The following is a 57,038-nucleotide window of genomic DNA, read 5'->3' as shown; positions in this document are numbered from 1 at the left end:
GTCCAGTACCGACGGCGACAGGTACGGTCGCGCGATGTCTTCGATCTCGCGGACCATCTTCGCGGACTCCGCGGGGCCGAGCCGCGAAGCCTGGTACGCCGCAGACATGGCCCGCACCTTCCTCAGGACTTCGCTAACCGGCCTCTCCGGCAAGCTCGCGAGGTCGGCTCGGATGGCGTCGACACGCTCGCGCCGCCATCGGTCGAATCCGTCCCCGTCATCGCTTCGTCCGTGTTTCCTGCCGACCTTGATGGCCGGCAGACCGAAGACCAGCGTCTTGGCCGCCGCGTTCTCCACGGCATCGTGCTGGTAGCTCGTGAGCAGCGTCTGACCGGCGAGGTCGCCGTCTTCGCCCAGCTCGGCCAATCGCGCCTGAAGGGCCGCGATCGTCTTTGTCTTGCCGGTGCCGGGCGGCCCTTGAATCAGGGCGATGTCCGGCGTGTTCAAGGCGACTCGAATGGCTTCGATCTGTCTGGGCGTGGGATCGTCGCCGAAGATCTCCTTCACGGCCGCCGAAAGCGGCGCCTCCGCCTTCCGCCTTCTCTCCGGTACCACGCTTCCTTCGAGCAGCAGCCCCAGTTGAGGCATGGGACATTCGGCCAGAGCGATGCTGGCTTGTGCCCGCTCCCTGCGCTCGAGCCGCTTTCTGTCGCCGCTCATGCTCATGAAGAGAACGCCGGGAACAGGAGGCTCGCGGTCGTCCAGATCGCCTGTCGGCAGGACATCCAGGTACCGCCCGGTAGCCGTACCGCCAACGAACGACCCGACGAATGCCTTCGGACTCCTGGCGAGGTCCCCTTCGGTCGACGAGCCGTTTGCCGAAGTATCCGAGGACTCCTGCAACTCGCGTGGAGGGTGCGACGCGGCCTCCAGTTCGACATCCTCCGCACCTCGAAGCAGATTCAGGGCTGTGTCGATCTGTTTCGCATCCTGGAACCGAAAGCGCCATCGTCCGTCTGCCTGCCGTTTCGCGTCCGAGTAGCTCAGCCACCCCAGCGTCCGCGCTCGGCGAAAGACACTGTCCCGCTCCAGCTTGTTGTACTCGCGCCAGACGTTCAGGTAGCTCCCGGCCTGTTCCACCAGCTGATCCAACTGGGAGCGGGCCGTACCTCGAAATGCGCCTGCAATGGTCGAATCGCAGAAGCGCACGTTGCCTTGAACAGGAACGATCGGGCGCCTCTCTTCCGCAGACGATCCACGACGCGCTTCGACGAGGCGCATCACGAGAAGCCGGTCGTTGGGCGTCTTCTGGACATCGATCGCATACCCCTTGCCGTGCATGCGAAACGGACGACGGTGATCGCTCTCCGGCGCGGGGCTGCCAGAGATGAAGACCTTGGAATCCGACTCCTGGTCGACCAGGACGAAGCGCTCCGTGAGCCACTGAATGACTTCCGTTGCAGAGATGCTCTTCCCGAGCTTCTGACGGATGACGTCGACGATCTTCTCGTCGACCCCGATGTCGATGCTGCCCGGCCAGGAGTACTGCACTGGAAACTCGTGCATCTGGACCTGTAGCCATTCTGTGGCGCCGCTCTTTGGCGTCACCGCAACGACCCATCCCAGTCGAGGCAGATTGCGGTCGCGCAATCGCGCGAGAACGGTTTCCCCCTGCTTGTCGCGCCCGCGCACGCTAACCGCCACGGTGCCGACACGAAGCAGCGATTGGCCGGTGGCTTCCGAGAACTGCAAGGCGACTTCGCTTCGGAGGGTCACCGTCATGTCGAACGTCGTGGCATCGGCAGGCACGAGCTCAATCAGCGAGCACGTTCCGAATGGAGCTTCGTGCGCCTTCATTTCGTGCCCCCCTTGCGCGCAGTGAAGGACACGACCCTATAAAGTGCGTCGGGAGATCCGAGGTGTAAGCGCCACGAGGCCTCGTCGTGCTTCAGTAGGATCGACGAGGGTTTCGGTCCGACCGAGGCAGATCTAGCTCCGGTGGGCGATGTGAGCCGGTAGCTGGCCCCGTCGAGTGACTGGAGCGTGACGCGCGTGCCCTCGAACTTCAGGTCGATCACCGGACGCTGCCCGTCCCGACCAGCCTGCCCGGTAGCAAGACGACGCGTGATGACTCTCGACTCTCCATCGGTCAGTGCCAAGGCAGCGACGATGACAGGCCTTCGACGATCACCGGAGGGTCGCGACACGAGCTCCGAGCCCTCACCCAGCGCGGGATCCCAGAGCTGGAATTCAGCGACGACGAAACCCAAGCGCGGCGCGTCACACCAAGGGCATTGCTTGGCGTTCATGTAGTACGTTCCGTGGCACTCCTGGCACAGGACTGTCGCGTCGGCAGCGGCGTGCAGTCTCTCCGCCCACTCTGAGACGCCGGGCCGCTGCAGTGGCTCTGCGAGACCTGCACCGAAAGCTCGCTGCGAGATCTCCGCCAATCGCGCGGAGAGCGTGACGCTTCGTGGAATCCCGATGGAACAACGGTTCGAACTGTTGCTCGGGTCATCCACCCAGGGCATCGCTCCCGCAAACGCTTCTTCTTCGCGCTCGGGTGGTCCGTTCGCGACAGCGTCGCCGATGAGCGGATGGACCAGGGATAGTGTCTGGAAGGTCAGAACAGCAAACGCATGCGCATCGGTCAGCGAGTTCACTCCGGAAGCGCCGCGGATGAGTTCAGGCGCACCATAGCCAGGAGTGAACACTGTCGGCAGCCCCGCGCTGGACACGTAGTGGATGTTGTCGCTGTCAATGAACCGAACTTCCGTGGCGTCGCTGGCCTCGGAGACGAAGATGTTGTGCGGCGACGGATCGGAGTACACGAGCCCTCTGCCGTGAAGAGCGGATAGGACGTCGGCCGTACGTGCCAGCAGTGCCAGCCGTCGCCGAAGGCCTCCCGTCTGGAAGTACCAGGACGCAACCGAGGTCGTCGCCTTTGGCGGATTGCAGAGCGCGCTCAGTGGCTGCATTCCGGTCAGCAGCTCCATCAGGTAACCAAGCACGGGCTCGCGCAGCATTTCCAATGGGCGAGCGATCTCGAGGTCCGCCAGCGGCAGCCGCTTGACTGCCGTGAGCTGGTTCCGGAGCTGCTCGCGTCGGGACGGCGACGAATCGAAGATGATCTTGGCGGCCAGTCGTCCGCCTTTGACCTCGAAGACGGCCCCTTGCCCCCCACGGCCGAGTTGACGCGTCAGCACGTGACGAGCCCCATTCAGGTCGGTCACTTGGCGGGTGAAGGACGTCATGCCGATCCCCCGTTCGGCCACGCCAGAACTGCGATGGTCTTGTCGTCGAGATGCCGTGGGGTGGGCCATTCGTTCAGTTCACGCCGCAGCGAACGCCACCGAGCCACCGGCTGCAATGTCGCGATTTCGTCCTTCAGCCAGGCGACGAAGTCGGCGAGGCGATCGGGACGAAGGTCATCCGAAACGCCATCAGATGCGAGGACGGCGATGTCGATCTCGGAGCACTCGAAGCAGCGCTTCGCCCAGACTTCGCCGCTACCGAGCGACTGGGTCTCATTGGAAAACCCCGATGCCCGCGGATGCTCTACCCGCTCGATGGCGCCGCGCCTGCGCACGGCTGCCATCCCGTCGCCCAACGCAGCCACATAGGTTCGTCCATCGTGGTGCGCAAGCGCAAGCAGGCATGTGGCAGCGCAATCCGAGCGATCGAACGGAGCGATTTCCTCCAGCCAGAGCGGCTCGATTCGGCCAACGAGATCGTCGAGAGAACCTGTCCCGCCCTTGTGCCACGCCCTGACCGCACGCAACGTCGCAATGCAGGCTTTCCTTGCACCATGCCTGGCACGGTCCTTCGAGCCCAAACCGTCGCTCACCACGACCAGGCTACCGAAGGCGCCGGACGCGCCGAGCCATTGGTCCTCGTTGGGCTTTCGTAGCGCTCTGTGGGCAGGGCCGGCAACACTCGCACCGAAGTAGTCCACACGGCTTCTGCGTGCCATGTGACCTTCAGAAGTCATAGTCGTCCAGAGCGGTCGGGTCGACCACGACCACGCTGTTGGGATTCACGCTGCGAGTGCGCTGGGTGACGCTCATGGTGACCCACCGGAAGAAGTTCTTGATCTGCCGGGCCTCGTGCGCCGAGTACACGCGCGCGCTCGGATCAGCCAGGAACTCGGCCAGCATGGCGGGATCGGCGTCGTCTCCGATCCCGAGGACAAACCGTGAGGCCTTCGAAGCACGCTCCGAAGCGAGCAAGCGCTGCAGGGGTTCGCGCCACTCGTCGGTGGGCTGTCCGTCGGATACGAGCACAACGGTCGGCCGGTATGCCCGGCTCGGAATCTGCGCGTGCTCCTCGACCATCTTCACAACCAGATCGAAGGCCGCGCCCATGGGCGTATTGCCCGCTGCGCCGACCCGCTCCCACTTGATCTGCGCCGCCGGCAACAAAGGCTGGTGGAGCCTGGCGCCGCCCTTGCCGAATGCGATGACAGCGACGTGGATCTCGGCACGGCTGTGCTCCTCGGCCGCGAAGCTCTCGATCATCCACTGGATCGCGTCGTTGAGCGCATCGATCTTCCCGTTCGCGCTCATGCTGCCGCTGACGTCGGCGAGCACGATGACGGGAAGGGGGCGCGCCGTCGCGACGGTGAAGTCCTTGAGCTTCGACATGTTCTGTTCTCCTTGCTTATTCAACCGGGACTTCGCCGGCGCCTTGGGTCTGTTCGGCAAAGCGTCACGCCCGATCTCTTTCTGCAACTGCCTCTGAACGAGCGACGTCCCGTTGTGCCGGCTGGCGATGTCTTCAAGGTACTTTGCCCACCCCATGCTCTGCCCCCCGTCTTGTTCCGGCCGAACGAGCTGTAGGCCATCAGTGCCAACGCCTGCCGCCACGCGGCTTCAGTCCTCGGAAATCGCTGTTTCTGTACACCGTCAGGATTGCGGATCCGTCGGGGGTGCAGACGACCTGGACTCCCTCGCATCCGCCCACATCCACGCCGGAACGCGCCAGCTTCTCCACTTCCTTCCTGCCGATGACGTGAATCGCTGCCCCGCGCACGTGAAGCACGCGCCCATAGCTCAGCACGGCATCGATAGTCTCGCAGTTCAGCCCACGCCCGCTCATGCGGGCCCAGGCATGCTGGGTGATGGCCGGCGCGTTGCCGGTTGAATTGCTGTGCTTGATCATAAGGCTGGCTCTCCTGGGTTGAACGGACCCGGAACGATTCCGGGCCCCACGCCAGCCAATATCGCAACAAGTGTGCCAACGGGGTCGATACCCCACGCCAGTCTGGCAATAATTCATTACGTAACAGGCACTTGAATCGAACAAATGCGCATGTCGAACGCGATGATGGGAGACTGCGTACGCGGTATTTTCGGAAGATTTTTTCCGGAGTTCGGATCACTTGTTCTCTTCTCTGCTTGCCGACCATTCTCTCAATGCACGATCCGTTACGTCGCAAAGGGTCTCAGGTGACACGCCCCGCTTCTTCGCGATCCTGCGAAGCTCGTCCGCCAGGTACCCCTTGAGAGCTCGCTCGACAACCTTCGTCTTGATGGTTTCACCGGGCTGGATCAGCGCATCCAGGCTTGCCGACTCCGCGAATGCGCGGGCGACAGACTGCGGCAACGAGTCGGCGCCGGCTTCAGCGCCAGATACGTCGATGCCCGCAAGCCCGTACTCGGACGAAGCGGCTGGCGATAGCGGTGAATGCCGATCGGCGTTGGCGGCAATCGTGCGGTACGCCACGCGAAACAGGTCCCTCAGGTTCCCAGGAAGCGGATGACGCGACAGTTCGTTCACTATGGCCCGGTGGGCGCTGGCTGGAAATCGTACGCGGCCGCTACGTGCCCTATGCGAGGCCTGTGCAAAGACCATTTCCCAGAGCCACGGAATCTCTTCAGGAATCTCACGCAGCGGCGGCATCCGCAACGTGAGCATGCTGATGCGGTCAAGAAAGTCTGGATCCAATCGCTCGCGCAACTTGGCGTCCGGGAGGTTGGTCGCCGAAATCAGTCTGAAGTCGCTCGTCAGTTGTCGATCGTCGCCCAAGCGCATGTAGCTCTTTTCCTCGACGGCCTTGATCAGGAGGCGCTGGAGGTCTCGACCGACGTCGCCTACTTCGTCGAGAAACAGTGTGTCCTTGTGGGCCAATGCGAGCAGCCCCTCATGGTCCTTGAGAGCGCCGGTGAAAGAACCACGCTTGTAGCCGAACAACTCAGCACGCATCGTTTCGGGGTTGTACTGGCCGCAAGCAACCGCCGGCCAATGAACATCCCGTTCCGGCACGCGGTAGGGGCTGTGCGATCGAATCCAGCCAGCCAGTGTCGTCTTGCCCGTGCCTCGCTCCCCCAGCAAGAGGACGGGCACATTCAACTGCGCAAACCTGCGGGCCTCGTCGAAGATCTTCCGCATATGCTCCGACTGAAACCGAGCGGGATCCCAGACGACCGCCGCATCCTCGGAAGACGTCTCCGAGGGCCTCGCGGCACGGTATGCCTTGTAGTAGCTGTCGATGCCGAGCCGAACTGGAACGACAGCGGGACGGCCATTCCGCTCCTCCTTGCGATACGACTTGACGAGGGAGAACGGGGCATCGATGAAACCTGTTTCGCCCATCAGTACCAGGACCGTTTGCATGGAAGGCGTGCCCGGACTGACGTGGATGATCAGTTCCCGGTCGGCGAACCTTCTCCGCACGGCCGGGAGCCTCTCCTTCAGGAACTCGAAAATTTGCCCGTGATCGGTTGGATCGTCCCCGTCCCAGGGCTCTTGATGAATGCGCAAACTCGGATCCTTGGTCTTCAGCTCCTCCAACGTCTGGCTAACCGCCCGAGACTGGCGCGTTTCCTTCCCGTCGGGCGATCGCCCATAGAACAACACGAAGTCAGAAATGCACCCCGCATACAGCGAATCAGGGTCGAACAACAAGGTCAGGGTGGGCCCGGGAACCGGGGAGCCGTCGACAAGGCGAAAGGCGCTACCGGCCCGATCACGCTCGTAGGGATCGTTGTTTACGGCTATCCATGAGATCAGAACTCGACGACGCATGTCTTTCGGCTAGCCCACCGGTGGATGCATAGCCTTTGCATCGGCTTCCAGATGCAGGAATATCGGATCCTCCCCCCCGCTTTCCCACGCGTGGAACTCGAGGAAACTAATGCTACGCGCACCAATGCTCAACCAGGCACGCTCTCGAGCCCACCGCAGCAACTCAGGTCTGACTTTGACGCGATTCGTGTCGTGCATTGCAGTCGGCTAGGGCGAGAGTGTTGGTAGCTCATTCATCAACGGGCCTGAAGCCAGATTTCAGGTCGGACGACGCGCATTGTACACCAACCACCTGTTCGTCATGCTCGGTTTGGTTCGATGGATCAACCACAGTGACCTGCCCCTGCTAGCCGTATCAATCTCCAGTCGAGAAGGAGGCATTCATGAGCAACGGTGAAAATTGGATTCAACCGTCCGACGCGGTCGTCGGTTTTCGGCCCATTGCTGACCGCGCACAGCCGAGGCGCGAACGGCAGAAATGGCCGATCAACGGTCGTTCGCAGCGGCGGTCCCTCGCTCGCCTCTTAGTGTTTGACTGGCATCCTCTCGCCTTGCCACGGTGGTTGAGCGACCAAACCCACACGTCCGCAGGGTGCCTCTTGCCCCAATTCACGACGAGCAACTTGAAGGATCGAACTTGCTCGTTGAGCGTTACAGAGGGTTACAGTATCTTGCCAATGACCCGATTACCTGCGCCCTGAACCCTGGTCAACTGCCCGGCGCGTACACCAGCTCGGGAACCACCATCTCCCAGGATTCGCACTGCGCGTTGATCCGCGACTTGTATGCCTCCGCCACGTCTCTCGGCCGGCGCACGTGGATGGCGGCGACGCGGGCTTCGATGCACTGCATGTCGGTTTCCGGTTCGAAGTGTTGCGACAGGGCGCCGATGTCGACCCCTTGCGCATCGCACAATCGCCAGGCACCGGCCGATGTCTGGCGCAGCGCGATCCGGCTGCCTACCGCGAGCGCGGCCAGTGCCCGGTGAATGGCGTGGCCAGGGGGGTGGCGCGCGGCAAAGTCGAGGTCGATCTGCCGCCAGCCCAGTCGCCGATGGCGACGCGCCAGTTCGGGCGGCGGCGCTGGCAGCGGCGCCGCGAGGCGACGCAGGAAGGCCGGCGAGTGGGACGAGGAGGCCGATGACGATTCGGACGACGAGTCCGCCGGTCCTCCCGCCAGCGCGTCGAGCCAGGCCTGGCCGCGCGCGAAGCGCGCCAGCGCCAGCGTCTTGCGGGCGCGGGTCATGGCCACGTAGTACAGGCGGCGCGTGGCGTCCGCATCCTCGTTGGCGCCGCTCCGCAGCCAGTCGCCATCGAGGACCGCGACGTGATCGAATTCGTGACCCTTGGCCCGGTGTGCGGTCAGCAGCAGCAGGCCGGTCTGCCGGCGGCGCGCTTCCCGGCCCCACTCGGCCAGCCAGTCGAGAAAGTGGTCGAGCGGCAGTTCGACGTTTCCGACATCGAGCGCATACTCGGCCACCGCCTCGCGCAGATAGCTCCACCAGTGCGCGGCAGGCGGCTCCGCGGGCTGCATCGCCAGCCACTGGCGGATCGTCGGTACGTCGATCAGCGCACTGTCTCGAGTTCGCAACCAGCCGACCATCGCCTGCGTTTCGCGCAGACTCCAGAAGTCGCTGCTGTCTTCATCGGCCTGCTGCACCGGAATGCCCCGCAGTTCGCAATAGCTGCGCAGCGGGTCGAGTGAGCGCCAGTTGCGGGCAATGATGGCGCAGCGCGCCCAGTCCCACGCCGGCGCCAGATTTGCCATGCGCTCGAATTCCGTGATCACGGCAAGGGCCTGCGTCCGATCGTTGTCGCCGGCCGGCAGGATCTGCACGCGCCCCTGGCCGACCGGGTCGAGGCCGGCCCATTCGCCGCCGGTGGCCTGGCCCTTGCGCGCCGCATCGATGTGGATCGGGTGTGCCTGCTTCATGCGGTTTGCCGCCGGAGCGATCAGCCGGTTGGCGGCTTCGATGATGTGGGCCGTCGAGCGATAGTTGTCGGTCAGGAAGGACGGCCTGGCGGCATAGTCGGCCTCGAAGCGACGGATGAACGCGACCGAGGCGCCATTGAAGGCATAGATGTTCTGGTCGTCGTCGCCGACGGCGAAGAGGTTGATGCGGCCGTCCTCATCGGGCCGGGTGCGGCCGGCCAGCGCCGAAATCAGTTCGTATTGTTCGGGCGCGATGTCCTGATACTCGTCAACCAGAATCCAGCGGAAGCCGGCCAGCAGGCGCTCGCGCTGCAGGTCCGCTTCCTCGGGCGGCAGGTCCTGGCCCTTGAGCAGCCTGACCGCCTGTTCGATGATCTCCTTGAAGCGGTCGCCGTTCGCTCCTCCTCCGCTCTGCGTGGCCAGACTGGCACCGACCAGGCGCATGGCCAGCGCGTGCAGGGTGAGCACGGCCACGCCGCGGGCATCGTCGCCGATCAGCTCGCCGAGGCGCTGGCGAATCTGCACCGCGGCGTGGCGGTTGTAGGCGAGGGCCAGGATGCCGTGCGGGTTTTCGCGGCGGACGCGGATCAGGTAGGCGATGCGATGCACCAGCACCCGCGTCTTGCCGGAGCCGGGGCCGGCGAGGACGAGAACGGTGGTGCTTTCCCGCTCGTCGGCAACGATCTCGCGCTGTCGCCGGTTGTTCAGCACCTCGACGATGTCGTGCCACGACTGCGGCGTCGTCTGCCGCGTCAGTTCCTTGTCCCGATCGGGCAGCCAGCGGCGCATGAACTCGTCGCGTTGCAGGTTGAAGTAGTCCATCGTCAGGTGCAGCGCCTCGGCCATGGCCTTGAGTCCGCGCTGTACGTACTCGGCCATGACGTGAATCTGCACCACCTGTTCGTCATAGTGCAGCCTGAGGGGCGCGAAATCCCCCGGCATGAACTTGCGCTTCCAGTCGGGCTCCAGGCGAATCGTCATGGCCGGCCGGAAGACGGCCAGTCCCTTGTTGAGGCAGATGATTTCCTGCTCGTGCAGCCACAGCAGCGCACGGTCGAGCAGCTTGGGCGTGATCGTTCTTTCTGTCTTGAGCAGCAGATCGGCTTCCAGCGCCGCCAGCAGTTTGCCCAGCGTCGTTTCGGCCAGTTGATCGTTGCCGCGGGTACCGGCAGGCAGACAGCCGAGCAGGTGATCGAGCAGGCAGCCGGCGGCGGCTCGGCGGCGCCGGGCGGTGGCTTCCACGGCCGACCATTCGCGTTGCAGTTCGATGCCCAGCGATTCGACATCGACCCGCCGCAGCTTCAGGCTGCCCTGGCCCCCTTCCTCGTCGCGGCCGTCGGCGGCGAGGCTGCTCAGCAACTGGCGCAGGCGCTCCGGCAGGGCGTCGGCGTGGCCGGCATCCTTCAGGTGCTGGTTGGCGTGGCGCAGATGGAGGATCGACGATTCGCCACGGCCCAGGTCGGGGTGCTGCTCGCGCAGCAGGCCGATCAACGCCGATTCGAGTGCGGCGGCCTGCGCGAAGCGTTTCTTCGACGATCTCTCGACGCCGACGTGGAGGTAGGCGGTCAGCGCCGTATCGTTGCTGGCCAGTCCCAGCGCCTCGAGGTCGTAGAAAGCGGCGCGGACCTTTTCGGGGGAAAGCCCGGAGACGAGCATCAGCTCGTCGGTCGAGATGCCTTCATCGACCGGCGCGCCGATCAGCGCGCCGACAATCGCCAGCAGCCCTTTCCGATACTCCGGCGCGATGACTCTTTTCTCGATCTTCTTGCGCGCTTCATCGAGCGAGGCGACGCGCAGCGAGGAGGGGAAGACCTGTACCCGGTTTTCCTCGCGCGTCAGCAGCTCGGCTTCTTCCAGCCACGACACGGCGGTGCGCACGCGCGTGTCGTCGGTGGCCGAATCACGCTCGAAAGCGCCGTCTTCATCCTCGGCGAGGATTTCGCCGGCGGTGGCGATCAGGTCGCCCTCCTTGCCGCCACCCCGGCGTTTCTTCCGGTCGAGATTGCGCAGCGAGTGCAGGATGGCCTGGATTTCCTTGCGCGACAGCCGCGAGCGCGCCGACATGCCGAATTGCCGCTCGACATCCTCGACCGTGTAGAGGAGAACGCAGCGTGCCGACTGACGGTCGCGCCCGGCGCGGCCGGCTTCCTGCAGATAGTTCTCCAGCGAACCGGGAATGTCGGCATGGATGACCAGACGCACGTCCGGCTTGTCGATCCCCATGCCGAAGGCGTTGGTGGCGACGATGACGCGCAGGTCGCCTTCGATGAATGCCTTTTGCGTTCCCTTCTTCGTTTCCGGTGGCAGCCGGGCGTGAAAGTGGTCGACCGCCCAGCCTTTCTGCCGCAGAAAGCGCGAGACTTCCTCGGTCTGATGGCGTGTCGCGCAATAGACGATGGCGCCACCGGGCAGCTCGGGCGGCAGATCGGCTTCCAGGATCTGATGGATGTGCGAGAACTTTTCGGCCGGGCTGGTCGGGACGACGCAGAAATCGAGGTTGGCACGATTGGCGCCGCCGTTGAAGCAGCGCAGCTCGATGCCGAGCTTGTCCCTGAAATGATCCAGGATGTCGACCATCACAGCGGGTTTGGCGGTGGCCGTCAGGCAGAGGACGGGCGGAATCGCCTGATTGCCGGCCTTTTCGCGGATGAAGCGCCCGACATAGCGATAATCCGGGCGGAAATCCTGCCCCCATTTGGAAAGGCAGTGCGCCTCGTCGAGGACCCAGGCGCCGATTTCGCGTTGCGCCAGCACCTTGCGCAGCGTGCGGTTGCGCAGTTGCTCGGGGGAAACGATGAGAATGCCGATGTCGCCCAGGCGCAGGCGGTCGAGGACGTCGGCGCGCTCGGGCATCGAAAGCAGCCCGTTGAGCGCGGCGCAGCTTCGGATGTTGCGGGCCTCCAGTCCGGCCACCTGATCGGCCATCAGGGCCACCAGCGGCGAGATGACGACGGTCAGCGCACCGGTCTTGTCGAAGCGCGAGAGCGCGGGGATCTGGTAACACAGCGACTTTCCGGTTCCCGTCGGCAGAATCCCGAGGACGTGTTCGCCGCGCATCGCCGCTTCGACAATGCTCTGCTGCAGCGGCTGGCCCGCATCGTCGGCCGGCTCCGGACGAAATTCGGGGAAGCCGAACCAGCGCGCGAGTTCCTTTCGGGCATCGTGCCGTTCCCCGCACCACTGGCAGGCCGGGTCGGCGCAGGCGGTATCGCGCAAACGCCTGATCAGCATGCCGGCCTGCGGAAACTGATGGCGCACCCACGGTGGCATCACCGAGTTGCCGCCGGCCACCGACAGCCAGGCCAGTGCGTAGGCCAGGGCCCAACCCTGGCCGGCGGTATCGGCCACAACCTCACCGAGCTGCGTCGCGCAGACGTGTCCGGCGAGTTGCTGGCGAATGGCGGCGAGCGCTTCGCCATCGCTCGGACGGGCCTTGTGGCGCAAAGCCATGAAGAAGCGATCCAGCCCCGACTTTCGGCTGTGCACGGTCGTCAGCCAGTGCCAGGCGAGAACCCGGTTCGGCGAGGCTTCGGCCAGCGCCGTCTGCTGGTTGCGGAAGACTTCGAGCGTCAGTTGCGCGTCGAGCAGCGGATCGTTCAAACGCCCGCGCTGCAGTTGGCCGTCCTGATAGTGCTTGACCAGATGGTGGTAGGGATTGCGCGGGAAGGCCAGCGGGTTGAGCCACAGCGTGTCGACCACCGGCAACTGCAGTAGCCGCAGGTCGGGCTTGGCGGCGGCCAGATGCGGCAGGTCGAAAGCGATCAGGTTATGGCCGAGCAGGAAGCTGGCGCCCTCGGCGAGCGCCTCGAGTTCCTCCAGCGCGGCCAGCAGATGGCCCTGCCGGAAACGCAGCGACCTATCCGGCTGGTCGCCGCGAACGGCGGCAAAACGGTGAATCCGACCATCGCGCAGCCCGACTTCCAGGTCGATAGATAGACAGCGGGGCGCGAAACTACTCATGGGCAGCGTGAGTGGGCGTTTACGCTGCACCATCCCATGACCGTCCGATGCTCTTCTAGATCAGCGCGCCGTTGATCGAGATCACCTGTCCCGAGATGTAGGCGGCCTGATCCGAAACCAGGAAGCCGACGAGATCGGCGACTTCCTCAGGCTTGCCGGCGCGCTGCATCGGCACCAGTGTCCTGATCGTTGCGGCGTCGAAAGCGCCGTCGGCCATGCCGGTGGCGATGATCCCCGGCGCCACGGCATTGACCGTGATGCCGCGGCTGGCCACTTCCAGCGCCAGCGACTTGCTCGCGGCCTGCAGCGCAGCCTTCGCCGCCGAGTAGTTGACCTGGCCGCGGTTGCCGGTGATCGCCGCGACCGACGAGAGGCTGACGACCCGCCCCCAGCGCGTACGGATCATCGGCAGGATCAGCGGCCGGGTGACGTTGAAGAAGCCGTTCAGGCAGACATCGATGACGCGGTCCCATTGTTCGCCGGACATGCCGGGAAAGACCGCGTCGGCATGGATGCCGGCGTTGTTGACCAGGATCTGGATCGGGCCGGCGGCGAGGAGGTCCGCCAATGCCGTCGCCGTAGGCTCACGCTCGGTGATGTCGAAAACGACCGCTTCGGCGCTGCCGCCGCCGGCGACGATTTCGCCGACGACCGCCTCGGCCTGCGCGCGGCCGCGGTGGGCGTGCACGATCACGTGGCAGCCGTCGGCGGCCAGGCGGCGGCAGATCGCCGCGCCGATGCCGCCGCTGCCGCCGGTGACCAGCGCGCGCTTCATGGCCGTCGTACCGCGGCGACCTTGGCGGCGTCGAGGACGACGGCGGCGCGTCCGTCGACCAGGCAGCGGCCGGCGTGGCTGACCGAGAAGCGGTAGAGGAGATTGTGGCTGTCGCTCGACAGGCACTCGGCCTGGACGCTCAGTTCTCCAGGCAGGTCGTCGAGTCGGGCGACGTGCAGGGTCACGCCGCGCAGGCTGGTCAGGTAGCCATGGCGAGGCCGTCCACCGGTTTCGGCAAGCAGCGCGCCATGCACGGCCATCGCCTGCGCCGCGTACTCGATGGCGCTCGCCGCGCCCAGGCGACCCTCGGTGCGCAGCGGGTTGGCCGGGTCGGTATGGCTGGTTGCGCGGCAGGAAATCGTCGTTGCCGACCAGTCGACGACCGACTCGAGCAGGCACATGCTGCCCTGGTGGGGGATATGCTCGGCGATCCAGCGATGGTCTAGCACGGGACGCAGTCCACGCGCAGTTGCATCGGCGGCAGGTAGTCGAGGCAGACGCTGCCCCCTTCGCGCCTGGCCAGCCTCTGCAGCAGCGGCAGGCTGCGCAGCGCCGGGATCGTCGTGCGCAGGCTTTCCAGTTCGCCATCGGCCAGCCTGGCGGCGTCGTCGGTGCCTGGCGTGACGGCGATGCGCGCCAGCGAGCGGACGCTCTCGACCGGGGTCAGCAGCAGCGCCACGCCGGCGCAATCAGGGATCGGCCGCTTGCGGTGCAGGGGTTCCGGATACTCGCTGTCGTAGGCGATCAGCAAGGTCGCCCGTTGGTCGACGACGACTTGCGCCAGCGCATCCAGCAGGCCGGCGCCAAAGCTCGCATCGAAGGCACACAGCACCTGGCACGGGGCCATCGCGCCGGTGGCGATGCCCCAGTAGCCGGCGGCGGCGTTGTGTACCGAGTTGTGGAAGCGGGTCGGCGAAATCCGGCGGTCGTCGGTCGCCAATTGCTCGCACAGCGCGTGACAGTTGTGGCCGTCGGCGCCGGACGCGGTGAACACCGTGGCCAGGGTGCCGACGTCGGCTTCGGCATGGGCGGCGGCTTCCAGCCCAAGTGCGAGCGCCAGCTTGACGACACGGCTGGCGCGCCGGCGCTCGGCCGGAGGCAGAACGTTCGGCACCGGCAGCACGGAAGGCGCTGGCGTATAAGCCTGTTCGCCGCGCAGGATGGCGCAGGCGGTCGGCCAGTCCGGCATGCCGGGGGCGAGGAAGCCGACGCCGTCGACCCAGGCGGTGAGCGGAGTCGGTCTCATGCGCTGATGCCGAAAACCAGGCTGCAGTTGCTGCCGCCGAAGCCGAAGGAGTTGCTCAGTGCCCGCTGCACGCGCGCGGCGCTGGGAGTGAGCCGGTAGTCGATCGGGATCGCCGGGTCGGCTGTCCTGGTGTGCGGGCTGCCGGGCAACAGCTCGTGCGTGAGCGCCAGCGCGCAGATCAGCGCTTCGACGGCGCCGGCGGCTCCGAGCGTATGGCCGGTCGCCCCCTTGGTCGAACTGCACGGCGTGCGCTCTCCGAACAGCGCGGCCACCGCCTTGCCTTCGGCCGCGTCATTGCTCGGCGTCGCGGTGCCGTGCAGGTTGATGTAGTCGATGTCGAGGGGGCGCAGGCCGGCCGAGCGCAGGGCCGCCTCGATCGCCATGCGGGCGCCGAGGCCTTGCGGGTGCGGTGAGGACATGTGGTAGGCATCGCTCGACTCCCCGTAGCCGAGCAGCAGCAGCGAGCCGGGGCGGGCATTCTTCGGCAGGCGTTCGAGCAGCGCAAAAGCGGCCCCTTCGGCGACCGAGATGCCGTTGCGCGCCGTGTCGTAAGGCCGGCACGGCTGGCTCGAGGTCAGTTCGAGCGAGGCAAAGCCGTAGAGCGTCGTCAGGCACAGGGAATCGACGCCGCCGACCAGCGCCGCGTCGATGCTGCCGCAGGCGAGTTGGCGAGCCGCTGCCGCAAAGGCCTTGGCGCTCGACGAGCAGGCCGTGGACACGGTCATCGCCGGACCTTCGAGGTCGAAAAAATCGCTCACGAATTCGGCCAGCGAGAATGGATTGTGCGTGTTGCGGTAGATGAAATCGTCGGGCAAGGCGCCACCGTGCGGGTCGCGCCGGCGGTAGGCGAGTTCGGCCTGCAGGATGCCGCCGGTGCTGGTGCCGAGAAAAACCCCGAGGCGGTGGCGGCCGTAGCGCGCTGCCGCTGCGCGCACCCGTTCGGCCAGGCCATCGGTTTCAAGGCCGAGTTGCGCCAGACGGTTGTTCCGGCAATCGTAGCGCGCCAGCGTCGCCGGCAGGGTCTGATCGTCGACCGCCGCCACCTCGCCGATCCAGGTATCGATCACGGCCGTTTCGAAAGCGCAGGGCGCCAGGCCACTGCTGCCCGCGCGCAGGCCTGCCAGCGTCGCAGAAAGGCCGCGGCCGAGGCAGGTGGTCAGGGTGTAGGCGGAAACCAGCAAAGGGATCAAGTGGATGCTCCAGATCGTCGGAGCCGAATATTAGCAGAGGACGATTGCCGGTTGCCCGACGCATCGGCAACGACGAGCGGCTGCACGGCCGGCGGGACGTTCATGCCGACAGTCGACATACCAGCATGTTGTTGGCAAAGGGTTTGCCCTCGTTCATCGGCAGCGTTTCGACGCAAAAGCCGAGCGTGTCGAGGAGTTCGGACCATTGCGCCAGCGTGCGCCCGTAGAGCTTCGCCAGGCGGTGGCCGCGGCAGAAGGTGACGGCGTGATCGACCCAGTTGCAGAGGTGGTAGGGGAGGCCGGCGCCGGCATCGCCGACGCGCGTGACGAACAGCCCGCCTGGCGGCAGTGCTGCCCGAATCCGCTTCAGGACGTCCTCCTGACGCGTGTGGTCGATGTAATGCAGCGCGTCGAGGATGGTGACAACCTCCGCCTGGCCGAAGTCGACCGCGCACATGTCGCCTTGCCGGATGTCGACGATCGGGTGTTGCGGGCCGAAGGCGCGCCGGGCGCGTTCGACGTCCCTGGCCATCAGCTCATAACCGCGCAGGCGCAGCGGTTTCGGGGCGGCCGCCCAGTCGCTCGGCCAATGACCTTTCTCGTAGCGCGCGCGCGCCGCCAGCAGCCACGAAAACAGGCTGCCCTGGCCGCAGCCGAGGTCGAGAAAGCGCCCTTCGGCAGGAAAGATGCCGCGCCTGAGAAGTTCGCGGAAGATGCAGTCGCTGGACAGCTTGCCGCGCGCATAGTAGTAGGCGAAGTGCCCGCCGGCGCGGAAGGGGCGGCTGGCGTCGTCGAGCAGGGTGGACAGGAAGGGTTCGTTCATGCCAGGGAATGGGTCAGGGTGACGGGGTTGAGGCGACTCTCCGCGATGGCCTGCAGCAGCCGGGGCAGGACGGCGACGATCAGGGCTTCGCCGGTGGGTGCGCGCGCGGCGTGGCCGTCGTGCAGCAGCAGGATGTCGCCGGGGCCGAGACGGTGGATCAGCCGCTGGAAGACGCGCTGCGGATTACCCTCGCGGGTGTCGAAGGCGCGGCGTGTCCATGCCGCGAGTCGCAGATCGAGACGCGCCAGGACCGGGTCGAGCAGCGGGCTGCGCAGCCCCGCCGTCGGCCGGAAGAAGCGCGGCGCCTGACCGGTGATGTCGGACAGCGTGCTCTGCGCGGCCGCGATGTCGGCGTGCATGTGGCGCATGCCGAAGGCGGCGAAGGCGGATGAATGCGAGTCGCCGTGGTTCTCGACGCGGTGGCCGCGGCGGACGATTTCGCGGCAGAGCACGGGGAATCGGCGGGCGCGGCTGCCAATGCAGAAGAAACTCGCCGGCGCGCCGGCGATGTCGAGAAGGTCGAGAACACGCGGCGTGACTTCCGGGTCGGGGCCATCGTCGATGGTCAGGGCGATTTCCCGGCGTGCGCTGGCCGCGGCCGGCAGGCGTGTCAGATTGGTGCCGAGCAGGGTGCTGCGCGGCAGCAGGCCGGCCGTCGTCAGGATCAGGTGGTTGGCGGCCAGTGCCCCGAGCGCCCACGGCCAGTGGCCCGGCATCGCCAGGACGCCGAGCGCTGCTGCGCCGTGCAGGGCGAACGAGGCCTGGATGGCCGGCGAGGGATTCCAGGGTCTTGGCATGTGCTTCACGTCGGCAGGAGTCGCCGGTCGAGAAAATGTTCCCAGAGGAGCTGCCAGACAGGCCACGTGTGACCACCGGGGACGACCTGGCTGGCGGTCGACGGGAAGCAGCCGGCGATCTTCCGCAGGCCCGCGGCGAAGCGGTCTTCGGCCCCATAGCCGACGAAGACCGGGAAGTCGGCTGGTGGTTTCTGCAGCCATTGCCAGACGCGAAATTCGCAGTCGGCGAGTTGCTCGGCAGAGGGTTGCCAGTGGGCCAGCCCGCCAGCGTCGGCGATGGCATCGGCGGTTAGCCGGCTGCCAGGGTAGGGGGCGAGCAGGCAGAGGCCATCGACGCTGCCCGGCGAATCGGCCTGCTGACACAGCGCCAGCAGGCCGCCGAGCGAGATGCCGCCCAGCCAGAGGTTCCGGCAACCCTGCGCGCGCGCCGGCGACAGGATTTCTTCCTGCAGTGCGGGCAGAGCCTCGCCGCTGGAGATCATCGCCAGGTCGAGGTCTACCGCCAGGAGGTCGAGCGGCAGGCGGCGGCGCGTGATGGCGCTGAAGAAACCGGCGCTGACGAAGTCCGCCGCGTTCATGTGCGCGCCCGGCAGCAGCACCAGCCGCGTCGCTGCGCCAGTGATCCGGCCGAGGGTTCGCAGAGGTGCGCTCATGCCTGCGGTGCCGGCTGGATGAAGCAGGCCGAGAGGAGCAGTGCCAGGACCGCGCCCGGACCGACGGTGATGCCCAGCGCCTGCAGGACGGGCACCTGCGAAGTCGCCAGCGTGCCGAAACCGATCGCGGTCGTCAGGCAGGCGATGAGCATCGAGGCGACCGTCCGCGGTTCGCCAGCCAGCCGGCCGCCGAGGCGGTCGAAAAAGAGGGCGTAGTTGGAACCGATGGCGACGATCAACAGCATGCCGACCAGATGCAGCAGTTGCAGGCGGACGCCGGCCAGTTTGAGGGCGGCGGTGACCAGCAGGACCGTCAGCAGCAGTGGCATGATCACCCGCAGCACGCGGCGGGGCGAACGCAGGGTTGCGCCGAGCAGGCCAACGATGGCGACGAACCCCCCCAGCGAGAGGAGCCGTGCTTCGTCGAGGTAGTGCGCATACAGCTTGTCCACCTCGGTCTTCATGTCGATCAGCAGCGCACCGGAACCCGCCAGGGTCGCGCGCAAGGCTTCGGCGTCGAGCGCGCGCAGGTGGTCACCGGACGGCGGCCGCAACGGCAGGAGGACGCTCCAGCCGTTGCGCCGCGGCAGCAGCAGGGCGTCCACGGCGAGCGCCAGACTGGTGCCGTGCAGCGCTTCCGGGCCGATGATCGGCGCCACGCGCGCGGCGTCGATGTCGCGCAGGAAGGGTTCGAGCTTGCTGGCGGCGAGCGGCGAATCGGCGAGCGCCAGCGGCAGACGTTCGCGCAGTTGCGCCGCCGAGGGCAGGCTGGCGCGCCGCGCGAGCTGGGTTGCCGCACTGGGCAGGAAGCGGACTGGCGAATCGTAGCCGCCGATGACGCCGGCTGCGAGCAGCCGGTCGAGTTGGGCGCCCGTACGTTCGGCGGCCTGCAGGGCCTGTTCGCGGTCGGCGGCGCTGACCACGACCAGCAGGCGGGCGTCGGGTGCGCCGAGGTCGGCGCGTAGCGCGTGGTCGATGGCCAGGTCTTCGGTGCTGGCGGTGCTCAGGGCTGCGAGTTCCTGATTCCACAAGGGGTCACGGTTGGCGATCAGACTGGCGGCGGCGAGTGTGGCGAGGACGATCAGCGGCCAGCGCAGCCGCGGCAGCCAGGCGGCGAGTCGCGCAAACGCCTGGCCGAGCGCGCTCAGGTCGCGTGGCTCGACGCCGATCGGGAGCAGTTGCGGCAGGACGAAACGCGTGACGGCGGCGGCGGTGAGCAGGCCGCTCAGCGAATACAGGCCGAGCTGGGCCAGTCCGGGAAAGCCGGACAGGAGGAGAACCGCGAAGCCGCACACCGAGGTCAGGACGCCGAGACGGATCGTCGGCCAGAAGCGGGCGCGCCAGGTTGTGGTGTCGCCACGTTCGGTCTGGACGAAATAGTAGATCGAGTAATCGACCGCCTCGCCGATGAGCGCCGAACCAAAACCGACGGTGATCCCGAAAACCGTGCCGAAGGCGAGGCTGACAGCGACCATGCCGGCCAGCGCGCCGCTGACCACCGGCAACAAGCCGAGGCTCATCAGCCTGAACGAGCGGTAGACGAAATACAGCAGGCCGGCGATGGCCAGCGTGCTGATCAGCGACAGCCTGGCGACTTCCGCCTGGATGGTCGCCCGGGCATGCACGGCAAACACCGCCGGGCCGGCAATCTGCAGGCTGGCGGCCGGCACCCCGGCGGCTGCGCGGGCGGCGGCGAATGCTTCGCGAACCACATCGAGTGCCCTGGCCTGGGCGTCGGTGTCTGAACCCAGGGCGGCGGTCTGCGCCAGCAGCACTGCCCGTTCGCCGTCGCGCGACGACCAGACGCCGGCGCGGCTGTCGGGCTGGGCGCCGGCATCGAGTCCGAGCAGCAGGCCGATCAGTTCGCCGGTCGGGTCCTGTGGCAGCAGCCGTTTGACCAGCAGGCCGGCGGGCGAAGACAGGAGGTCGATGCTCTCGGCGATCGCGGCGCGCAGGCCGGCGACCGAGAAACGTTCCGGTGTCACCGCCGGGCTGAGCAGGTAGCGATGGCGGAACAGGAATTCGCGGTCTGCGTCGAGACTGTGCGCTTCGCCGTTGCGTACGGCGATGAACTCGGGCTGGCTGGCGAGGCGCGCGCGCAGTTCGCGGGACAGCGTAGCCCGTTGCCCGGCATCTCCGCCGCTGATGCCCAGCATCAACAGTCGCGTGACGGCACCCTCCCTGAGCTGGTCGACGAGAACCTGCTGGCTGGCGCTGGGGTGTGCCGGCAGAAAGAACGACATGTCGGCCGAGAAGCGGCCATGCCAGACGATCGCAGCGCCGGCGAGCATTGCCATCGACCAGAGAACGAAGGAACGGAGGGCGGGGATGGTCACTTCTCGGAGATGTGCTCGATGCGGATCACTGCCCGGTCACCGTCGGCCTGCAGATACTCGATGCTGTGGATGCGGTTGCCTTGGCCGGCGATACTGATCTTATGAACAATGGCGGCGATCGCTTGGTCGCTTGGCAGCAGGGTGAGTGTCCAGCGCTCGCGGTTGCCGGCAAGGTGGAGCGCATAGTTCTTTTCGAGCGCCTGGCGGTTGCCGGTGAGCGCCCCGCGGATGCTGTCGACGAAGGCCCGTGCCTCCGGCTGGGCAGTCAGATCGATGCTCAGTTTCTGCTGGCCGCGCTCGATGGTCAGCCGCTCCTTGTCGAGCAGGAGCGTTTCCGGACGCGGCGTCAATTGTCGCTTTTCTAGCCGGTCGGGCGTCGTGAAGCGCATTTCGCCACTCGCTACGATTGGCCGGTCGAGCAGCGCGAGGTATTTGGTCTCGACGAAGCGCGCCTTGCCGCCGCGCGTCCGGGCAAGCTCGTCCATCAGTTGCGCCAGATCCCAGGCGGCCGCCCGCACAGGGGTGGTCAGGACCGTCAGCAACAGGGCGGCGAGCAGTCGCTTCACCGCGCCTTCCGCCAGAAGTCGAAGAAGTTGAACCAGTTGTAGGGAGCCTGCCGGCAATAGTGCTCAAGGCGGCTGACGTAGCATGCCTGCACCGCGCGCATTGCCGCCTCTCGGTCGGGCGCCGCCACCTGCGAAAAATCGGCGAGCATTTCGAAGTGGAGGCGGTAGCGGTTGCCGCCCAGATACAGCCCGGTCATGAAGAACACCGGCCGGCGCAGCATCGCTGCCACGCGGAACGGTCCGATCGGAAAGGCCGCCGGCTGGCCGAGGAAATCGTGTTCCTGCGTGGCCTCGTCGACCAGCGCGCGGTCGGCCAGCATGCCCACCAGATACCCCTTGTCGAGCTTGTCGCGTGCCTCGAGCATCGATTCCAAACGGCCGAGGGGGATGATGTCCTGACCCGCCGACGGATTGATCGCTGCCAGCGTGGCATTGATCTTGCGGGCATTTTTTTCGTACATCAGCATCGCTACCTTCAGGCCGGCGCGACCGCGGGCGACCGCGCGCAGGACTTCGAAGCTGCCGAGATGGGCGCCGACCAGCAGCGCACCCGGCTGCCTTGCCAGCGCCGCATGCAGGGCTTCGCTGCCATGCACCTCGATGTCGAACAGGTCGAAGCGATCATTGAGCAGGTAGACCCGATCATGGATCGTGCTCGCGAAGGTGAGGACGTGGCGGTAGCCGTCAGACCATTCGGCCCAACGTCCGAGTGAACGGCCAAGGTAGTTTCGACTGGCGCGCCGCGCCTGTGGAGAAAAGAACAGGAAATACAGGGCGATTCCGTAGAGCAGAAGGCGGCCAACGCGGCGGCCTAGGGTCAGGGAGATCCAGACCATCAGCCGCAGGATCGCGAGATTGCTGCGCTCCCGCTGGTGCAGCCAGGCGGCGGCGTGCTGCCCGCTGTTCATCGGCCCGGTCTCAGGTGGCCGGCGGCCACTTCGCATCCTTCAGCGAGGACGGAGAAGGCGATGCTCGTGTCCGGCCTTTCATGCAACTGGAAAGTGAGCACCTGGCCCGGGCCGACGGGACTGAAGAATTTGGTCTGGGCAATCTCCCAGACCAATGCCGGTCTGCCCAGCACGGCTTCGGCGAAGTACAGCGCGCGGTCGAGCAGAACGACGCCGGGGACGATCGGCTGGTCGGGGAAATGTCCGGAGAAGGCCGGGTGCCCGGCGGCAACGGTCCATTCGAAATCAGTGCGACGCATCGCGGGAAGTCGTCCGGCAGGATTCGTACAGCGCCTGCAGGTCGGCGCGCGGCAGTTTGCCGGTGCTGTTGCGCGGCAACGCATCGACCAGGAACAGGGGCCGTGGCAGGAAGGCCGCGTCGACCCGCTGCCGCAATCGGGCGAGCACTTGTCGCCCGGTCAGTTGCGGTGCAACGGCGAACGCGCACAGGCGCGTGATGCCGTGTGACGACGCGGTGTCGGGCTCGAAGAAAGCGCCATCGACGACGCCGGGGATGGCCGTGATCTGGTGGTCGAGGTAGGCCAGCGAGCTGCGCTTGCCGGCAATGCTGATCAGGTCGGCGTTGCGCCCCAGCAGCATGAAGCGCCCGTCGGGCAACAGCTCGATCTCGTCGGCAAGGACGACACGGCCTTCGATATGCCCTCCGAACGCGACGATCCGGTCGCCCTCCCGTTCCAGGCAGACCCCATCGAGCGGCCTCCAGGCGGGGTCCGCGAGCAGGCGCCGACTGGCTAGCTGACCGCTTTCGGTACACCCGTAGATCTCGTGCAGCGGGGCACCAAAACGGGATTCCGCTGTCATGGCGAGTTGCCGCGAGAGCGGGGCGGTGGCCGACAGCAGCCGCTCCACGGTCGGCAGTTCGACCTCGGCGGCAAGCAGCGTGCCGAGATGAAAAGGTGTGCTGACCAGGAGCCGGGGCGACGGCACGGACTGCAGCGCGCAGACAATGTCCTGTGGATAGAAGGGCTTGCCCGACCAGAACGGCGAATTACCGTGCAGGGCGAGCAGCACCGTCGATTCGAATCCGTACATGTGCTGTGCCGGCACGGTGCCGACGATGGTGTGCCGAGGTCCGTGCAGCAGACCGAGCCGGCCGGCTTCGGCGCGGGCGTTGCGGACCAGCGATCCCCAGGACTTGGCGTGTGCGACCGGTAGGCCGGTCGATCCGGAGGTGTAGGCGATGATCGCCACCCGTTCGGCGGAGATGTCGGGGATTCGGGCGAAGGCTTCGGAGGGAGCTGCCAGTCGATCGGGGAAGTCGACTCGCGGCAGGTCGAGACTGTCGAAAGCGCTGTCGCAGAGGCAGAAGACGTCGGGATGCTGGTGCCGGATCTGGCGCAGCGTTTCGACCGATTGGGACGACGGCTGCAGACTCGTGCGCTCTCCAAGCAGGCCAGCCGCCAGGCCGACGCTGAAGCGATAGCGGTCCTGGCAGAGGTTCAGAAAATACTGGCTGGTCGGCAGGATCGTGGCCAGTGCCGACGCGCTGGCGAGGAAGTCGCGCACGGTCGCCGGGCCGTCGGGCAGGTAGGCAAGGATGTCGTCGAGGCTGGTGTGCCCGAGCAGCGGCACCGCGCTCATCGGTCGTTCGCCAGTGAACCCGGTTGGCGTGCCTCACGATAGCCACGGATGGTGTCGGCAATCCGGGTACGATCCGCCGGTGGCAAGACACGATGTCGGACCAGATACTCGCCGGCAAACATCAGGCCCAGGAGGGGCATGGTCAGAAGATTGGCAAAGGTTGACCAGACGATCGGCGATGCCAACAGGAAGAGGGCGGTCGACAGGCCCGCAGTCATCCCGAAATAGACAGTCCAGGCGATGGTCACCTGCCGCGTGTAGCGCACCTGGGCGTCCGAAACGACGCCGTGGTGGGCCAGACGGGCGAAGCGGGTGACCAGCGGCTCGCCCTGGCCGATCAGGCTGCGTCCGAACAGCAGGCCAAGTGCCAGGTTGGTGCCCGCGTGCTGGAGGTAATACAGGAGGGCAACATTGTGCCGTAGCGCCTGCCATTGCCAGGCGAGGATGAGGGTCGCAGCCAGTCCGCCGGTTGCCGGCAGCCCCCGTTGCCGCGGGTCCACCCGCCACAGCAGGAGGACGACGACGGCCACGATCGGCGCGCTGGCCACGGCCACGGCCAGATCGGAGGCACTCTCGCCGGCGCTGGTCTCGTGCGCGAGCCATGTCCAGGCGATCAACAGCCCGGCCAGGCTGCTCACGCGCAGGAGGTTGGCCGGGGTGATCACGGTCATTTCGTTCGTTGGCTGGCGATGTGCGCTGCCAGCGTACGCAAGGACGAGAAGATGCGCACGTTGTCGTCGTTGTCCGAACGCAACTGAAAACCATAGCGCTTCGAGACGACCAGCGCGACCTCAAGGACGTCGATCGAATCCAGCCCAAGTCCTTCTCCGAACAGCGGCGCATCCGGTTCGATGTTCCCCGGATCGAGATCCAGATTGAGCGCCGAGACGATCAGGTCGGCGACTTCCGCCAGGAGGGTTTCGGCTGTGAGGGTGCTGGTTTCTTGGGACATCACGTTTTTCCCGTGGAGTTATTGCGAGGCGGCGCGAAAGGCGAGCACCGCGTTGCTGCCGCCGAATGCGAAGGAATTCGAAAGTGCCGTACTGAGTGGCTGATCACGTCGGGTGACGCTGACATGGTCGACGCCAGCACATGCCGGATCGATCGTATCGAGGTGAGCAGTGGGTGGAATGGCCTGCTCGCGCAGGGACAGAATGGTGACGATGGCCTCGATGGCCCCTGCGGCACCGAGCAGATGACCGTGCATCGACTTCGTGCCGCTGACTGCGGGTCTCGTCCCGCCATCGCCAAAGACCGCTCGGATCGCTTCGACCTCCACCGGGTCGCCTTCGATGGTTGCCGTTCCGTGCGCATTGATGTAGTCGACATCACTTGGGTTCAGGGCGGCATCGTCGAGCGCCGCGCGCAGCGCACGGATCTGGCCGTCGGCCTCAGGACGGACCAGATGCGCATGGTCGCAGGTGCTGCCATAACCGATGAGTTCCCCGTGAATGCGTGCTCCTCGCCTGTGCGCATGTTCCCAGTCCTCGAGTACCAGGGCAGCACCACCCTCACCAAGCACGAGCCCGTCCCGGTCTTCACTGAAAGGCCGGCAGGCGACGGGAGCCGTCTTCTCGTCACCGCTGGCCAGTACGCGCAAGGCATCCCAGGCACGCGCCACGCCGTAGGCCTGCGGTACGTCCGAACCCCCGGTCAGCATGATCGGCGCCTCACCACTGCGCACCCGTCGGAACGCCTCGCCGATGGCGATGCTCGAAGAAGCACAGGCGACGGTATGGCTCATGCTGACGCCGCCCAGCCCAAGCTGGATCGAAATGTGGGCATTGGCCGCGTTATTCATGCCGAGAATGACGGAGAGCGGCGAAATCCGTTCGCGGCCCTTTTGCCACAGCTCCTTGTAACCCTTTTCATAGGCCAGTGTGCCACCCAGGGCCGTTCCCCAGGAGACGCCCCAGCGCTCGCGGCTTTCGGCGTTTTGCCGCCGGTCGAGGCCGGCATCGTCCCAGGCCGCGAACGCGGCAGCCGTCCCCAACTGGGCGAAGCGGTCCATCGTTCCCGCCAGTGCCTTGCCGAGTACCGCACTGGCCTGAAAACCGGGGCAGGCGACGAAAGGGATGGCCAAGGCCCGCGGCAGCTCGTCGAGACGGAGGAGGCGAACCGCCGATTCGCCGCTCAGAATGCGCTGGAAGAAGTCCGCAAGACTATCGCCAAACGGGCTGACCAGGCCCAACCCTGTGATGGCAACGCGACGCCGGCTCATGACTCAAGACTGATGTTCGCCGCGCAGCCGATCCATCAGGCCTGCCATTTCGCCAACGGTTCGCGGAGTCTTCAGATCCCTTGCAAGGGTGATGCCGAAGCGTTCCTCGAATTCGAACATCAGTTCGAGAACCATGAACGAATCGACCCCCAGGTCGTCCAGAAGCGCATCCGAAGTGATCTTCACCGCTTCGACACCGAGTCGTTCTTGCAGGAATTCGCGTATCACTGAAAGGGAGTCCATAATTTTTCGATTCTATCCGATTGTTGCCATCCCGCCAACGCTTTGCCATGGGTAAATCCGTTCAACGCCAGCCGGCTCTCCTCTGAGGAAATCGGTTGGCAAGCATGAATAAATGGCGATCCTGGAAGTCTCCAGATCTTGTGATAGAGTCCCTCCCCATGCCCCGCGTTGAATCTGCTGATCGTCGAGTCGCCGGCCCTGACGTGGCGCTGACCCAGCGCGTCCTGCTCTGGCTCGCGTATGTCGCCTTCGTCATCTATGGCAGCCTGGTGCCACTGGATTTTCGTCTGCTGCCGTTTGATCAGGCCTGGGCGACCTTCAAGCAGTTACCCATGTTGAAACTCGGCGTCGAGAGCCGGGCCGACTGGATCGCCAATGGCGTGCTCTATGTTCCCGTGGGCTTTCTTAGCGTGGCCCTTTTTGGCTGGAACAAGGGTTTGCGGGCGCGCTTTCCCTTGCTCGTCGGCACGGCGTGTTTCTGCTTTGCGCTGGCGCTGGCGGTGGAGTTTGCCCAGTTGTACTTTCCTCCGCGAACGGTCTCCCGCAACGACGTGATCGCCGAGCTCATCGGCAGTGTCGTGGGGATCGCGCTGGCCTTCCATTGGTCGGCGTGGTTTCGCAAAGTGCTTGCTGCCCTGAGCGGGAACCTGGGCCAGCTGGCCGGCCGCGCCCTACAGGCCTACGCGGTCGCCTACCTGTTGTTCAGCCTGTTTCCCTTCGATTTTCTGCTGTCGAAAGCCGAACTGGTGGCCAAGGTGCAGTCCGATGCCTGGGGTTGGTTGTTTGCCGAACAGGGCACAGGTCGCGGCCCGGTCATTCTGATCGCCAAGTTAACCGCCGAGATGCTTGCCGTCCTTCCCCTGGGCTTCATCCTCGGCCGCTGGAACCTCGCCAGAGAGCGTCCTGCGACCCAGCATGCCGTACTCTATGGCATTGTCCTGGGGGTGGCCATCGAAACAGCGCAGTTCTTCATTTTCTCGGGCTCCAGCCAGGGCGTCTCGCTGCTGACCCGCGCCATCGGCATGTATGGCGGCGCTCGTCTCTGGCAAGACCGGATTTCCCTGCATGATCTCCATCTCCAGCCCAGGAGCAGGAAGCTGGCCTTGCCACTCGGTCTGCTTTACCTGCTCGCTCTGGTGGCGGTAAACGGTTGGTTCGATCATGCCTGGCACGGCGAGGCGGTCGCCAGCCGTACGCTGGCCGAGGCCCGCTTCCTGCCATTCTATTATCATTACTACACCACCGAGCACGCCGCCCTGATCAGTCTGGTATCGGTGGCCTTGATGTACGCCCCGATCGGGGTGCTGGCCTGGCTGCGCTGGTGGTCGCCGGCCGCGGCACTGTGGGTCGCCGCCCTGGCCGCGACCGGCATCGAGTCGAGCAAACTCTTTCTTGCCCACCACCCGGACCCGACCAATCTCCTGATCGGTGCCATCGCGGCCTGGTCGGTCAGCAAGCTTCTACAAGGCCTGGAGCAGGCCTCGGTGGCAACCCGGCAGGCCGGCCTCACGGTCGTGACCCGGCCAGTGATCCGGATTGACGAGAAGGCGTCGGCGGGCAGCGCCGGCCACGCTTCGAGGCGCGCCTGCCTGGCCCTGGCCACGATCCTGGCGGTGGCGGCCTGGATCGTCATCGACTTCCCTTTCTATCCCGGATTGCTCGCGCTGCTGCTGCTGTGCTACGCGGCACTGCTCTGGTTCCAGCCTGGCTTGCTCTGGGCAGCGATTCCGGCCGCCATCCCGCTGCTCGATCTGGCCCCCTGGAGCGGGCGTTATTACCTGGATGAATTCGATTTTCTGGTCATCGTCAGCCTGGCGGTCGGTTACGCCCGCGTTCGGCCGGCGCCCAAGGGTTCCTGCCGCGATCTGCCGGGTCTGGCAGTGGCCTGCCTGCTGGCTTTGACCTTTACCGTCAGCACGCTGTACGCCGTGCTTCCGATGGCGCTGCCCGATGTCAACAGCTTCTCCAGCTACTACAGCCCATTCAATGCCCTGCGCATTGCCAGAGGGGCGTTGTGGGCACTGCTGCTGTTCGCCCTGATGCACCGCTTCACCGCTGCGGGTCAGGATGTTCGCCCGGTATTCGCGGCCGGCATGGGGGTGGGACTCGCCGGGACGATCGCAGTGGTGATCTGGGAACGCATGCTCTTTCCCGGACTTCTCAATTTCACCGATACCTACCGGGTCACCGGACCCTTTTCCCAGATGCATACCGGCGGTGCCGATATCGAAGCGTATCTGACGGCTGCGCTGCCTTTTGCCTTGCTGCCCATGGTGCAGGCCCGTTCGCTCGCCGCGCGGCTGGCGAGTGGATTGCTGCTGCTCGGCGCCAGCTATGCCATCATGGTGACCTTTTCACGAGCAGGGTATGCCGGCTTCGCTTTGGCCCTGATCATCGCCTGCCTGCTGATCCTGCCATCGCGCTGGCCGAGCGCCGCGCGCAACACGGCCAGGGACCCTGCGCCGGCGCCCATGCAAGAAGCGCGGGCGTCCGGCCCCGGCGCTCTTCGATCCAGGGTCTATCGATGGGCAGCGGCTGGGCTACTGTTAGCCCTGGCCGCGGCGGTGGCCGTTCCGATCTACAGCGGTGCCTTTGCGCAGCAGCGAATCTCGGCCATCGGCCATGATCTGGCCGCGCGCCGGGACCATTGGGCGGATACCCTGGCCATGCGCGACCCAGGGCTGATCACCGCCCTGCTGGGAATGGGAGTCGGCCGCTTCCCGGAAACCCACTACTGGCGCAGCAGCGAGCCCAGGGCGACCAGTTACCGCCTCGAAAGCGAGCATGGCAATACCTTCCTGCGGCTCGGCACGGGCAATCCCCTGTACATGGAACAATTCATTCGCATCGCACCCGGTGAGGAATACACGCTGCAGCTCGACATTCGCGGCCCCCAGGCGGGGAAGGGGGTTTCCGTCTCCCTGTGCGAGAAACTCCTGCTCACCTCGGGGCTTTGCATATTCAAGACGGCCGATATTGCCGAAGGGGACGGACAATGGCAGTCACAGCAGTTTCGCCTGTCCAGTGGCGAACTCGGCAGCGGCGGGTGGCTGGCACGGCGGCCGGTCAAGCTATCGCTTGCCAATGCATCGCAGGGCCGTGTGGACATCGATAATGTCCGTCTGCTGGCCGCAGACGGAACTCAGGTCAGTCACAACGGCGACTTCGAACAGGGGCTCGATCGATGGTTTTTCAGCGTCGACCAGGACCTGCCCTGGCATGTCTGGAGCATGCCGGTGGCCATCCTGTTCGACCAGGGCTGGCTCGGCCTCGTGGCCATGGCGGGCCTGATCGGGCTGGGGATGACACGCACCAGCCGCCGCGCATGGACGGGTGATGTCTGGGCTGGCGCCTTTCTGGCCGCACTGTCGGGGGTCCTGGTGATCACGCTCCTCGATACGCTCATCGACGCGCCGCGATTCCTTCTGCTGCTGTTGCTGCTGACCTGGGTGGGGTGGGCTGGCGAAAGCAGGTCGGCTCGGGGGGCGCCGTGAGCGTGATTGCTGCCCGATATCGGTTCGATCGGGCCGGAAATCACCATGTGCTGGCAAGGTTCCCGAGCACTTCGGGGCCTGCTATGTGTCGGAGATTTTTACACTTACAAGCGGCAAGGAACCGGCTTCCATGATAATCATTTGATTGTACTGATGTTTTATAACGGGCACGAATAATGCTTCAAAATGATGTCTGTCTTGTAATCCCATATGGAAGGGTCGAACATGAAACGATCTCGTGCAAATTTGCTTTACGCCATTTCGGCGGCCGGCCTGCTGGGCCTTTCGCTCCCGGCATCGGCCGACTTCAGCGGTTACTACGGTGTCCCCGGTAGCTGGACGCTCACCAATTCCTGCGCTTCTCCTAGCGAGTGTGGAACAGGCTCCTACACTTCGGGCGCTCCGGCCTCGGTCACGGTGATCGGCTCCGACGTGATTGGCGCTGGCGCGGGGGTTCCGTTCTCTTCACTGACCAGTTTCACCATTATTGCCGGGGGGGCTGGGTTGGTCCACTTCGACTGGAGTTACGAAACGCTCGACGTAGGCGATCCCTTATCGACACCACCTGTACCCAGTGCGTTTTTTGATACCGCCGGTTATCTATTGAACGGCAGTACGGTCCAGGTGACCGATCTCTCTGGTGCAGCCAGCCAGAGCGGTTCTTTTGATTTCTCCGTTGCCGCGGGGGACGTGTTCGGCTTCTACGTCGAGACGATCGACAATCTTGGGGGGGCCGCGATGATCACGATCTCGAACTTTCGGGCCCCGCTACCGCCTCCTCCTCCGCCGGGACTACCGGAACCCTATTCCATCGCCCTCCTCGCTTTAGGTTTGGTCGGTGTGGCGGCATCGCGCAAGCGAAGGACGGTCTGATTGATTGGTTTCAATCCTGGTATGAGCAAGAACACCTCGCCGCCCAGACCGTCCCGAACCGGTTGCGGCGGCGGCCGGGAAATGCCGACCAACAAAGCGCATGGCGCTTGCTCTTTGCCGTTTCGGCCGCGAATCGCATTGTGCTGCAGCCACCCATGTCAGGGCCTGGCACTGGCCTGACCCGCTCTGGCCAAGTAAAATAGCCGCCATCTTTCTTGACAGCGACCAAACCTCGTCGGCTGAGCATTTTTCATTTGAGAAACCATCCCGTCCCATTTCATTCCTTAAGGTCATTGCGATGAAAACTTTGATTGTTGGAGTCACTCTCGGTGTTGCCTTAGCCGGCTTTTCACAAGGTGTGCTGGCGGGGTGTAGCACTGGACGCGTCAATGAGCCAGCGCTCACCACCTTGTTGAGAGACAATACCGTGTGTGTTCCGCCGGTTACCGTGGCCACCATGCAATGGCAGGAGCTTCATCAGTCCGGAGGCAAGCTGATCGACTACAAGCGAGGTCCCTCTGACAAAGTCGATCCTTCGGCAGAGGTGGGTAGCTGGACGGTGACAGGCTCGAACCGTGGAGCTTTCGTCACGCACGACTATGGCCACGGCCATGTCTACACCTACTCGGTCTTTAACAACGGCGATGGAACGCACAGCTTCTGCAGCGGTGGGGCCGAGATCAAGGCCAGGATCAAGCTGGGTGGCGGCCCCTGTTGAGGGGTCACTGGCGGCACGGACCGCGTCCCGGGGAGGTCTGAATCTCAAGTCCTGACCAGACTGCCGATGGCCATGCCTCTATGATGTGAAAGTCGTGTCAGCGACTCATGAGTCTCCATTTGCCACTCGCAGGGCAAAAGCGGTGTTCTTCGGAGCACTGCTGCGTGCCGCCGCACGCCGGCCCGCACTGCAGCGCGGGTCGTGGGAGGAGTTGGGGGAGAGGGCAAAGGTCATCACTTTCATGATCGGGGGTGTCTGGATTAGTCATGGACGTTAGCCACCACTTCCTGCCCGAAGTCAAAGCGCAGTACGAGGCGCAACCCTATCCGGCCCGCGATCCCGCCCACGAAGGCAGGCGCTTGCTGCAGACCTGGCTCGACGACCTGCCGATGGTCAACCACTACTGCTTTGCCGGCCGGCAAACGTTCCGCGATCATTTCCGGGTGTTGGTTGCCGGTGGCGGCACCGGCGACGCGACCATTTTCCTGGCCGAACAACTCAAGGGTACTGATGCACGCATCGTGCATCTGGACATCAGCCAGGCTAGCCTGACGATTGCGCGGGAACGCGCACGGGTACGCGGGCTGGACAATATCGAATGGATCGGGGATTCACTGCTCAACCTGCCCCGCCTGGCGCTGGAGCCTTTCGACTACATCAATTGCTGTGGCGTGTTGCATCACCTGGCCGATCCGAATGCCGGCCTGGAGGCGCTGCGCGCCGTTCTCAAGCCCGATGGCTCGATCGCCCTGATGCTGTATGCGAGGGCCGGTCGCACAGGCGTCTACCAGATGCAGGAACTGCTGCGCATGGTCAACGACGGTGAATCCGACCTGGAACGCAAGATCGCCAACACCCGGCAGATCCTGGACAGCCTGCCGGCCAGCAACTGGTTCCGGCGTGCAGAAGACCTCTACCATGACCATCGGCAGGGCGATGCCGGTCTGGTCGACCTGCTGCTGCATCCACAGGATCGCGCCTATTCCGTAGATGAACTGTTCGACTGGCTGGCGCGGGACGCCGATGGGAACGGCCACGGCCTGCACCTGCAATTCACCGACGTGCAACGCGGCCGCGCACCTTATCTGCCGCACATGGTGCTGGGCGTGAAACCGCCAGACATCCTGCGTGCGCTGCGCCAGTTGCCGCGCCGGCGGCAATATGCCATCGCCGAGTTGCTGGGTGGCAGCATCACGATGCACGTGCTCTACGCAACCTCCAGCCCGGCCAGCACCGCGCCGTATGGTCATGCCGAATACATCCCTTTCTTCTTTCATGAGCCGCTCGATGGCGAAACCGCCGCGCGGGTATTCGGCAGTGGCCGCGGCCAGCCGTTTCTGCTGCATCACCAGCATTCCGGCGTCGCGCTGACCGTCAATCCCGGCCGCTACGGGCCGCAGATCCTGCGCCTGATCGATGGCCGGCGCAGTTTCGGCGAGATCTTCGAACGCTTCCGCCGCGACTGGCACGGCAAGGCTCAGGCGCCGGACGACAGCGCCCTGTTCGCGGATTTCTCCGAGACCTACGACACGCTCAATACCATTGAACGCTTGCTGTTGCGGCATCCGTCGGCCGATCCGGCATCTGCCGGCCGATAGGGTGGAATCCGCCCCGATTTGCGCAGCGCATATCCGGGCTGCCTGTGACGAGTGTGAACATTGACAGTGTCCATCCGGCACGCAGATACTACCTTCCCACGGGTGACTTTCCGTCCATGGATCCGCCGATGTTGGAAGACTACCGTTACTGGAAGGATCTGGACTACACCCCGGCGAGCCGCGATGTCGTGCCCGCTTCTTTGGCCGGGCGAGTCCATGCCGGGCAACGGGCGCTGGACGTTGGCTGTCATCACGGCGCGGCGAGCTTCTTCATGGCGTCGATCGGTTTGCGGGTGCTGGGTATCGATATCAATCCGCGGGCCGTCGAAGTGGCCCGGCGGCAAAGACCAATGAGCACAGCCGGGCGTTGGCCCGAGTTCGTCGTTGCCGACTTTCTGGCCGATCGCTTTGCCGAGCCGGCGAGCTTCGACGTCGTCGTCCTTAACCGCTTTCTCACCTGCCTGCCGGCGTTTCCGGATTGGCAAAGCGGCCTCGAACGGGCACAGGATCTCCTGGTCGATGGAGGAGTCATCTACGTCAATGATTTTCTCCTCATGCCGGCGTGTGATCACAATCGCAGCCGGTACGTGCAGGGCCATGCGAGCGGAGGGCGCTGGGGCAACTTCGCGGTCTTCGATGAACAGGAGCAGGCCAGCTTTGTTGCTCATCACCACAGCGCGCAGGAACTGCGACGGATCGCAGCACCCTATCGGCTGGCCTGTCTGCGGCGCTACTCGACGCGCTCACGGAACGGATACCCGAGCCGGATGTTCGAACTGATCGGCGTGCTGGAAGCACGTCCGCTCCGGATCGGCTGACCAGCGCTGGCCAGGGGGATGATCACCGCTAGCCGCACCATTCTTGGCCTCTATCATGGCTACAACGCCAATGCGTGCGTTCTCATCGACGGGCAGCCGGTCGTGGTCGTCGAGAAGGAACGGCACTCACGAGTCAGGCATGCCTATGGTTCGTCTCCCGAGTGCGTGCAGGACAGTCTGCACCGGGCCGGCCTGAGCATTGCTGACGTGGATTGCGTCGCTTTCTGCGGGGCATCCGACATCGATACCGACTATGGCTATGATGTCCCCGTGTCCGCCGATGCGCGGACACGGTTCCCCGCCACACTCGGGACACGACTGCTGTCGTCCGAATGTTTCCGGGAAACCTCGCTCCGCGTTCTCGACCGGGTGCTGCCCGCGGTGATCGTCGAACACCATGTCGCACACGGCGCCTGCGCGTTCTATACCTCGGGTTTCCAGGAGAGTCTGGTGCTGGCCTTCGACGGGCTCGGCGATTTCGGCCGCTCCTGTCTGATCATGCGCGGCGAACGCACGCAGCTCGACTGCCTTGAGTCGGTCCCTCTGCGCATCGGGCTGGCGTTCAGGAAGGCGGGGACGTACCTGTATCGACTGCATGGCGGCAAGGGTTTCGATGCCGCCGGCAAGCTGATGGCACTCGCCGCTTTCGGCGAGCCGCGCTATCTGGCCGCCGCCCGCCTGTTCCTCGACCACGTCGATCGATCGACGGGTGGTCGCGATTGGCTCCTCCCCGAAATGGGCAACCTTCGCCCAGGTGCGTTGAGCGATCTCGACAGCCAGCGGGCGCGAGATTTCGCTGCCTCGCTGCAGGCAGTTGCCAGCGCGGCGACGCTCGCACTCCTTCGGCGCCACGTTCTTCCGGGCGATCATCTCTGTCTGACCGGAGGGTGCGCGTTGAATGTGATCATCAACCGGGATCTCCTGCGCGAGTTGCCACTGGCCGCGCTGTACGTTCCTCCCTGCCCGCACGATGGCGGTCTTGGGCTGGGCGCCGGGCTCTACTTGCGCAGCCACATCGAAGGCCGGCAGAGCAATATCGACGGGCTGGACCCGTTTCTGGGCCTGACCGACCTTGATACAGTGCGTCGCAGTGAACTGCCGCTGCTGGCGAACGACGGCCTCCCCGCGATGACCATCGCTGACCTCGGGCGGGAATGTCAGGTCGAGGCAGCGGTGCGCTTGCTGGTGCAGGGTGAGGTCATTGGCTGGTGCCATGGTCGCCCGGAGCTGGGTCCGCGGGCACTCGGCAACCGCAGCTTTCTGGCCGATCCCGCGCGCGACTGGATGTGTGCTCACCTCAACAAACGCATCAAGCACCGCGAGCCGTTCCGCCCTTATGGCCTGTCGCTGCGGGAAGAGAACGTGCCGCGCGTCCTTGACACGGCGGTACGCTCGCCCTACATGATGATCGCGGGAACCCTGCGCGAGCGCTGGCGCAGCGCGCTTCCCGCCGTCGTACATGTCGACGGGACGACCCGTTTGCATACGGTCTCGCGCCGCGCCAATCCCCTTTTCTGGGAGCTTCTGGCGGCATTCGAGGCCGCGAGCGGTGTGCCGGGCCTGCTCAACACCTCGTACAATCTGCCTGGCGAACCCATTGCGGAAACCGTGACCGATTGTCTGCGGGTATTCTGCGACACACCGATCAGGCACCTGTTTGTCGGCGGGCAGCAACTGAGCAAGTGCTGATGGCCGGCGAAAACACCCTTTTCATCAGTTACGCCCACCGGGACGAAATCTGGAAAGACGAACTGCTGGTTCAACTGCGCGCCCTCGGCCGTGCCGTTCCGCTCGATATCTGGGATGACCGTCGCATCAGGCAGGGCGAAGACTGGTATCGCGAAATCAGGAATGCAGTGGCGCGCGCGCGCTTCGCCGTCTGCCTGATCACCGGGCACTTCCTCGGATCCTCATTCTGCATGGATGAAGAAATCCCCGAGCTGCTGCGCCGACGTCAGGAGGAGGGCCTGGATCTGTTGCCGATTCTGATCGAAGACTGTCCGTGGGAAGCGCATCTGTGGCTGAAGCCCTTGCAAATGCTGCCGCGCGACGGCAAGACGGTCAAGGTGGACTTTCGGGACAACCACGAGACCGTATTCAGTGCCGTTGCGAAGCGGATATACGAGGCGCTTCAGGGGCCGGCAGTAACGCCGGCGGGAGCGCCCGGCTTGCCGACCAGGCCGGCCGCCGCCGCGCCAAACGACACGCAGCGCCTGCCGCCGGCAACCTCGCACCTATTCGGCCGTCACCATGAGCTGCAGATTCTCATGGACGCAGTGAACGACCCCGACGGTGGCATCGTCGTTCTCCACGGTTGGGGTGGTGTCGGCAAAACGGGTCTGGTGCGCGCCTGGGTTGACGCCCTTCCACAACATCCCGGAGCAAGTACCAGGCCGGTATTTGCGTGGTCCTTCGGCAACCAATCGGCTACCGACCGCGAGACCTCGGCGGACAGCTTTGCGATTGCCGCGTTGCGTTTCTTTGGCGATGGTTCACCGCTGCAGGGACTGCCCTGGGAAAAAGGCGAGCGCCTGGCGGGGCTCGTTGCCGGCCGGCGCGGAATCCTCCTCCTCGACGGCCTCGAACCCCTGCAATGCCGGGATGGGACGCTGCGTGATCCGATCATCCTGAGCCTGCTCCGCCAACTCTCTTGTCGGTGCGGCGGGCTGTGTGTCGTGACCAGTCGCCTGGCGCTGGCCGACTTTGCAGAAGAAGGTGACCGATCCGGGGTAAGGCACCAGAATGTGGAGGAGATTTCGCCCGCGGTCGGCCGTGCGCTGCTCCGCAGTCGGGGTGTCAAAGGCCACGACCAGGAGCTGGAAGCACTGGTCACGGCCTGCGGAGGCCAGGCACTGGCGGTCGAGTTGCTGGCTTCCTGTCCTGACGTCCGTGGCAAACCCGGCGCAGCTGCCAAGACGGGACCCATCGTCGGTGCCCGGAGCGAACACGCACGGCGTGTACTCGCATTGCTCGCACAACAGCTCGGGAACGGCGCCGAAGTCGGCCTGTTGCGCGTACTCGCCCTTTTCGACGGGCCTGTCGGCATGGACGAACTCGATGCCGTGCTCGGGCCATCGGTGTTGCCCGGTGCGACCGACTTCCTGCAAGGTGCGCCGACGACGTTCCTGTTTCGGCAAATCCAGAAACTGCGCTCCCAACGGCTGATCAAGGTCAGTGATCACGACCCGCTCACGCTGGACATGCACCCCATCGTTCGTGAGTACTTCGCCGACGACTGGTCGCGTGCCGATCGGCCGGCGTTCCTCGCCGGTCACCGGCGCCTTTACGAATACCATCGTGCCCGCGTGCCGGCCGAACCGGCGAGTGCCGACCAGTTCGAACGGCTCTTCCTGGCTGTCGGCCAGGGACTTCAGGGCGGTCTGTACGAGGAGGCTTACGAATTGTACCGTCAGGCGGTCGCTCATCGGGGTGTCTCTCTCCTGCCCTCGGAGCATGGCCTGATCGGACTGGAGCTGTCGGCTCTGGCGGGTTTTTTCGCGAAGCGATGGTCAAGCCTGGTGTGTGAGCTGCCGTGCGCTGCCCGAGTGGACATTCTCCGGCGTGTCGCGGAGTGCCTGCAGGCGATGGGACGCGTCGCCGAGGCCGAGGAACCGCTGTTGGAATGTCTGGCTTTCGAGCAGGACGGAGCCGACGAGGGCACTGCTGCGGAGACCGCTCACCGCCTGAGCACCGTTTACCTCGTCCTTGGCGATCTGCCACGGGCGAGGCACTACTCCAGGGTCAGCGTTGCCCATTTTGCAGGCCGGCATCCGGATCGACGTATGGTGTATTCCCTTTGCCGACACGGAGACATTCTCCAGCTCATGGGCGAGAGGAGCGAAGCCGAAGCGACTCTGGAACGCGCGGAGGCGCTCAACGCGCAGATCGATCCGGACCATCCGGCGCTGCACGGCGTCGAGAGTTTCTGGATGTGTGACCTCCTCATCATGCAGGTTCAAGAGTCGCTCTTTGCGGCGGGTCATGACCGGCCGGACGTGGAGGGCTTGCTGGCGCGGCTGGATGAAGTCCGCCGGCGTGCCATGCTTGCCATCGCCAGCGATCTGGAAGATGCCTTTCTTGTCGCTCTTCACCATATCTGCATCGGGCGCGCCGCGATGCTCCAGGCATTGCTCGGCAGGCGCCATCGTCTGGCGGATGCCGGCGAAGCGCTCGATCGCGGCGTCAACGCCCTGCGTCAGTCAGGGCAGCAACACTGGTTGCCGCGTGGGTTGCTGGCGCGCGCTGCGTTTCGCCGCGAGTCAGGGCGGCTCGCCGAGGCCGAAGCGGACATTCTGGAAGCGCGCAAAATTGCCGAGAAACGACGCATGACACCGATGCGGCTGCACATCGCCGATTGCCTGATCGAGCACGCTCGCGTTGCTCTTGCCAAGGGAGACCTGGGCGCCGCGGCTGAGCACTGTCGGGATGCGCGTCTCCTGGTGGACACGATGCGCTATCACAGCCGGGACAGCGCCCTAAGCGCCGTCGAGGCGCAACTGTCCTGAGCCTGTCGTTGCTTCAACGGTCATGGCCGACAGGTTCCCGGCGTTTTGGCCGCGCCAAGTCTTCGCGCTCACTGGCGACTTTTCTGAGCGCCTCCTTGACTGCTTCCGGCATCATCGCGTAGGTCATCAGACTGGAGCCGATGCACACCAGCCAGAAGAGCAGAAAACCGGTCGAGTAGGTCGCGATCGACGACCATTGCACCAGTTCTCCGAACAGGTATAACTGCCCTGGATCGATCATCGTGAAGAAGATTACCTCGGCGATTCCCGCGGCGATGAACGCAGGCCACATTACCCATATCACGTGTTTCATGCTGTTATCTCCATCAGCGCGCTTGCAGGCAAGCGCCAATCGATTTCTTGAAGCGGCAAGGGCTTGGCGTCAGTTCATTCTGCCTGGATTGGCAACGAACAACTGCGGATCGACCATCGCCCCGTTGAGGATCACGCTCCAGTGCAGATGTGGGCCAGTGGCGCGACCGCTCATTCCGGACAGGCCGAGTCGCTGTCCCTTGCCGACCGTCTCTCCAGTTTGCACATCGATGCGCTCGAGGTGGCAGTACATGCTGATCAGACCGTTGCCGTGGTCGACAAACACGGTCTGGCCGTTGAAGAAATAATCACCGGTGGCGAGCACGATGCCATGCGCGCTGGATTTGACGGTGCCGCCGCGCGGTGAGGCGATATCGAAGCCCGCGTGCGGCGAGCGCGCCTCGCCATTGAAGAAGCGACGCACCCCGAAGCGGCCGGTGAGGCGACCCGCCGCGGGCAGGACGAAGTCGGTGTCGGTATCGTCGGCATCGCGCCAATGGCGCTTGATGGCCTGGATGGCGGCGATTTCACCCTCGACGCGTGCCAGATCGCTGGCCGAGAGCTGCACCTTGCTGCTGTCCTTGAGCGTGATCCTTTGTGCCGGATAGTCCTTGTGATCGACTCTGAACTGCACGCTGCGCGATTTTCCCTGTGCAGTCGCCTGCTCCATTTCATCCACCCGCAGCGCGTATGTCCCTGGGGGCGTGTCCAGCGCCAGGCCGACGACGCCGACCCATTGACCGGCGTCGGCCGCGACCAGCACCGGCTGTTTGCCGAGCCAGGCGCGTGGCGGTCTGGCGCCAGCCGCGATCGGCCCAAGCGAAACCACTGCCACGCCGCCGGGGACGCTGGCTGCTCTGGGCAAGGCGGCGTGCGTGAGCGAGGGCAGCAGCAGGGGAAGCAAACATCGCAGACACAGGGCGACACGCTGGCAAAGCGGCATGGCGTTCACCCCGCTACAGCGACGCAGCGCTGAAAGTGTCGCACTGGCGGACGTCGCCGCTCTCCATTCCCCGCCTGAACCAGCGCACACGCTGTTCGGAAGTGCCGTGGGTGAAGGATTCCGGAACGATCTGGCCCTGCGTCTGGCGTTGCAGTCGGTCGTCGCCAATTGCCGCCGCCGCAGTCAGCGCCTGCTCGGTCTCGCCCGATTCGAGGATCTTCTGCATGCTGTCGGCGCGATGGCCCCAGACGCCGGCAAAGCAGTCGGCCTGCAGTTCGAGCCGCACCGACAGCGCATTGGCGGCAGAGCGGTTGCCGCTCTTCTGCTGTGCCGCGTGCACCTTGTCCGAAATGCCCAGCAGGTGCTGTACGTGATGACCGACTTCGTGGGCGATCACGTATGCCTGGGCAAACTCGCCGGGTGCGCGAAAACGTTCCCTGAGATCGCGGTAGAACGCCAGGTCGATGTAAACCTTCTGATCGGCCGGGCAATAAAAGGGGCCCATGGCAGACTTGCCGGTGCCGCATGCGGTTGGTGTAGCGCCGGTGAACAGCACCAGTTTCGGTTCCTGGTAACGGCGACCGGCCTCACGAAAGACCGTCTGCCAGGTCGTTTCGGTACTGCCGAGCACCTTGGCGACAAAGCTCGCCATTTCATCGTTGACCGGCGGCTTCGCTGCAGGGCGTGCTGCGGACGAAGTGTGGTGGCTGCTGTTCGAAACCAATCCAAGGATCACCGTCGGGTCGATGCCGAAAAAATAGCCGGCGGCGATCGCAACCAGCAGCGTCCCGATACCGACGCTGCCGGCCCCGACGCCGCCACCCCCTCGCCGGTCCTCGACATTCTGACTTTCGCTCTGATCATCCAGGCGCATGGCTTATTCCCGCGATACACATTGCAATGCCGCCGATGTTAACAGAACCTGGGCGGGATGACAGCACCGAAAGACACTTAAAAAATCAGGGTTGTATTTCCCGACGGGAAAGCCTACAGTGGCTTCGCCAATGTCGGCAGCCACAAGGAGAAGCGTATGGGGAAACTAACCGCCGGCCTGTTGGCCGTGGCGCTGGCGCTATCGAGTGCTCATGCGGTCGCCTGCTCGGCTGAAAAAGCCAAGGACGGGCAAACCGAAATGAGCACTCCTGCCAAACCCAAGACCTGACTTGTCGGTGTAAGCAACACGCGCGGCGCGTACCTCTGGTATCGCGCCGCGTTGCGTTTCAGGTCATTACGTTTCAGCTCATTGTCGTCCGGCCACGGGCGAGAAATACTCAGCATGGCTCAACTCATTCTTCTGCCCGGCAAGGATCGCTCGCTTGCTCGTCGCCACCCCTGGATTTTCGCGGCTGCGGTCGATAAGCTCAGCGGTCGCGCACGACCGGGCGATACCGTCGATGTCGTCGCTGCCAATGGGCGTCCTCTGGCGAAAGCGGCGTGGAGCCCCGAGTCGAAGATTCGCGCCCGTGTGTGGACCTTCGACCCCGACGAGATCGTCGACGATGCCTTCTTCAAACGCCATATCCAGGCTGCCGTCGAACGCCGCCAGCAGACACCGGATTTGCGCGGACAGGAAGGCCTGCGGCTGATCCATGGCGAATCCGATGGCCTGCCGGGCCTGATTGCCGACCGCTACGGCGACACCATCGTGCTGCAACTGACGGCGACCGGCCCCGAGAAATGGCGGCAGGCGATCATCCATGCGCTGCAGCGTGCGACTGGCTGCGCGCGCATCTACGAGCGTTCTGATTCGCATGTACGCCGCCTCGAAGGGTTGCTGCCGGTGACCGGCTGGGTGTTCGGTGCAGAGCCCGCAGAAAGACTCTGCATCGTCGAGAACGGCGTGCGCATGCAGGTCGACGTCGTTGCCGGCCACAAGACCGGTTTCTATCTCGACCAGCGTGACAACCGCCTGCTGACGCGCACTCTGGCCGCCGACCGTGCGACGCTCAATTGTTTCTGCTACACCGGCGGGTTTTCGCTGCAGGCGCTTGCCGGCGGCGCCGGCAGCGTCCTTTCGATCGACTCGTCGGGGCCGGCTCTGGCGACGGCCATCGACAACCTGGCGCTCAACCCGCAGCTCGACGCGAACCGGGCCGAGTGGCGCGAAGCTGACGTGTTCACCGAATTGCGCGCGCTGAAGAGCGCCGGGCGGCATTTCGACCTGATCATTCTCGACCCGCCCAAGTTCGCCCCCTCGGCGGCGCATGCCGAGCGCGCCGCACGCGCCTACCGGGACATCAATGCCTTCGCCTTCCGTCTGCTCAATCGCGGTGGCCTGCTGATGAGCTACTCGTGTTCGGGGGGCATCAGCAGCGAGTACTTTCAGCGCATCGTCGCCGATGCCGCCCTCGATGCCGGTCGTGGCGCGCGCATCCTGCGCCGTCTCGCCGCGCCGCCGGATCATCCGGTGGCGTTGCATTTCAGCGAAGGCGAATATCTCAAGGGCCTGCTCTGCCAGGTCGATTGAGCCAGGCGCGCTAGCTTCCCCCCCAGATCTGCTTGACGCGCGCGTCGCGGCCGCAACCATGACGGTAATAGGTATAGCGGATCGGGTTTTTCCTGTAGTAGTCCTGGTGATACTCCTCGGCCGGGTAGAAGGGGGTGGCGGCGGCGATTTCGGTTTCGATGCGCGGCAGCCTGCCACTCGCCAGCAGGGCGTCACGGCTGCTTTCGGCGGCCTTGCGCTCGTCTTCGTTCTGCCAGTAGATGCCGCTGCGGTACTGCGTGCCGATGTCGCAGAACTGCCGGTTCTTGACGGTCGGATCGATGTGCCGCCAGAAATAGTCGAGGAGTTGTGGATAGCTGACCTTCTGTGGGTCATAGCTGACGCGGATGGCCTCGGTATGTCCGGTGTTGCCCGCACTGACCTGTTCGTAGCTCGGGTTGACGGTGTGGCCACCGGTATAGCCGGACTCGGCGCCGAGCACGCCCGGCAGTTTCTCGAAATCCGCCTCGATACACCAGAAGCAGCCGCCAGCAAAAATCGCCGTCCTGATCTCGGTTTTCTTGCCGGTCGGTGGGTCGGCAGCGCCGGCCCAGCCGCCCATCGCCAGCAGCCACAGCGCTGCCATGAGCAGGCGCGCGCTCATGTCCGCAACGCCGGCAGCGGATCGGCGCGCGGCACGAACTGCAGGGCCACGCCGTTGTTGCAATAGCGCTTGCCGGTGGGCTTGGGACCGTCGTTGAAAACGTGCCCCTGATGACCGCTGCAGCGGGCGCAGTGGTACTCGGTGCGCGGATAGATGAGTTTGAAGTCGGTCCTGGTGGCCACCGCTTCCGGCAGGGGCTGCCAGAAGCTGGGCCAGCCGGTACCGCTCTCGTATTTTGCAGAGCTGTCGAAGAGCGGCAGGTAGCAGGCGGCACAGATGAAGGTGCCGTCGCGTTTTTCCTGGTTCAGCGGGCTCGTTCCAGGGCGTTCGGTATCTTCCTCGAAGAGCACGCGATAAGCGGGCAGCGGCAGCAGGGTGGCCCATTCGGCTTGCGATTTCCGCAGTTTATTGCCAGCGGCCTCGCTAGCCCAGACCGGGCCAGGGGCGGCTACCGGCAGGATGAAGGCGGAGATGCCACCCAGCCATTTCAGTGATTGACGACGATCCATGATGTTCTCCAGTACAAACGGTTTGCGAATTCCCGCTGGCCAGGCTCAGTCGGGCATCAGTAACATTCGGCCGAAAAGCGCCGTGTCAGTTCCCCCAGGCCAGCGACCCGCCGGCGGACGCCTGATCTGGCGGGGCAGGGTAGGGCATCGAGGCTTTTCCTGGCGAAGGTTTGCTGTATGGTCGTTGGCAGGAGAAGAAACCTTACGTCCTTCTTCGCATCTCCACTCCTTGCCCTGGGAGTGGCTCCCGACATTCTCAACGGTGTAGCCTCCATGGGCAGGCTGTGATTAAATTCGCAGCCATGATGCTGACCCATGCCACCCCTGTCGAAACCGCGGCAGAAGCAGAAACCGCCGTCCTGCTGATTCGCCGCACGGGCGCGCGCGCCACCCCGGCGCGGGTACGGGTCCTGCAACTGCTGCGCTCTGCGCCGGCGGCGCTGACCCATCACCAGATCGAGCAGGCGCTCGGTGATCTGGCCATCGATCGGGTGACGCTCTACCGGGTGCTCGACTGGCTGGTCGAGAGCGGAATCGCGCACCGCACGACCGATGCACAGCGGACCTTCCGCTATTCGCTCGCTGCCGTCGGTGAGCATGCCGCACATACCCATTTCCGTTGCGAAAACTGCGGGCGGGTGTTCTGCCTCGACGCGGCTCCGCCGGTGCCACCCAGCCTGCCGGAAGGCTTCTGTCTGTCGCGCATCGAACTCGATCTGTGTGGCCGCTGTGCCGAATGTGCCGGCGAACGCCGATGAACCCTGTCGCCTCCCTTCGATGTTTCCAGGCGAATTCACGCTGACCCTGCGCCGCCATCCGGCAACCCCTGCCCCGGTGGTGCGCACGATCGAAGTGCATGCGGCGCGTGCCGCCGATGAAGGCATTGCGCTGGCCTACTGCCTGCGCGGCGACCTGGCCCGCCTGCGGATTCCGGCGCCACGGCCACCCGAGCCTGCCGATGGACTCTGGGAGCACACCTGTTTCGAGGCCTTTGTCGGCGTCCTTGGCGAGGCCGGCTACCACGAGTTCAACTTTTCGCCGTCGGGTCAATGGGCAGCGTATGCGTTTTCCGGCTACCGCCAGCGCGACGACAGCCGGACCCTGCTGGTACCGCCGCAGATCACCGCCAGGCTGTTCGCCGGCCGGCTGGAACTCGAAGCCGTCATGGCTGCCGCCGTACTGCCGCCGCGAGCCGCCACGGCAACGCTGCAGATCGGTCTGTCCGCGGTTGTCGAAGCCGCCGACATCATCGACGGCAGCCATAGCTACTGGGCCCTGCATCATCCGGCAGCCTTGCCCGATTTTCACCACCGCGACTGTTTCGCCCTCGAACTGGCGCCAGCGCACGAGTCAAGCTGAAAGAATCCAGAATGCCCGCCCTGCAGTTCGGACTCGATCGTCTGCTCACCGACCCGGCCCTGCGCCGGCCCCTGCACGGCCGTCGGCTGGCCCTGCTGGCGCATCCGGCGTCGGTCAGCGCCGATCTGAGGCATGCCCTCGACGCCCTGGCCGCCTTGCCCGATCTGCAGCTCACCGCAGCCTTCGGCCCGCAGCATGGCTTGCGCGGCGACAAGCAGGACAATATGGTCGAGTCGCCGGAGTTTCTCGACCCGCTGCACCACATTCCGGTGTTCAGCCTGTACGGCGCCGTGCGTCGGCCGACACCGGCGATGATGGCGACTTTCGACGTGCTGCTGGTCGACCTGCAGGACCTCGGCTGCCGCATCTATACCTTCATCACCACCTTGCGCTACGTGCTCGAAGCTGCTGCCGAACACGGCAAGGCGGTATGGATTCTCGATCGCCCGAATCCGGCGGGACGTCCTATCGAGGGACTGCTGTTGCGTCCCGGCTGGGAGAGCTTCGTCGGCGCCGGGCCACTGCCGATGCGGCATGGTCTGACGATGGGCGAACTCGCCGGCTGGTTCATCCGCCGCCTCGCGCTCGACCTGGACTGGACGCTGGTCCCCATGCAGGGCTGGCTCCCCGAAGCGGCGCCAGGCTACGGCTGGCCACTCGGCGAGCGCTGCTGGATCAACCCCAGCCCGAACGCCCCGAACCTGTCGATGGCGCGTTGCTACGCCGGCACGGTGATGCTCGAAGGCAGTACGCTCTCCGAAGGCCGTGGCACGACGCGTCCGCTGGAGCTTTTTGGCGCGCCGGACATCGATGCGCGCCAGTTGCTGCTGACCATGGAGGCTCTCGCAGGGCACTGGCTGCAGGGCTGCCGACTGCGCGAATGCTGGTTCGAACCGACTTTCCACAAACACGCCGGGCAGCTCTGCCACGGCGTGCAGATCCATGTCGACGATGGCGGCTACCGACACGCCAGTTTCCGCCCCTGGCGCCTGCAGAGCCTGGCTTTCAAGGCGTTGCGGCGATTGCAGCCGGACTATCCGCTGTGGCGCGATTTTGCCTACGAATACGAATTCGATCGCCTGGCCATCGACCTGATCAACGGTTCGCCCTTGCTGCGCGAGTGGGTCGATGACCCGGCCGGGACGCCGGCCGACCTGGATGCCCTCTGCCGCAGCGACGAGGAGGCCTGGGCGCAGGCGCGTCAGGAATTCCTGCGGTATTGAACCGCTCGGCGACTGTTGATGCGTCCGGAACGACCGGCGCGCACGGTCGGCCAGGCGGTCCGGCGCAGCTCGCCAAAGCGGAGCAGATGACCTTTCACGGCGCGGTGATCTTTCGATGAGGACTCCGGGATGAGGGCTGCCTATCATCAGCCGGGCGAGTCCGCTGCGCGGACTCGTTCCCCCCGGCCACATCCTGACAGGAGAACCCTCATGTACCATACGCATTGCACCATGGCCCGCTTCAGCGTCGCTGCCGCCGCGCTCGCCCTCTGCACCACGGCCGGCGCGGCGCCTCTCAACGTCACCGTGAAAGTCGAAAACCTGGCGCCGACCAACAGCATCAGCTTCGCCCCGCTGCATTTTGGCTTCAATAATGGCAGCTTCGACGCTTTCGACAACGGCGCGGTGGCCACGGCGCCGATCATCTCGGTCGCCGAAGGCGGCAGCGGCTCGGCCTGGCAACCGGCATTCGCGGCCGCCGATCCGACGGCGACGCGCGGCACGATCGGCGGCCTGCTGCAGCCAGGGGAAAGCCGCAGCAGCAGCTTCCTGGTCGATCCCCTGCTGAACCCCTTCTTCACCTTTGCTGCGATGGTCGTGCCGAGCAACGACTTTTTCATCGGCAACGATTCGCCGAACCGTTTTCGCCTGTTCGACGCCGCCGGCCATCTCCTGATCGCCTCGATCGGCCAGAAGGCCCGCGACCTCTGGGACGCCGGCTCCGAGCTGTTCGATCCGGCAGCGGCGGCCTTCGTCGGCAACAATGACCTGCGCACGCCGCAGAACGGCGTCGTCCGCTTCGACTTCGCCGAGCTTGCGGGTTTCAACGGACTGACGACGGGCGCCGGCTATGTGTTCAATAGCGCGCTCACCGCCGATTCCGATGTCTATCGAATCAGCTTCGCGGTCGTCCCCGAGCCCGAAACCGCCGTGCTGATCGCCGCCGGTCTGTTCGCCGTCGCTGGGGTTTCCCGTCGGCGTCGCGGCCAGTCGTCCGCGTCCGCGCTCGCGCCGGCGTGAAAACGGGCACCGTCCTCCCGCCGCCGGACATGCGCCGGCGCGTTTCCCGCGCCTTGCCGTTCGCCCGGTGAACGAGCAACTGCTGCTGGTCGAGGACGACGACGCGATCGCCGCCGCGCTGCGTCTGCACCTCGAAGAGGCCGGCTATCGCCTGCATCGCGAGTCCGACGGCTTGCAGGCGATGGCGGCGATCGATCATCAGCGCTGGGACATGGTCCTGCTCGACCTGATGCTGCCCGGCGCCGACGGTTGGGACGTCTGCCGTCACCTGCGGGCGCAGCACCCGGATGTACCGGTGATCATGCTCAGCGCCCGTTCGGCCGAAGCGCATCGTGTTCTGGGCCTCGAACTCGGGGCCGACGATTACCTCGCCAAGCCGTTCTCGATGCTCGAACTGGTGGCGCGCGTGCGGGCACTCCTGCGACGCATCGAGCAATTACGTTCCTCGCCGGCGCCGGCGTCGGAATTGCGCTTTGGACCCTTCCGGCTCGATACCCTTCGCCGTGAGCTGCTGCGCGGTGCCGAAGCCGTTCCACTGACCCTGCGTGAATTCGACCTGCTGTACTTCCTGGTCCGTCATCCGGGCCGGACCTTCAATCGCGGCGAACTCCTGCAGCGCGTCTGGGGCGCCGCTTTCGACGGTTACGAACACACCGTGAATTCGCATATCAACCGCCTGCGGACCAAGATCGAGGACGACCCACGCGACCCGCGCCGGATCGTTACCGTCTGGGGCGTCGGCTACCGCTTTGAGGAGACGCCTGCGTGATCGCTGCCCGGTCCTTCACCACCCGCCTGACGCTGGCACTGGCGCTGCTGCTCGTCGCCTACGGTGCGCTGGTCGGCGTGCTCGGCCGGCACGTCGCCACGGAGCACGAGCAGGAATCGCTGCAGCGTCTGTCGCATGGACTGGCCAGGCATATCGTCGAGCACTGGCCGGAGATCACGCTGACCGACCCCGATCAGGCGGATCGCGCCGCGCGCGCGGAACTGCTGTCGATGCTGATGGTGGTCAACCCGGGCATCCAGGTTTATGTGCTCGACGCCGACGGCCGCGTCCAGGCGTACATCGGAGAACCGGGGATGGTTCGGCAGGAACAGGTCGACCTGCAGGCAGTGCGCGACTTCTTGGCCGGTGCCGCCCTGCCGCTGCGCGGCACCGATCCGATGGGCTCGGGCATGGCGCGCATCTTCAGCGCTGCGATGTTTCCGCCGCGCTCCACCGATACGCGCCCGCCGGGTTACCTTTACGTCATTCTCGACGGCCAGGCGCGCGAAAAGGTGGCCGGGCAGTTGAGCCTGCGCCGAGTCTGGCAGGGCGCGGGTGTCGTCGCCGCGGTCGGCCTGCTGGTCACGCTCTTGCTCGGTGTCTTTGCCTTCCGCCGTCTGACGCTGCCCCTGCATCGCCTGGCTGGCCGCATGCGCGAGTACTCGCTGCGGACGCTGCACGCCGCCGACGCCCAGCGCGGCCGCTCGCCGACCAGCGGCGACGAAGTCAGCGCCATCGCCGCGGCCTTCGACGAGATGACGCAGCGTATCGAGGCGCAGACCGCGCGCGAGCAACAGCAGGCAGGCGCGCACCGCGAGATGATGGCCGGCGTCGCGCACGATCTGCGGACGCCCCTGACGGCGCTGCACGGCCACCTCGAAGCGATGGCCGGCAAGACGCCGGCCGGGCCGGGCCGGTGCGATCGTTTGCTGGCCGCGGCGCTGGCGCAGAGCGACAAGGTACGCCGCCTGTCGCAGCAGTTGTTCGAGCTGGCTGCGCTGCAGTCCACCGACCAGGTGCTGCATTGCGAGCGCTTCCGGCTCGACGAACTGGTCACCGATGCCGTGCAGAAGTTCGATCTCGGCGACGGGCCGCCGCCGGTCACGCTGCACGGTGCGGCGCCCGGCCCCCTGGAACTCGACGGTGATCTGCAGCTCATCGAGCGCGCGCTGAGCAACCTGATCGACAACGCCATGCGGCACGCCCCCGGCGCCGCGCCGGTGCGCGTCAGTCTGCGGCAGTCCGGCGGACGGGCCGAGGTGCTGATCGAGGATGCAGGCCCCGGCCTACCCGAAGAACTGCTCGACCGCCTCGAACAGGGTCGGTCGCTGCGCGATCCTCCGGTTAGGCGAAGCAGCGGCGGCATCGGCGGCCTCGGCCTGGCGATCGCCCAACGCGTCGCCTCGCTGCACGGTGGCAGTCTGCAAGCACTGGCGTCGCCGCATGGGGGCACGCGGCTTTGCCTGGCCCTGCCGCTCGCTGCTCCATAAACTGGGCGCTAATCATCCGGAACGTCGCCCAATCCTCCTCGCCATGACTGAGCACCGGCAGGGCCCCATTGCCGGACGAAGCCGCTGAACAGCGCGGCGCGGCCGTGCAGCGCCGGACGGCCGTCGCCGGCCTGGGCGAGCAGCAATTTGAGGTAGAACGGCGAGCGGAAGAGGTCGAGCTGCGGCGTTCCACGCAGTTGCCGCCAGAGCGCCGGGCCACGTTCGGCGCTGTACAGCGCCAGGAACTGCTCGACCTGCGGGTCGGACAGCGCTTCGATGCGCACGTGCGGCACCGGCAGTTCGGGTGTCGACAGCGAGGCGCTGTAGTCGAGGCTGCGGCACGAGAAGAGCGCGCGCGTGCCGGCGCCGCGGTGCGCGAGTTCGGCGAGGAAGTCGCGCCAGAGCGCGATCCGTTCGCGGTAGTCGGCTTCGTCGGTGTGCGGGATTTCGTTGACCGCGTCGAGCAGCAGGACGAGTCGGCCGCTGGCGAGCAGTTCGGCGAACGCCGGCAGTTGCGGTTGGCGATGCGCCCATTCGCGCGCCAGCCACTCGTGCGGCGTCGGCAGTGCTTCGCCGGGACGTGGCGGCCGGTAGCGGCTGAGCTGGACGAAGAAGCTGAAGCGCGCCGGATCGGCTTCGCCGGCGCGCAGTGCGTCGAGCGCGAGGTCGAGTTCGAGCCGGCGCAGCAGCGTGCTCTTGCCGCAACCGGGCGGGCCGAGCAGCACCAGCGCGGTTTCGCTGGCTGCGGCGAGGACCTCGCGCAGGTCGTCGAAAGACTGCGGCTGCGCTTGCCAGCGCGTCCCTTGCGCGTCCGGGCCCTGGTCGAGCAGCAGCGTCAGGCGGGTGAAGCGTTTGTCGAGCGCGTAGCGCGCCTGCGACCATTCGGCGATGCGCGCCAGGCGGTATTCTGCGAAGCTGCGCGGCGAGTGGCGGAGGATTTCCGGCAGCGCGCTTTCGGGCAGGGCTGGTGGTCCGCCGGCGAGCAGCCTTTCGCGGAACATGCGCAGGGGCGGCGGCAGGCCGGGGAAGGCGGGTGCCGCTGCCTTCGCCGCTGTTGTATCGCCAGGAAAACCGGGAGCGGTTGCGGGTTCGGGCGGCTGCTCGCTGACCCCGGCAAGGAGCTTCTGCTTCGCCGCCGCTTCGTCGAGTCCGACCAGATCGACGTAGATCCGGCTTGCAAGCAGGCCGTCCGGCCGGCAATCGGCGACCCGCACCGGCAACAGCGACCGCTTTTCTCCGGTCGGATCGAGCGCCCAGGCCGCCCTCCATTCGGCCTGGGCGAATTCCGACGCGAAATATTCCGGCGAGAGGACGGCGATCGTGCGGCGGGACGTTTTCAGGGCGCGATGCATTTCGCCGATGAAATCGCCGCCGGCGTGAAAGTCCCATGCCTGGATCCGCAGCGAATAGCTGGCCTCCTTGAGCTGCCAGGCGATCCACTCGGCCCAGCCCTGGTCGGCCCGGGTGTAGCTGATGAAGAAGTCGCGGGAATCGGCGGACACGGGGGGGTTCTCCCTGGCTGGTTCGCGCCCGCCACCGCAGGCGCTTGGCGGGCGCCGGCGGCGGCTTGGCTGGCGAGGGGATTTTACGGGAATCGGCTTGTCGGCGAAGCAAGGGGAATTGGCCTGAATGCAGGCGAAAGTGCCGGTCGCAGTGCTCATCCGGTCCGGGGCCTGGGACGATTGCGACAGCCCAGACAAGCGCCTGAAGGGCGGCTGCGTCGCTGTCAGCCTGGTAGGTTGGGCTGAGGAACGAAGCCCAACAAACCGCACGTCTTTGGCCGCGCGCCTGGGCTGTTGGGCTTCGCAGGCTCAGCCCAACCTACGAGTGCTACGAGTGCATGGAATTCGACTCCGCCACCCCGCGCCACGCGGCAACGCCGCTTCGCCAGGCAAAACGATAGAATGCCCGGAAGGAAAGCGATCAGCCCACCCCGCCAGACCGCTCCGGCCACCCATCGGAGTCCAGCGACGATTACGACAGCCCATGAAGTGCAGGGCAGCCCGCAAGCGGAATTCGCCGAACGGATGTTCGTTTACAACTACCGCCTGTTTGACCGCTACCACCGCCCAGTCGCCAGCATCGCCTTGCTCGCCGACCAATCCGAAGGCTGGCACCCGAGTTCGTTTGGCTTCGAGGTGCTCGGTTGCGAACATACGCTGAAGTTTCCGACCACCAAGCTATTGGACTTTGCGGGCCGCGAAACCGAACTGCAAGCGGAACCGAATCCCTTTGCGCTGGTGACGCTGGCCCATCTGCTGACCAAGGCGACGCGCCAGGACATGGCAGCTCGCTTTGCCGCCAAGTGGAAGCTGATCCAGTTGCTCTACCAGCGGCGCTGGGAAAAACAGCGCATCATTGACCTGTTTGTCGTCCTTGACTGGATGATGCGGCTGCCCGAACCTCTTGCGCAGGAGCTGTGGCAGAATATCGACCTGCTTGAGGAGCAAGAACAAATGCGCTACGTGTCGTCGGTTGAACGAATCGGTATCGAGAAAGGCCGCGAGCAAGGTCTGCAGCAAGGTGAAGCCTTGGCACTTCAGCGCCTGCTGCGCAAACGGTTCGGCGCCATTCCGCCGGAGATCAGCGCCCGAATTGCGGCCGCGTCGCTGTCAGAAATCGAAGGCTGGTTCGACCAAGCCATCGAAGCGGGTCGGATCGACGAGGTCTTCGGGCTGATCGCACACTGAAGCCTGGGCCTTGTCCGGGTCGATGCCTTCGTCGCTGCCGATCGGGTAAGTTCTCGCTTCGATGGCGACCAGCGGCGGCGGATTGCAGGGTGCTGAATGGATTGCTGGCATATCATGGGCAGCCAAGAGTCTTGCCATCCACGAGTAAGCTTCCCGCCGCCCGTGCCGCCGCCATTCCCAAGACTTCCCGGATCTTCCCGAGTGCCACGGCTCAGGACTGCCGCGAGTACCGCAAGTCGGTGCGGGACTTCGTGCAGGCCAACGAACCGGCGGTACCGATCTCCCCGCAGGAGGACAGGGTAGCCGGCGGTGAATTCGTCTTCGAAGTGTGCGAAGAGCGAGTCGAGGATCTTTCGACTCGTACTGATCGCCGGGTGGCAAATCACGTCAGTTGAAAAAGGGACAAACCCTCGCTCCGTCTGATCGCTTTGCCGACTCCGCTTGCCCGCAGGAGGAATTCCGGTGTTTCCTGGGTCGGCACGAAGCAGAACTTGCGCGGCAGGTCCGTGTAAAGGGAACGCGGCGGCAGCTTACCCCGGATGTTTTTCAGCAGTCGGCCGCTTTCTTCGCTGTGGTAGTAGATCCGCTGCAAACCGAGCTCCTCGCGCACGAACGCAATCGTCGCCCAGAGCATGGCTTCGGCCCAGATCGCGGCGTAACGTTCAAGCGCGAAGCGGCAGTACTCCTGGGTGGTCTGCAGCGAACATTTCAGGTCGCAGTAACGGGTTTCGTCGGCCGGCTGCTGGCCGGATTTCAGGCGGCCGGCCACGCGCTCGCCCAGCCAGGCGACACGCCGGATCCAGTCGGACTGGATTTCCTCGATCAGCGCGGTGCCGGTCTGCCAGTCGAGATCAATTCGGGCCCAGGCCAGGGTATTTCGCCGTTCCGAAACCGGATGGCCGCGGTAATTGAAGCTGTCACCGGTGTAGCCAAGGCGCTGGAAAAGTCGGTCATGGCGGCGGCAGAAATTGAGTTGCAACACCAGGTTGTAGCCGGGCCGCGAGGTCTGTTTCCAGCAGGTTTCCCGCTTCAGTTCGCTACCCCAGGTGCCCAGGGTGAGGACGAAGTCGGTCTGGTCGGCGTCATAGTCGTGCCGGGCCAGCTGCATATCATCAATCTCCTTGCCGCCGCTGTCGGCAAGGATGTTTCTGACGCGTGGCTTCTGCAGGAGCTGAGCATAGGGCGATTGTTTCAGTGCGGCGATGCGCAGCGCCTGCCGCCGGCTGAGATGGCGTAACAGGCCGATACTGTAGCGGTCGCGATAGTAGTGGTACAGGGTGCGTTCACCGACGAGGCACTCGAGCACCTCGTCTGCCGTTTGACGGTCCATGGGGGACTCCGTGAATTCGGGGGAAGGGGGGATGGCCGATTGCGGTAGCTCGGGCAGTGGGCTGGTTCATGGTTTGCTCCTCGGAAAAAGGGGGTGAATGTCCGCCCCCAGCAGGGGCGGGCGTGCTTCAGTCGATCTCGAATTCGGCCTTGTCGCCGTTCAGCAACTCAGCCAGGGATTGTTGTGTGCGCTGGCGCATCTTTTGCCGGATGGCCTTGCGCGTCGAGCCATGCGGCCCGGCGCGCCGGGTCAGTCCGGGCACCAGCAGCGGGTTGCGCGGTTTGCTGCGCGGGATGACGAGCGTGATCTTCTTGTCGGCCATCGCTCACCCCTTCACGCAAAGAACCTGTTTCAGGGTATGGACGACTTCGACCAGATCGCGCTGGTCATCCATGACCTGATCGATATCTTTGTAGGCACCGGGGATTTCATCGATTACCCCGCCATCCTTGCGACACTCGATGCCTGCCGTCTGTGCTTCCAGATCAAAACGGCTGAAACGGCTTTTGGCAGCGCTGCGGCTCATCCTCCGCCCGGCGCCGTGAGAGCAGGAACAGAAGGACTGCGCATTGCCCAGGCCGCGTACGATGTAGGACTTCGCGCCCATGCTGCCGGGAATGATGCCCAGCTCGCCCGCGCGGGCCGAAATGGCGCCCTTGCGGGTGATGAACAAGGCTTCGCCGAAATGGGTTTCGCGTGCCACGTAGTTGTGGTGGCAGTTGATCGCCTCGGCCTCCAGGCTGAACGTCGGCAGCTGCCGCTTCAGCACCTCGATCACCGCTGCCAGCAAGCGCTGGCGGTTGAGCAGGGCGTAGTCCTGCGCCCAGTTCACGGCCTCGACATATTCATCGAACAGCCCCGAGCCTTCCGAAAAATAGGCCAGGTCCTTGTCCGGCAGATGCATCTGATGCCGGCGCATGTCGTTCTGCGCCGCCGCGATGAAATAGCGGCCGATGATGTTGCCGATGCCGCGCGAGCCCGAGTGCAGCATGATCCAGACGCGATCCGCTTCGTCCAGGCACAGTTCGATGAAATGGTTGCCGCCACCCAGCGTGCCGATCTGGCACAGCCAGGTTTCGTTGAAGCGCCGCTGCATTTTCATCAGCCCCGGATGCTGGCCGACGATGCGGTCCAGCCGGTCGCTCAGCGCCCGGCCGACGCGCTGCAAGGCACTGCCACGCATGCGGCTGGCCGGGTGCATGTTGAAGCCGAGCGGCACCATCTCCTCGATCCCCATGCGCAGGCTGCGCAGGTTATCCGGCAGTTGCCCGGCGCTCAGCGACGTGCGCACTGCGTTCATGCCGCAGCCGATATCGACGCCGACGGCAGCAGGAATGATCGCTTTCCTGGTCGGGATGACGCTGCCGACCGTCGCACCGATGCCAGCGTGTACATCGGGCATGGCGGCGACATGACCATGCACGACCGGAAGTGAAGCGACGTTCAGCAGCTGCCGTATCGCCTCGGGTTCGATGTTGCGCGTCCACACCTTGACGGGCACGCGCCCTTTGTTGAATTCAATCTGAATGCCCATGTTGATTCCAATGTGTTGCCTTGAGCTGCCCTGGCTCGATACGGGCCGCTCGAATTGGAATCCGGGTGCCGGTGCGCGTTGTCGCGCTTAAACGGCATGGGCAATAAAAAACCCCTGGGCTGGATGGCCAGGGGTTTTCTTTTCCCGGCCCGGATTCGTCTCATGCACGAGTTCCGGGCAACGATATGCCGGAGGACTCAGCGCGAAAGCACCTCTTCAGTTGTGACAGGCATATCGATCTCCTTGGAATCAAAAGGGTTGAGAAAACGAGTGCCAAGTTTCAGCCGGGAATGCCCGTGTGGTCAAGCAGCATCCCGATTCCGGCAACAACAACTGGATAGCGGGTGTTGCGTACAAACAACAGTGTGGTGCCACCGTGAGGTCGTGCGGGGGGCATCTGCTCAAAGTGAAACGGGGGATCGCCTGGGTGCAGCCTGCCGTCTCCGATCCGCAGCCGCTGATCGATCAGAAGCGGGTCCGTGGCCCCCGCCACGGCCCGCGCAAGGGTTCGGCGCGAGCGATCGCCAGCGACGCGGCGCACCAGCCTTCGCAGGCATTGCGACCGGGGCGGTGGCGCCAGAAGTTCAGGAAAGCCTTGCAGCGCGCGTAGAAGCGGAAGAAGCGCAGGACGTTCCGGCGTTCCGCCGGGGTCAGCGCGTACGCACTGCAGATCAGCTTGTCGTCGCTCATGCCGCGGTCGGTGAGGGTCACCGCCCCCCAGGCGCGCACCCGCAGGCGGGTACCGAAGGGCAGGCGGGGTCCGAGTACCAGCGCGTCGAGCAGATCGCCCTCGAGACCGAGGAAGTTGGGGACGGAGCCGTAGTTGAAGGGGCAGGGCAGGGGTGAAACGAAATCGACACGCCCCGTGGCGCCGCGCTTGAGGAAACTGCCGCGCGGCACCTCGATCACCACCTCGACTTCCGGCGCTTCGTCTTCGCTGCGGGGTGGATCGAGGCGTAACCTGGGCATCGCGCCAGTCTACTCCAGCCTGCCGCCGGTTGGAGCAAGGAAGCGAAGCAGCCAGGCACACGCCGAATCGATTGCCTGCTGCCAGTCCGTTTCTTTCATCAGGTGTTCGGCGTCGGGAAACGATTGATGGCACAGCCGGTCGGGATCGTTGCGATACCAGTCCGTCAGCTCGGCGTGTAGCGCTGCCGCGGCCGCGGGGGGAACGACTACGTCAGCTCCCGCGGTCACCGACAGGAGAGCGCTTGGAAAGAAACGATCGACCGCCAGCCGAGAACCGTCCGGACGCCCCCTGGCGGGCGAACCGAGCAACGCGACGGCGGCACGCAGCCGGCGTTCGCGAGCAATCGCGCCATAGACGATGCAAGCGCCCATCGAAACGCCGGCGGCACCGATTCGCTCCGCATCGGCCCCCCCGCGATCGATCAGCCTATCCACCAGCATCGGCACTTCATCGACGGTTTCGGCAACCAGCGAATCGAAGAGCGGCTGGGCTTCGCGCGCGGATCGCGCCAGGTGCTGCGCAAGCTCGGGCGGCTGGCGCTCGCCGTGGCCGACGGAGTCGATTCCCACCGCCAGCAAGCCGGCACCGGCAAGCTGCGCAAGCTCGCTGCGATGCACTTCCTTGTCGGCGCTCCAGCCATGAAACCACAGCACCGTCGGCAATGGGCCGATCGCTGCCCGCGGGCGGGCGATCAGGGCCGGCACCTCGCCGAGCCAGGCATGCGTCCAGTCGATTGTCATCATCGGTAGCCCTTTCCGGCGCATGCCGGCCTGCGCGCCGGCATCGTTCGATGGGCGCGGAGCATGCTCCGCGAATTCCCCCTCTTATCCCCCGACCCCTTCCACTGCCCGCGCCGCAGCGCGGGCCGGCTGCGGCGGCGCGGAAGTTTCAGCGCTTCTGCCGCCGTCAGTCGAGGGTGCGAAAGCGTATTGCGTAAGGTCAGGTCCTGCCGGGAATGCGTTTTCGCCAATGATACCCGAAGCCTTCCGGACTGGGCTGACCGGCCGATACGCTGCGCCCGATGCGCAGGCGGGGCCTGGACGGCCATGCCAGAAATGGCCCGTTTTCGAGCGTCGACCGGGACAGGCCGGCGAACGGGTGCTCGCTCATGCGCGCGGCTTAGGCAGGTGCTGGCGGTTCCAGGCGATGGCGTCGTCTACGAAGGCGAAGACGATCGGGATGAGCAGCAGGCTGAGGAAGGTCGAGCTGATCAGGCCGCCGATGACGACGATGGCCATCGGCGCACGGAAGCTCGGGTCGGTGCCGATCCCGATGGCGATCGGCAGCATGCCGGCACTGCTGATTTCCCCGGCGGGTTGCCGGCGGGTTGCCTGCGGGTGGCCGTGGGGCCTCGCGCCACCCGTGCCCGTCGCCGGGCCTCAGCCGCCGCACGGCTGAGGCCCGCGCGACCCGGGTTTCGCAGCGTTGCCGAAAGGACACTGCTGATGACGGCCACGGCATAGCCGCGGCGTTCGAGGGGGCGTGTGCTGCCGCCAGAGGACATTGCGCCAACACCTGCATACGTATACCGTTGTCG

Annotated in this window: 51 protein-coding genes and 1 pseudogene (1 of these 52 running past the window's edge); 17 read left to right on the top strand and 35 right to left on the bottom strand. The window is 65.3% G+C overall.

What is annotated here, in order from left to right; genetic code table 11:
- From AW06_RS10575 to AW06_RS10460, 23 genes are all read right to left on the bottom strand, one after another.
- On the bottom strand, positions 1–1,797 hold the 5' portion of the coding sequence (locus AW06_RS10575) for an AAA domain-containing protein (protein ID WP_034949534.1). Its footprint begins 1,536 nt before the window's first position; only the first 1,797 of its 3,333 coding nucleotides appear in the window; its start codon is at positions 1,795–1,797; its stop codon lies beyond the left edge, outside the window.
- The gene (locus tag AW06_RS10570; RefSeq protein WP_273704598.1) at positions 1,794–3,194 is read right to left on the bottom strand and encodes a serine/threonine protein kinase; all 1,401 of its coding nucleotides are present in this window, start codon (positions 3,192–3,194) and stop codon (positions 1,794–1,796) included. Before AW06_RS10570 ends, AW06_RS10575 begins: the two co-directional genes overlap by 4 nt.
- Positions 3,191–3,913, bottom strand: coding sequence for a protein phosphatase 2C domain-containing protein (locus AW06_RS10565; protein WP_034949532.1), 723 nt, complete (start codon positions 3,911–3,913; stop codon positions 3,191–3,193). Before AW06_RS10565 ends, AW06_RS10570 begins: the two co-directional genes overlap by 4 nt.
- A gap of 7 nt (positions 3,914–3,920) precedes the next feature.
- The gene (locus AW06_RS10560; RefSeq protein WP_034949569.1) at positions 3,921–4,583 is read right to left on the bottom strand and encodes a VWA domain-containing protein; all 663 of its coding nucleotides are present in this window, start codon (positions 4,581–4,583) and stop codon (positions 3,921–3,923) included.
- Positions 4,584–4,782: 199 nt separating this feature from the next.
- Positions 4,783–5,100 carry a DUF4258 domain-containing protein gene (locus tag AW06_RS10555; RefSeq protein WP_273704597.1) on the bottom strand — a complete coding sequence of 106 codons (318 nt, stop codon included), beginning with the start codon at positions 5,098–5,100 and terminating at the stop codon, positions 4,783–4,785.
- Positions 5,101–5,316: 216 nt separating this feature from the next.
- The gene (locus AW06_RS10550; RefSeq protein WP_273704596.1) at positions 5,317–6,843 is read right to left on the bottom strand and encodes a sigma 54-interacting transcriptional regulator; all 1,527 of its coding nucleotides are present in this window, start codon (positions 6,841–6,843) and stop codon (positions 5,317–5,319) included.
- 831 nt (positions 6,844–7,674) lie between these two features.
- The gene (locus AW06_RS10540) at positions 7,675–12,858 is read right to left on the bottom strand and encodes a RecQ family ATP-dependent DNA helicase (RefSeq protein ID WP_034949565.1); all 5,184 of its coding nucleotides are present in this window, start codon (positions 12,856–12,858) and stop codon (positions 7,675–7,677) included.
- Between the two features lie 55 nt (positions 12,859–12,913).
- The gene (gene fabG, locus AW06_RS10535) at positions 12,914–13,633 is read right to left on the bottom strand and encodes a 3-oxoacyl-ACP reductase FabG (protein ID WP_034949525.1); all 720 of its coding nucleotides are present in this window, start codon (positions 13,631–13,633) and stop codon (positions 12,914–12,916) included.
- On the bottom strand, positions 13,630–14,082 hold the full coding sequence (locus AW06_RS10530) for a hotdog family protein (protein ID WP_034949524.1): 453 nt from the start codon (positions 14,080–14,082) through the stop codon (positions 13,630–13,632). Before AW06_RS10530 ends, fabG begins: the two co-directional genes overlap by 4 nt.
- Positions 14,076–14,879 (bottom strand): beta-ketoacyl synthase chain length factor, encoded by an 804-nt coding sequence (locus tag AW06_RS10525; RefSeq protein WP_034949522.1) that lies wholly within the window; start codon positions 14,877–14,879, stop codon positions 14,076–14,078. The genes AW06_RS10530 and AW06_RS10525 overlap by 7 nt, the downstream gene beginning before the upstream one ends.
- Positions 14,876–16,069: a beta-ketoacyl-[acyl-carrier-protein] synthase family protein gene (locus AW06_RS10520; RefSeq protein WP_034949520.1), complete on the bottom strand. Its 1,194-nt coding sequence runs from the start codon at positions 16,067–16,069 to the stop codon at positions 14,876–14,878. The genes AW06_RS10525 and AW06_RS10520 overlap by 4 nt, the downstream gene beginning before the upstream one ends.
- Before the next feature lie 100 nt (positions 16,070–16,169).
- Positions 16,170–16,892, bottom strand: coding sequence for a methyltransferase domain-containing protein (locus tag AW06_RS10515; RefSeq protein WP_034949518.1), 723 nt, complete (start codon positions 16,890–16,892; stop codon positions 16,170–16,172).
- Positions 16,889–17,689 (bottom strand): polysaccharide deacetylase family protein, encoded by an 801-nt coding sequence (locus tag AW06_RS10510; RefSeq protein ID WP_034949516.1) that lies wholly within the window; start codon positions 17,687–17,689, stop codon positions 16,889–16,891. Before AW06_RS10510 ends, AW06_RS10515 begins: the two co-directional genes overlap by 4 nt.
- Before the next feature lie 5 nt (positions 17,690–17,694).
- The gene (locus tag AW06_RS10505; protein ID WP_034949513.1) at positions 17,695–18,342 is read right to left on the bottom strand and encodes a hypothetical protein; all 648 of its coding nucleotides are present in this window, start codon (positions 18,340–18,342) and stop codon (positions 17,695–17,697) included.
- Positions 18,339–20,678: a membrane protein gene (locus AW06_RS10500; protein WP_034949511.1), complete on the bottom strand. Its 2,340-nt coding sequence runs from the start codon at positions 20,676–20,678 to the stop codon at positions 18,339–18,341. Before AW06_RS10500 ends, AW06_RS10505 begins: the two co-directional genes overlap by 4 nt.
- Positions 20,675–21,244, bottom strand: a complete 570-nt coding sequence (locus AW06_RS10495) for a LolA-related protein (protein WP_034949508.1) — start codon at positions 21,242–21,244, stop codon at positions 20,675–20,677. Before AW06_RS10495 ends, AW06_RS10500 begins: the two co-directional genes overlap by 4 nt.
- Positions 21,241–22,152, bottom strand: coding sequence for an acyl-CoA synthetase (locus tag AW06_RS10490; protein WP_138677798.1), 912 nt, complete (start codon positions 22,150–22,152; stop codon positions 21,241–21,243). Before AW06_RS10490 ends, AW06_RS10495 begins: the two co-directional genes overlap by 4 nt.
- Complete coding sequence (locus AW06_RS10485) at positions 22,149–22,451, bottom strand: dehydratase (RefSeq protein ID WP_034949563.1); 303 nt, start codon at positions 22,449–22,451, stop codon at positions 22,149–22,151. Before AW06_RS10485 ends, AW06_RS10490 begins: the two co-directional genes overlap by 4 nt.
- Positions 22,438–23,793, bottom strand: coding sequence for an AMP-binding protein (locus AW06_RS10480; RefSeq protein WP_034949505.1), 1,356 nt, complete (start codon positions 23,791–23,793; stop codon positions 22,438–22,440). Before AW06_RS10480 ends, AW06_RS10485 begins: the two co-directional genes overlap by 14 nt.
- Positions 23,790–24,464 carry a hypothetical protein gene (locus tag AW06_RS10475; protein ID WP_034949503.1) on the bottom strand — a complete coding sequence of 225 codons (675 nt, stop codon included), beginning with the start codon at positions 24,462–24,464 and terminating at the stop codon, positions 23,790–23,792. Before AW06_RS10475 ends, AW06_RS10480 begins: the two co-directional genes overlap by 4 nt.
- Positions 24,461–24,745 carry a phosphopantetheine-binding protein gene (locus AW06_RS10470; protein ID WP_034949500.1) on the bottom strand — a complete coding sequence of 95 codons (285 nt, stop codon included), beginning with the start codon at positions 24,743–24,745 and terminating at the stop codon, positions 24,461–24,463. Before AW06_RS10470 ends, AW06_RS10475 begins: the two co-directional genes overlap by 4 nt.
- 18 nt (positions 24,746–24,763) lie before the next feature.
- Complete coding sequence (locus AW06_RS10465) at positions 24,764–26,014, bottom strand: beta-ketoacyl-[acyl-carrier-protein] synthase family protein (protein ID WP_034949497.1); 1,251 nt, start codon at positions 26,012–26,014, stop codon at positions 24,764–24,766.
- 3 nt (positions 26,015–26,017) lie between these two features.
- Complete coding sequence (locus AW06_RS10460; RefSeq protein WP_034949496.1) at positions 26,018–26,257, bottom strand: acyl carrier protein; 240 nt, start codon at positions 26,255–26,257, stop codon at positions 26,018–26,020.
- A 158-nt stretch (positions 26,258–26,415) separates the two neighbouring features.
- Here AW06_RS10460 and AW06_RS10455 point away from each other — a divergent pair, with 158 nt between their 5' ends.
- From AW06_RS10455 to AW06_RS10425, 7 genes are all read left to right on the top strand, one after another.
- The gene (locus AW06_RS10455) at positions 26,416–29,751 is read left to right on the top strand and encodes a VanZ family protein (RefSeq protein ID WP_273704595.1); all 3,336 of its coding nucleotides are present in this window, start codon (positions 26,416–26,418) and stop codon (positions 29,749–29,751) included.
- A 225-nt stretch (positions 29,752–29,976) separates the two neighbouring features.
- Positions 29,977–30,624: a PEP-CTERM sorting domain-containing protein gene (locus AW06_RS10450; RefSeq protein WP_273704594.1), complete on the top strand. Its 648-nt coding sequence runs from the start codon at positions 29,977–29,979 to the stop codon at positions 30,622–30,624.
- A gap of 100 nt (positions 30,625–30,724) precedes the next feature.
- Positions 30,725–31,342, top strand: coding sequence for a hypothetical protein (locus tag AW06_RS20385; protein WP_273704593.1), 618 nt, complete (start codon positions 30,725–30,727; stop codon positions 31,340–31,342).
- 266 nt (positions 31,343–31,608) lie between these two features.
- Positions 31,609–32,940: a class I SAM-dependent methyltransferase gene (locus AW06_RS10440; protein ID WP_034949493.1), complete on the top strand. Its 1,332-nt coding sequence runs from the start codon at positions 31,609–31,611 to the stop codon at positions 32,938–32,940.
- Positions 32,941–33,068: 128 nt separating this feature from the next.
- The gene (locus tag AW06_RS10435; RefSeq protein ID WP_034949491.1) at positions 33,069–33,758 is read left to right on the top strand and encodes a class I SAM-dependent methyltransferase; all 690 of its coding nucleotides are present in this window, start codon (positions 33,069–33,071) and stop codon (positions 33,756–33,758) included.
- Between the two features lie 18 nt (positions 33,759–33,776).
- Positions 33,777–35,447 carry a carbamoyltransferase C-terminal domain-containing protein gene (locus AW06_RS10430; protein WP_034949489.1) on the top strand — a complete coding sequence of 557 codons (1,671 nt, stop codon included), beginning with the start codon at positions 33,777–33,779 and terminating at the stop codon, positions 35,445–35,447.
- Positions 35,447–38,263 (top strand): TIR domain-containing protein, encoded by a 2,817-nt coding sequence (locus AW06_RS10425; protein WP_034949487.1) that lies wholly within the window; start codon positions 35,447–35,449, stop codon positions 38,261–38,263. The genes AW06_RS10430 and AW06_RS10425 overlap by 1 nt, the downstream gene beginning before the upstream one ends.
- Positions 38,264–38,276: 13 nt before the next feature.
- On the opposite strand, the gene AW06_RS10420 is transcribed toward AW06_RS10425, so the two are convergent.
- The 3 genes from AW06_RS10420 to AW06_RS10410 all read right to left on the bottom strand — a co-directional run bounded on the left by AW06_RS10420 (position 38,277) and on the right by AW06_RS10410 (position 40,392).
- Entirely contained in the window at positions 38,277–38,576 is a 300-nt protein-coding gene (locus AW06_RS10420; protein WP_246148855.1) for a hypothetical protein, read from the bottom strand.
- Positions 38,577–38,645: 69 nt separating this feature from the next.
- Positions 38,646–39,518, bottom strand: coding sequence for a peptidoglycan DD-metalloendopeptidase family protein (locus AW06_RS10415; protein WP_034949485.1), 873 nt, complete (start codon positions 39,516–39,518; stop codon positions 38,646–38,648).
- A gap of 13 nt (positions 39,519–39,531) precedes the next feature.
- On the bottom strand, positions 39,532–40,392 hold the full coding sequence (locus AW06_RS10410) for a neutral zinc metallopeptidase (RefSeq protein WP_034949483.1): 861 nt from the start codon (positions 40,390–40,392) through the stop codon (positions 39,532–39,534).
- Between the two features lie 156 nt (positions 40,393–40,548).
- On the opposite strand from AW06_RS10410, the gene AW06_RS20380 reads away from it, so the two are divergent.
- Entirely contained in the window at positions 40,549–40,680 is a 132-nt protein-coding gene (locus AW06_RS20380) for a hypothetical protein (RefSeq protein ID WP_273704592.1), read from the top strand.
- A 114-nt stretch (positions 40,681–40,794) separates the two neighbouring features.
- Positions 40,795–41,985, top strand: coding sequence for a class I SAM-dependent rRNA methyltransferase (locus tag AW06_RS10405; RefSeq protein ID WP_034949481.1), 1,191 nt, complete (start codon positions 40,795–40,797; stop codon positions 41,983–41,985).
- A 10-nt stretch (positions 41,986–41,995) separates the two neighbouring features.
- Here AW06_RS10405 and msrA read toward each other — a convergent pair whose 3' ends face one another.
- Positions 41,996–42,607, bottom strand: coding sequence for a peptide-methionine (S)-S-oxide reductase MsrA (gene msrA, locus AW06_RS10400; protein WP_034949479.1), 612 nt, complete (start codon positions 42,605–42,607; stop codon positions 41,996–41,998).
- The gene (gene msrB / locus AW06_RS10395) at positions 42,604–43,116 is read right to left on the bottom strand and encodes a peptide-methionine (R)-S-oxide reductase MsrB (RefSeq protein ID WP_034949477.1); all 513 of its coding nucleotides are present in this window, start codon (positions 43,114–43,116) and stop codon (positions 42,604–42,606) included. Before msrB ends, msrA begins: the two co-directional genes overlap by 4 nt.
- Positions 43,117–43,418: 302 nt before the next feature.
- Here msrB and AW06_RS10390 point away from each other — a divergent pair, with 302 nt between their 5' ends.
- From AW06_RS10390 to AW06_RS10365, 6 genes are all read left to right on the top strand, one after another.
- On the top strand, positions 43,419–43,874 hold the full coding sequence (locus AW06_RS10390; protein WP_246148853.1) for a transcriptional repressor: 456 nt from the start codon (positions 43,419–43,421) through the stop codon (positions 43,872–43,874).
- Positions 43,875–43,893: 19 nt separating this feature from the next.
- Positions 43,894–44,475, top strand: coding sequence for a DOMON-like domain-containing protein (locus AW06_RS10385; protein ID WP_034949474.1), 582 nt, complete (start codon positions 43,894–43,896; stop codon positions 44,473–44,475).
- Between the two features lie 11 nt (positions 44,476–44,486).
- Positions 44,487–45,698, top strand: coding sequence for a DUF1343 domain-containing protein (locus tag AW06_RS10380; protein ID WP_034949472.1), 1,212 nt, complete (start codon positions 44,487–44,489; stop codon positions 45,696–45,698).
- Positions 45,699–45,908: 210 nt separating this feature from the next.
- Positions 45,909–46,718 carry a spondin domain-containing protein gene (locus AW06_RS10375; protein WP_034949468.1) on the top strand — a complete coding sequence of 270 codons (810 nt, stop codon included), beginning with the start codon at positions 45,909–45,911 and terminating at the stop codon, positions 46,716–46,718.
- 67 nt (positions 46,719–46,785) lie between these two features.
- Positions 46,786–47,487: a response regulator transcription factor gene (locus AW06_RS10370; RefSeq protein WP_034949465.1), complete on the top strand. Its 702-nt coding sequence runs from the start codon at positions 46,786–46,788 to the stop codon at positions 47,485–47,487.
- Positions 47,484–48,977, top strand: a complete 1,494-nt coding sequence (locus tag AW06_RS10365) for a HAMP domain-containing sensor histidine kinase (RefSeq protein ID WP_034949462.1) — start codon at positions 47,484–47,486, stop codon at positions 48,975–48,977. The genes AW06_RS10370 and AW06_RS10365 overlap by 4 nt, the downstream gene beginning before the upstream one ends.
- Positions 48,978–48,985: 8 nt before the next feature.
- Here AW06_RS10365 and AW06_RS20375 read toward each other — a convergent pair whose 3' ends face one another.
- Positions 48,986–50,479 (bottom strand): TIR domain-containing protein, encoded by a 1,494-nt coding sequence (locus tag AW06_RS20375; RefSeq protein WP_273704591.1) that lies wholly within the window; start codon positions 50,477–50,479, stop codon positions 48,986–48,988.
- A 402-nt stretch (positions 50,480–50,881) separates the two neighbouring features.
- On the opposite strand from AW06_RS20375, the gene AW06_RS10355 reads away from it, so the two are divergent.
- Together AW06_RS10355 and AW06_RS10350 are read left to right on the top strand one after the other, a co-directional pair.
- Positions 50,882–51,667 carry a DUF4351 domain-containing protein gene (locus AW06_RS10355; RefSeq protein ID WP_273704590.1) on the top strand — a complete coding sequence of 262 codons (786 nt, stop codon included), beginning with the start codon at positions 50,882–50,884 and terminating at the stop codon, positions 51,665–51,667.
- A 131-nt stretch (positions 51,668–51,798) separates the two neighbouring features.
- Entirely contained in the window at positions 51,799–52,062 is a 264-nt protein-coding gene (locus AW06_RS10350) for a hypothetical protein (protein ID WP_034949460.1), read from the top strand.
- Here AW06_RS10350 and AW06_RS10345 read toward each other — a convergent pair.
- From AW06_RS10345 to AW06_RS10320, 6 genes and pseudogenes are all read right to left on the bottom strand, one after another.
- Positions 52,050–52,997, bottom strand: a complete 948-nt coding sequence (locus tag AW06_RS10345) for a hypothetical protein (protein WP_034949457.1) — start codon at positions 52,995–52,997, stop codon at positions 52,050–52,052. The genes AW06_RS10350 and AW06_RS10345 overlap by 13 nt on opposite strands.
- 127 nt (positions 52,998–53,124) lie before the next feature.
- On the bottom strand, positions 53,125–53,319 hold the full coding sequence (locus AW06_RS10340; RefSeq protein WP_034949455.1) for a hypothetical protein: 195 nt from the start codon (positions 53,317–53,319) through the stop codon (positions 53,125–53,127).
- A gap of 3 nt (positions 53,320–53,322) precedes the next feature.
- Positions 53,323–54,531, bottom strand: coding sequence for an RtcB family protein (locus tag AW06_RS10335; protein WP_034949452.1), 1,209 nt, complete (start codon positions 54,529–54,531; stop codon positions 53,323–53,325).
- A 465-nt stretch (positions 54,532–54,996) separates the two neighbouring features.
- Complete coding sequence (locus tag AW06_RS10330) at positions 54,997–55,500, bottom strand: inorganic diphosphatase (protein WP_034949451.1); 504 nt, start codon at positions 55,498–55,500, stop codon at positions 54,997–54,999.
- A gap of 9 nt (positions 55,501–55,509) precedes the next feature.
- Complete coding sequence (locus AW06_RS10325) at positions 55,510–56,244, bottom strand: dienelactone hydrolase family protein (protein WP_034949450.1); 735 nt, start codon at positions 56,242–56,244, stop codon at positions 55,510–55,512.
- Between the two features lie 363 nt (positions 56,245–56,607).
- A pseudogene (locus AW06_RS10320) lies at positions 56,608–56,796 on the bottom strand (efflux RND transporter permease subunit); the annotation flags it as partial.
- Positions 56,797–57,038 lie beyond the last annotated feature (242 nt).

It is taken from the genome of Candidatus Accumulibacter cognatus (genome assembly GCF_000584975.1).
Lineage (GTDB): Bacteria > Pseudomonadota > Gammaproteobacteria > Burkholderiales > Rhodocyclaceae > Accumulibacter > Accumulibacter cognatus.
Note: the sequence above shows the minus strand (reverse complement) of the source record. Positions and strands in the feature narration are given on the sequence as shown.

What these genes read in the sequence shown, in the direction of transcription:
- AW06_RS10340 (WP_034949455.1), bottom strand. Translation starts at nt 53,319, where the DNA reads ATGGCCGACAAGAAGATCACGCTCGTCATCCCGCGCAGCAAACCGCGC.
- AW06_RS10415 (WP_034949485.1), bottom strand. Translation starts at nt 39,518, where the DNA reads ATGCCGCTTTGCCAGCGTGTCGCCCTGTGTCTGCGATGTTTGCTTCCC.
- AW06_RS10355 (WP_273704590.1), top strand. Translation starts at nt 50,882, where the DNA reads ATGCCCGGAAGGAAAGCGATCAGCCCACCCCGCCAGACCGCTCCGGCC.
- AW06_RS10485 (WP_034949563.1), bottom strand. Translation starts at nt 22,451, where the DNA reads ATGCGTCGCACTGATTTCGAATGGACCGTTGCCGCCGGGCACCCGGCC.
- AW06_RS10515 (WP_034949518.1), bottom strand. Translation starts at nt 16,892, where the DNA reads ATGAACGAACCCTTCCTGTCCACCCTGCTCGACGACGCCAGCCGCCCC.
- AW06_RS10475 (WP_034949503.1), bottom strand. Translation starts at nt 24,464, where the DNA reads ATGACCGTGATCACCCCGGCCAACCTCCTGCGCGTGAGCAGCCTGGCC.
- AW06_RS10390 (WP_246148853.1), top strand. Translation starts at nt 43,419, where the DNA reads ATGATGCTGACCCATGCCACCCCTGTCGAAACCGCGGCAGAAGCAGAA.
- AW06_RS10380 (WP_034949472.1), top strand. Translation starts at nt 44,487, where the DNA reads ATGCCCGCCCTGCAGTTCGGACTCGATCGTCTGCTCACCGACCCGGCC.
- AW06_RS20385 (WP_273704593.1), top strand. Translation starts at nt 30,725, where the DNA reads ATGGCGCTTGCTCTTTGCCGTTTCGGCCGCGAATCGCATTGTGCTGCA.
- AW06_RS10460 (WP_034949496.1), bottom strand. Translation starts at nt 26,257, where the DNA reads ATGGACTCCCTTTCAGTGATACGCGAATTCCTGCAAGAACGACTCGGT.
- AW06_RS10505 (WP_034949513.1), bottom strand. Translation starts at nt 18,342, where the DNA reads ATGAGCGCACCTCTGCGAACCCTCGGCCGGATCACTGGCGCAGCGACG.
- AW06_RS10450 (WP_273704594.1), top strand. Translation starts at nt 29,977, where the DNA reads ATGAAACGATCTCGTGCAAATTTGCTTTACGCCATTTCGGCGGCCGGC.
- AW06_RS10555 (WP_273704597.1), bottom strand. Translation starts at nt 5,100, where the DNA reads ATGATCAAGCACAGCAATTCAACCGGCAACGCGCCGGCCATCACCCAG.
- AW06_RS10325 (WP_034949450.1), bottom strand. Translation starts at nt 56,244, where the DNA reads ATGATGACAATCGACTGGACGCATGCCTGGCTCGGCGAGGTGCCGGCC.
- AW06_RS10420 (WP_246148855.1), bottom strand. Translation starts at nt 38,576, where the DNA reads ATGAAACACGTGATATGGGTAATGTGGCCTGCGTTCATCGCCGCGGGA.
- AW06_RS10490 (WP_138677798.1), bottom strand. Translation starts at nt 22,152, where the DNA reads ATGAACAGCGGGCAGCACGCCGCCGCCTGGCTGCACCAGCGGGAGCGC.
- msrA (WP_034949479.1), bottom strand. Translation starts at nt 42,607, where the DNA reads ATGAGCGCGCGCCTGCTCATGGCAGCGCTGTGGCTGCTGGCGATGGGC.
- AW06_RS20380 (WP_273704592.1), top strand. Translation starts at nt 40,549, where the DNA reads ATGGGGAAACTAACCGCCGGCCTGTTGGCCGTGGCGCTGGCGCTATCG.
- AW06_RS10565 (WP_034949532.1), bottom strand. Translation starts at nt 3,913, where the DNA reads ATGGCACGCAGAAGCCGTGTGGACTACTTCGGTGCGAGTGTTGCCGGC.
- AW06_RS10410 (WP_034949483.1), bottom strand. Translation starts at nt 40,392, where the DNA reads ATGCGCCTGGATGATCAGAGCGAAAGTCAGAATGTCGAGGACCGGCGA.
- AW06_RS10435 (WP_034949491.1), top strand. Translation starts at nt 33,069, where the DNA reads ATGTTGGAAGACTACCGTTACTGGAAGGATCTGGACTACACCCCGGCG.
- AW06_RS10430 (WP_034949489.1), top strand. Translation starts at nt 33,777, where the DNA reads ATGATCACCGCTAGCCGCACCATTCTTGGCCTCTATCATGGCTACAAC.
- AW06_RS10510 (WP_034949516.1), bottom strand. Translation starts at nt 17,689, where the DNA reads ATGCCAAGACCCTGGAATCCCTCGCCGGCCATCCAGGCCTCGTTCGCC.
- fabG (WP_034949525.1), bottom strand. Translation starts at nt 13,633, where the DNA reads ATGAAGCGCGCGCTGGTCACCGGCGGCAGCGGCGGCATCGGCGCGGCG.
- AW06_RS10455 (WP_273704595.1), top strand. Translation starts at nt 26,416, where the DNA reads ATGCCCCGCGTTGAATCTGCTGATCGTCGAGTCGCCGGCCCTGACGTG.
- AW06_RS10525 (WP_034949522.1), bottom strand. Translation starts at nt 14,879, where the DNA reads ATGAGACCGACTCCGCTCACCGCCTGGGTCGACGGCGTCGGCTTCCTC.
- AW06_RS10480 (WP_034949505.1), bottom strand. Translation starts at nt 23,793, where the DNA reads ATGAGCGCGGTGCCGCTGCTCGGGCACACCAGCCTCGACGACATCCTT.
- AW06_RS10470 (WP_034949500.1), bottom strand. Translation starts at nt 24,745, where the DNA reads ATGTCCCAAGAAACCAGCACCCTCACAGCCGAAACCCTCCTGGCGGAA.
- msrB (WP_034949477.1), bottom strand. Translation starts at nt 43,116, where the DNA reads ATGGATCGTCGTCAATCACTGAAATGGCTGGGTGGCATCTCCGCCTTC.
- AW06_RS10425 (WP_034949487.1), top strand. Translation starts at nt 35,447, where the DNA reads ATGGCCGGCGAAAACACCCTTTTCATCAGTTACGCCCACCGGGACGAA.
- AW06_RS10440 (WP_034949493.1), top strand. Translation starts at nt 31,609, where the DNA reads ATGGACGTTAGCCACCACTTCCTGCCCGAAGTCAAAGCGCAGTACGAG.
- AW06_RS10385 (WP_034949474.1), top strand. Translation starts at nt 43,894, where the DNA reads ATGTTTCCAGGCGAATTCACGCTGACCCTGCGCCGCCATCCGGCAACC.
- AW06_RS10405 (WP_034949481.1), top strand. Translation starts at nt 40,795, where the DNA reads ATGGCTCAACTCATTCTTCTGCCCGGCAAGGATCGCTCGCTTGCTCGT.
- AW06_RS10335 (WP_034949452.1), bottom strand. Translation starts at nt 54,531, where the DNA reads ATGGGCATTCAGATTGAATTCAACAAAGGGCGCGTGCCCGTCAAGGTG.
- AW06_RS10560 (WP_034949569.1), bottom strand. Translation starts at nt 4,583, where the DNA reads ATGTCGAAGCTCAAGGACTTCACCGTCGCGACGGCGCGCCCCCTTCCC.
- AW06_RS10375 (WP_034949468.1), top strand. Translation starts at nt 45,909, where the DNA reads ATGTACCATACGCATTGCACCATGGCCCGCTTCAGCGTCGCTGCCGCC.
- AW06_RS10345 (WP_034949457.1), bottom strand. Translation starts at nt 52,997, where the DNA reads ATGGACCGTCAAACGGCAGACGAGGTGCTCGAGTGCCTCGTCGGTGAA.
- AW06_RS10330 (WP_034949451.1), bottom strand. Translation starts at nt 55,500, where the DNA reads ATGCCCAGGTTACGCCTCGATCCACCCCGCAGCGAAGACGAAGCGCCG.
- AW06_RS10540 (WP_034949565.1), bottom strand. Translation starts at nt 12,858, where the DNA reads ATGAGTAGTTTCGCGCCCCGCTGTCTATCTATCGACCTGGAAGTCGGG.
- AW06_RS10570 (WP_273704598.1), bottom strand. Translation starts at nt 3,194, where the DNA reads ATGACGTCCTTCACCCGCCAAGTGACCGACCTGAATGGGGCTCGTCAC.
- AW06_RS10465 (WP_034949497.1), bottom strand. Translation starts at nt 26,014, where the DNA reads ATGAGCCGGCGTCGCGTTGCCATCACAGGGTTGGGCCTGGTCAGCCCG.